Origin of the sequence: Cellulosimicrobium cellulans, assembly GCF_016907755.1 — a bacterium.
Lineage (GTDB): Bacteria > Actinomycetota > Actinomycetes > Actinomycetales > Cellulomonadaceae > Cellulosimicrobium > Cellulosimicrobium cellulans_D.
Genome location: NZ_JAFBCN010000001.1, coordinates 572,102 through 629,240, shown reverse-complemented (window position 1 = coordinate 629,240; position 57,139 = coordinate 572,102). Strand labels below are relative to the sequence as shown.

50 protein-coding genes and 1 pseudogene (2 of these 51 cut by a window edge) are annotated in these 57,139 nt (G+C 74.2%); 25 read left to right on the top strand and 26 right to left on the bottom strand.

Going from position 1 to position 57,139, the window contains the following annotated elements; translation table 11 throughout:
* Both JOE63_RS21330 and JOE63_RS02720 read left to right on the top strand, forming a co-directional pair.
* Positions 1-2,221 carry the 3' portion of a helix-turn-helix transcriptional regulator gene (locus JOE63_RS21330; RefSeq protein WP_307839906.1) on the top strand. Its footprint begins 716 nt before the window's first position, so the window shows 2,221 of its 2,937 coding nt (coding positions 717-2,937); its start codon lies beyond the left edge, outside the window; it ends in the stop codon at positions 2,219-2,221.
* 5 nt (positions 2,222-2,226) lie between these two features.
* Positions 2,227-3,054: a 2,3-bisphosphoglycerate-dependent phosphoglycerate mutase gene (locus JOE63_RS02720; protein WP_204538935.1), complete on the top strand. Its 828-nt coding sequence runs from the start codon at positions 2,227-2,229 to the stop codon at positions 3,052-3,054.
* A gap of 48 nt (positions 3,055-3,102) precedes the next feature.
* On the opposite strand, the gene JOE63_RS02715 is transcribed toward JOE63_RS02720, so the two are convergent.
* Together JOE63_RS02715 and JOE63_RS02710 are read right to left on the bottom strand one after the other, a co-directional pair.
* Positions 3,103-4,296, bottom strand: a complete 1,194-nt coding sequence (locus tag JOE63_RS02715; RefSeq protein ID WP_204538932.1) for a hypothetical protein — start codon at positions 4,294-4,296, stop codon at positions 3,103-3,105.
* Positions 4,293-5,012 (bottom strand): SigE family RNA polymerase sigma factor, encoded by a 720-nt coding sequence (locus JOE63_RS02710; RefSeq protein ID WP_307839905.1) that lies wholly within the window; start codon positions 5,010-5,012, stop codon positions 4,293-4,295. The genes JOE63_RS02715 and JOE63_RS02710 overlap by 4 nt, the downstream gene beginning before the upstream one ends.
* Positions 5,013-5,177: 165 nt before the next feature.
* Between JOE63_RS02710 and JOE63_RS02705 the strand changes: the two genes are divergently transcribed.
* Both JOE63_RS02705 and JOE63_RS02700 read left to right on the top strand, forming a co-directional pair.
* On the top strand, positions 5,178-7,325 hold the full coding sequence (locus tag JOE63_RS02705; protein WP_204538929.1) for a SpoIIE family protein phosphatase: 2,148 nt from the start codon (positions 5,178-5,180) through the stop codon (positions 7,323-7,325).
* Positions 7,326-7,476: 151 nt separating this feature from the next.
* Positions 7,477-8,553, top strand: coding sequence for a sigma-70 family RNA polymerase sigma factor (locus JOE63_RS02700; RefSeq protein ID WP_087470624.1), 1,077 nt, complete (start codon positions 7,477-7,479; stop codon positions 8,551-8,553).
* Positions 8,554-8,577: 24 nt separating this feature from the next.
* Here the strand turns inward: JOE63_RS02700 and JOE63_RS02695 are convergent, their stop codons facing one another.
* From JOE63_RS02695 to JOE63_RS02670, 6 genes are all read right to left on the bottom strand, one after another.
* Positions 8,578-9,960 (bottom strand): MFS transporter, encoded by a 1,383-nt coding sequence (locus JOE63_RS02695; protein ID WP_204538926.1) that lies wholly within the window; start codon positions 9,958-9,960, stop codon positions 8,578-8,580.
* Complete coding sequence (gene guaD / locus JOE63_RS02690; protein ID WP_204538923.1) at positions 9,960-11,252, bottom strand: guanine deaminase; 1,293 nt, start codon at positions 11,250-11,252, stop codon at positions 9,960-9,962. Before guaD ends, JOE63_RS02695 begins: the two co-directional genes overlap by 1 nt.
* Positions 11,253-11,297: 45 nt before the next feature.
* The gene (locus JOE63_RS02685) at positions 11,298-11,780 is read right to left on the bottom strand and encodes a DUF1269 domain-containing protein (RefSeq protein ID WP_087470622.1); all 483 of its coding nucleotides are present in this window, start codon (positions 11,778-11,780) and stop codon (positions 11,298-11,300) included.
* Positions 11,781-11,794: 14 nt separating this feature from the next.
* On the bottom strand, positions 11,795-12,148 hold the full coding sequence (locus JOE63_RS02680; RefSeq protein ID WP_087470621.1) for an SHOCT domain-containing protein: 354 nt from the start codon (positions 12,146-12,148) through the stop codon (positions 11,795-11,797).
* A 57-nt stretch (positions 12,149-12,205) separates the two neighbouring features.
* Positions 12,206-12,637 (bottom strand): DUF6325 family protein, encoded by a 432-nt coding sequence (locus JOE63_RS02675; RefSeq protein WP_087470620.1) that lies wholly within the window; start codon positions 12,635-12,637, stop codon positions 12,206-12,208.
* Between the two features lie 87 nt (positions 12,638-12,724).
* Positions 12,725-13,132, bottom strand: coding sequence for a DUF7144 family membrane protein (locus JOE63_RS02670; RefSeq protein WP_087470619.1), 408 nt, complete (start codon positions 13,130-13,132; stop codon positions 12,725-12,727).
* A gap of 149 nt (positions 13,133-13,281) precedes the next feature.
* On the opposite strand from JOE63_RS02670, the gene JOE63_RS02665 reads away from it, so the two are divergent.
* Entirely contained in the window at positions 13,282-14,550 is a 1,269-nt protein-coding gene (locus tag JOE63_RS02665; protein ID WP_239576594.1) for an AI-2E family transporter, read from the top strand.
* A gap of 67 nt (positions 14,551-14,617) precedes the next feature.
* Here JOE63_RS02665 and JOE63_RS02660 read toward each other — a convergent pair whose 3' ends face one another.
* Complete coding sequence (locus JOE63_RS02660) at positions 14,618-15,289, bottom strand: GAP family protein (protein ID WP_087470617.1); 672 nt, start codon at positions 15,287-15,289, stop codon at positions 14,618-14,620.
* A 142-nt stretch (positions 15,290-15,431) separates the two neighbouring features.
* Positions 15,432-15,929 carry a DUF1269 domain-containing protein gene (locus tag JOE63_RS21325; RefSeq protein ID WP_087470616.1) on the bottom strand — a complete coding sequence of 166 codons (498 nt, stop codon included), beginning with the start codon at positions 15,927-15,929 and terminating at the stop codon, positions 15,432-15,434.
* Between the two features lie 180 nt (positions 15,930-16,109).
* On the opposite strand from JOE63_RS21325, the gene JOE63_RS02650 reads away from it, so the two are divergent.
* The 3 genes from JOE63_RS02650 (at position 16,110) to JOE63_RS02640 (ending at position 19,018) form a co-directional block, all read left to right on the top strand.
* Entirely contained in the window at positions 16,110-17,426 is a 1,317-nt protein-coding gene (locus tag JOE63_RS02650; protein ID WP_204538920.1) for an ion channel protein, read from the top strand.
* A 127-nt stretch (positions 17,427-17,553) separates the two neighbouring features.
* Positions 17,554-17,946 (top strand): GAP family protein, encoded by a 393-nt coding sequence (locus tag JOE63_RS02645; RefSeq protein WP_087470615.1) that lies wholly within the window; start codon positions 17,554-17,556, stop codon positions 17,944-17,946.
* A gap of 448 nt (positions 17,947-18,394) precedes the next feature.
* Positions 18,395-19,018: a PAS and ANTAR domain-containing protein gene (locus JOE63_RS02640; protein ID WP_244286335.1), complete on the top strand. Its 624-nt coding sequence runs from the start codon at positions 18,395-18,397 to the stop codon at positions 19,016-19,018.
* A 46-nt stretch (positions 19,019-19,064) separates the two neighbouring features.
* On the opposite strand, the gene JOE63_RS02635 is transcribed toward JOE63_RS02640, so the two are convergent.
* The 3 genes from JOE63_RS02635 to JOE63_RS02625 form a co-directional block, all read right to left on the bottom strand.
* Positions 19,065-19,484 (bottom strand): phage holin family protein, encoded by a 420-nt coding sequence (locus JOE63_RS02635; RefSeq protein ID WP_087470614.1) that lies wholly within the window; start codon positions 19,482-19,484, stop codon positions 19,065-19,067.
* 107 nt (positions 19,485-19,591) lie between these two features.
* Complete coding sequence (locus tag JOE63_RS02630; RefSeq protein WP_204538917.1) at positions 19,592-27,439, bottom strand: DUF5979 domain-containing protein; 7,848 nt, start codon at positions 27,437-27,439, stop codon at positions 19,592-19,594.
* A 235-nt stretch (positions 27,440-27,674) separates the two neighbouring features.
* Positions 27,675-29,564 (bottom strand): alkyl/aryl-sulfatase, encoded by a 1,890-nt coding sequence (locus JOE63_RS02625; protein WP_204538915.1) that lies wholly within the window; start codon positions 29,562-29,564, stop codon positions 27,675-27,677.
* Positions 29,565-29,743: 179 nt separating this feature from the next.
* Here JOE63_RS02625 and JOE63_RS02620 point away from each other — a divergent pair, with 179 nt between their 5' ends.
* The 3 genes from JOE63_RS02620 to JOE63_RS21595 all read left to right on the top strand — a co-directional run bounded on the left by JOE63_RS02620 (position 29,744) and on the right by JOE63_RS21595 (position 33,332).
* Positions 29,744-30,439, top strand: a complete 696-nt coding sequence (locus JOE63_RS02620; protein WP_204538912.1) for a hypothetical protein — start codon at positions 29,744-29,746, stop codon at positions 30,437-30,439.
* Positions 30,440-30,609: 170 nt separating this feature from the next.
* Complete coding sequence (locus JOE63_RS21600) at positions 30,610-32,622, top strand: sensor histidine kinase (protein ID WP_204538909.1); 2,013 nt, start codon at positions 30,610-30,612, stop codon at positions 32,620-32,622.
* A complete protein-coding gene (locus JOE63_RS21595; protein WP_087470608.1) occupies positions 32,619-33,332 on the top strand; it encodes a response regulator transcription factor in 714 nt (237 codons plus the stop codon). The genes JOE63_RS21600 and JOE63_RS21595 overlap by 4 nt, the downstream gene beginning before the upstream one ends.
* Before the next feature lie 47 nt (positions 33,333-33,379).
* Here the strand turns inward: JOE63_RS21595 and JOE63_RS02605 are convergent, their stop codons facing one another.
* Together JOE63_RS02605 and JOE63_RS02600 are read right to left on the bottom strand one after the other, a co-directional pair.
* On the bottom strand, positions 33,380-33,757 hold the full coding sequence (locus JOE63_RS02605) for a VOC family protein (RefSeq protein ID WP_087470607.1): 378 nt from the start codon (positions 33,755-33,757) through the stop codon (positions 33,380-33,382).
* A gap of 89 nt (positions 33,758-33,846) precedes the next feature.
* Positions 33,847-34,290 carry an acetyltransferase gene (locus tag JOE63_RS02600; protein ID WP_087470606.1) on the bottom strand — a complete coding sequence of 148 codons (444 nt, stop codon included), beginning with the start codon at positions 34,288-34,290 and terminating at the stop codon, positions 33,847-33,849.
* 106 nt (positions 34,291-34,396) lie between these two features.
* Here JOE63_RS02600 and JOE63_RS02595 point away from each other — a divergent pair, with 106 nt between their 5' ends.
* Complete coding sequence (locus JOE63_RS02595) at positions 34,397-35,416, top strand: metalloregulator ArsR/SmtB family transcription factor (protein ID WP_374058982.1); 1,020 nt, start codon at positions 34,397-34,399, stop codon at positions 35,414-35,416.
* Between the two features lie 17 nt (positions 35,417-35,433).
* Positions 35,434-35,871, top strand: a complete 438-nt coding sequence (locus JOE63_RS02590) for an arsenate reductase ArsC (protein ID WP_204538906.1) — start codon at positions 35,434-35,436, stop codon at positions 35,869-35,871.
* A 50-nt stretch (positions 35,872-35,921) separates the two neighbouring features.
* Here the strand turns inward: JOE63_RS02590 and JOE63_RS02585 are convergent, their stop codons facing one another.
* Positions 35,922-37,340, bottom strand: a complete 1,419-nt coding sequence (locus JOE63_RS02585; protein ID WP_204538903.1) for an FAD-dependent oxidoreductase — start codon at positions 37,338-37,340, stop codon at positions 35,922-35,924.
* An 83-nt stretch (positions 37,341-37,423) separates the two neighbouring features.
* Between JOE63_RS02585 and JOE63_RS02580 the strand changes: the two genes are divergently transcribed.
* The 3 genes from JOE63_RS02580 to JOE63_RS02570 all read left to right on the top strand — a co-directional run bounded on the left by JOE63_RS02580 (position 37,424) and on the right by JOE63_RS02570 (position 39,641).
* Positions 37,424-37,789, top strand: a complete 366-nt coding sequence (locus JOE63_RS02580) for an ArsR/SmtB family transcription factor (RefSeq protein ID WP_087470603.1) — start codon at positions 37,424-37,426, stop codon at positions 37,787-37,789.
* Between the two features lie 118 nt (positions 37,790-37,907).
* A complete protein-coding gene (locus tag JOE63_RS02575) occupies positions 37,908-38,771 on the top strand; it encodes a CPBP family intramembrane glutamic endopeptidase (RefSeq protein WP_204538900.1) in 864 nt (287 codons plus the stop codon).
* An 81-nt stretch (positions 38,772-38,852) separates the two neighbouring features.
* Positions 38,853-39,641: a CPBP family intramembrane glutamic endopeptidase gene (locus tag JOE63_RS02570; protein ID WP_087470601.1), complete on the top strand. Its 789-nt coding sequence runs from the start codon at positions 38,853-38,855 to the stop codon at positions 39,639-39,641.
* 31 nt (positions 39,642-39,672) lie between these two features.
* On the opposite strand, the gene JOE63_RS02565 is transcribed toward JOE63_RS02570, so the two are convergent.
* Entirely contained in the window at positions 39,673-39,966 is a 294-nt protein-coding gene (locus tag JOE63_RS02565; RefSeq protein ID WP_204538897.1) for a hypothetical protein, read from the bottom strand.
* A 210-nt stretch (positions 39,967-40,176) separates the two neighbouring features.
* On the opposite strand from JOE63_RS02565, the gene JOE63_RS02560 reads away from it, so the two are divergent.
* Positions 40,177-41,130: a 5'-3' exonuclease gene (locus tag JOE63_RS02560; RefSeq protein WP_204543402.1), complete on the top strand. Its 954-nt coding sequence runs from the start codon at positions 40,177-40,179 to the stop codon at positions 41,128-41,130.
* Positions 41,131-41,184: 54 nt separating this feature from the next.
* Here the strand turns inward: JOE63_RS02560 and JOE63_RS02555 are convergent, their stop codons facing one another.
* A complete protein-coding gene (locus tag JOE63_RS02555) occupies positions 41,185-42,243 on the bottom strand; it encodes an iron-siderophore ABC transporter substrate-binding protein (protein WP_204538892.1) in 1,059 nt (352 codons plus the stop codon).
* 181 nt (positions 42,244-42,424) lie between these two features.
* On the opposite strand from JOE63_RS02555, the gene JOE63_RS02550 reads away from it, so the two are divergent.
* Together JOE63_RS02550 and JOE63_RS02545 are read left to right on the top strand one after the other, a co-directional pair.
* Complete coding sequence (locus JOE63_RS02550) at positions 42,425-43,222, top strand: alpha/beta hydrolase (protein ID WP_204538888.1); 798 nt, start codon at positions 42,425-42,427, stop codon at positions 43,220-43,222.
* A 116-nt stretch (positions 43,223-43,338) separates the two neighbouring features.
* Positions 43,339-44,727, top strand: a complete 1,389-nt coding sequence (locus JOE63_RS02545; RefSeq protein WP_204538883.1) for an FAD-binding oxidoreductase — start codon at positions 43,339-43,341, stop codon at positions 44,725-44,727.
* A gap of 37 nt (positions 44,728-44,764) precedes the next feature.
* Here the strand turns inward: JOE63_RS02545 and JOE63_RS20785 are convergent, their stop codons facing one another.
* The 6 genes and pseudogenes from JOE63_RS20785 to JOE63_RS02520 all read right to left on the bottom strand — a co-directional run bounded on the left by JOE63_RS20785 (position 44,765) and on the right by JOE63_RS02520 (position 47,543).
* Positions 44,765-44,944, bottom strand: a complete 180-nt coding sequence (locus tag JOE63_RS20785) for a hypothetical protein (RefSeq protein WP_307839903.1) — start codon at positions 44,942-44,944, stop codon at positions 44,765-44,767.
* A gap of 250 nt (positions 44,945-45,194) precedes the next feature.
* Positions 45,195-45,353, bottom strand: a pseudogene (locus JOE63_RS20780) (histidine phosphatase family protein); the annotation flags it as partial.
* 55 nt (positions 45,354-45,408) lie between these two features.
* Entirely contained in the window at positions 45,409-45,984 is a 576-nt protein-coding gene (locus JOE63_RS02535; RefSeq protein ID WP_204538880.1) for a DUF4240 domain-containing protein, read from the bottom strand.
* A gap of 69 nt (positions 45,985-46,053) precedes the next feature.
* Positions 46,054-46,494: a protein-tyrosine phosphatase family protein gene (locus JOE63_RS02530; protein ID WP_087472662.1), complete on the bottom strand. Its 441-nt coding sequence runs from the start codon at positions 46,492-46,494 to the stop codon at positions 46,054-46,056.
* Between the two features lie 35 nt (positions 46,495-46,529).
* On the bottom strand, positions 46,530-47,003 hold the full coding sequence (locus tag JOE63_RS02525) for a GNAT family N-acetyltransferase (RefSeq protein WP_087470596.1): 474 nt from the start codon (positions 47,001-47,003) through the stop codon (positions 46,530-46,532).
* A 78-nt stretch (positions 47,004-47,081) separates the two neighbouring features.
* A complete protein-coding gene (locus JOE63_RS02520; protein ID WP_167551027.1) occupies positions 47,082-47,543 on the bottom strand; it encodes an Lrp/AsnC family transcriptional regulator in 462 nt (153 codons plus the stop codon).
* A 191-nt stretch (positions 47,544-47,734) separates the two neighbouring features.
* Between JOE63_RS02520 and JOE63_RS02515 the strand changes: the two genes are divergently transcribed.
* Together JOE63_RS02515 and JOE63_RS02510 are read left to right on the top strand one after the other, a co-directional pair.
* Positions 47,735-49,192 (top strand): NAD(P)/FAD-dependent oxidoreductase, encoded by a 1,458-nt coding sequence (locus JOE63_RS02515; RefSeq protein ID WP_204538877.1) that lies wholly within the window; start codon positions 47,735-47,737, stop codon positions 49,190-49,192.
* A 169-nt stretch (positions 49,193-49,361) separates the two neighbouring features.
* A complete protein-coding gene (locus JOE63_RS02510; protein ID WP_087470594.1) occupies positions 49,362-49,697 on the top strand; it encodes a YnfA family protein in 336 nt (111 codons plus the stop codon).
* A 140-nt stretch (positions 49,698-49,837) separates the two neighbouring features.
* On the opposite strand, the gene JOE63_RS02505 is transcribed toward JOE63_RS02510, so the two are convergent.
* Positions 49,838-50,251, bottom strand: a complete 414-nt coding sequence (locus tag JOE63_RS02505) for a MerR family transcriptional regulator (protein ID WP_204538874.1) — start codon at positions 50,249-50,251, stop codon at positions 49,838-49,840.
* 66 nt (positions 50,252-50,317) lie between these two features.
* Between JOE63_RS02505 and JOE63_RS02500 the strand changes: the two genes are divergently transcribed.
* From JOE63_RS02500 to JOE63_RS02485, 4 genes are all read left to right on the top strand, one after another.
* Complete coding sequence (locus JOE63_RS02500) at positions 50,318-51,562, top strand: MFS transporter (RefSeq protein WP_204538871.1); 1,245 nt, start codon at positions 50,318-50,320, stop codon at positions 51,560-51,562.
* A 62-nt stretch (positions 51,563-51,624) separates the two neighbouring features.
* On the top strand, positions 51,625-52,782 hold the full coding sequence (locus tag JOE63_RS02495; RefSeq protein WP_204538867.1) for an RDD family protein: 1,158 nt from the start codon (positions 51,625-51,627) through the stop codon (positions 52,780-52,782).
* A 274-nt stretch (positions 52,783-53,056) separates the two neighbouring features.
* Positions 53,057-53,308: a hypothetical protein gene (locus JOE63_RS02490; protein WP_204538864.1), complete on the top strand. Its 252-nt coding sequence runs from the start codon at positions 53,057-53,059 to the stop codon at positions 53,306-53,308.
* Positions 53,309-53,457: 149 nt separating this feature from the next.
* A complete protein-coding gene (locus JOE63_RS02485) occupies positions 53,458-56,028 on the top strand; it encodes an alkaline phosphatase family protein (protein ID WP_204538861.1) in 2,571 nt (856 codons plus the stop codon).
* Positions 56,029-56,094: 66 nt separating this feature from the next.
* Here JOE63_RS02485 and JOE63_RS02480 read toward each other — a convergent pair whose 3' ends face one another.
* Positions 56,095-57,139, bottom strand: the 3' end of a protein-coding gene (locus JOE63_RS02480; protein ID WP_204538858.1) for a ThuA domain-containing protein. 2,837 nt of this gene lie beyond the right edge of the window; 1,045 of the gene's 3,882 nt are visible here — the last part of the coding sequence; its start codon lies beyond the right edge, outside the window — the gene reads right to left on this strand; it ends in the stop codon at positions 56,095-56,097.

The window sequence follows — 57,139 nt, the reverse complement described above, 5'->3', positions numbered from 1 at the left end:
GACGCGCTCCGAGGGCAACGCGTACTTCGCCGAGGAGCTCGTCGAGTCGGGCCTCGACGACGAGCTGCCCTGGTCCCTCGCGGACGTCCTGCGCGCCCGCCTGGAGGTGCTCGACCCGGCCGTGCAGCACCTCGTCCGGGTCGCGTCGGTGTCCGGGCGCCAGGTGAGCGAGCCGCTCCTGCGCGAGGCGCTCGCGCGCGACGCCGCGGACGGCGAGGCGGCGACCGGGCGCTCGTTCGACGCCGCGCTGCGCGAGGCGATCGCCCACCACGTCCTCGCGGTCGAGGGCGACGGCGCGCGCGACACGGTCGTGTTCCGCCACGCGCTGCTCGCCGAGGCCGTCGCGTCCGACCTGCTGCCGGGCGAGCGCGTGGGCGTGCACCGCGCCTACCTCGCCGCGCTCGACGACGACCCCGCGCTCGGGTCCCCCGCGCTGCGCGCGCACCACGCGCTCGCCGCGCACGACCTCCCGGCCGCGCTCACGGCGTCGCGCGCCGCCGCCCGCAAGGCCGCGCGCGTGCTCGCGCCGGCGGAGGAGCTGCGGCACCTCGAGCAGGTGCTCGCGCTGTGGCGGGCCGTGCCCGACGCCGCGGACCTGCTCGGCGAGGACCGCGTCACGGTGGCGCTGGCCGCGGCCGGGGCGGCGAGCCGCGCGGGCGAGCCGGACCGCGCGGTCGCGCTCGCGCGCAAGGTCGTCGAGGGCACCGCGAGCGACCCGATGCGCCAGGCGTCGCTGCGGCACGTCCTGTCCCGGTACCTGCTCGGCACGGAGGAGGTCGAGGAGACCCTCGCCCACACCGAGGCCGCGCTGGCCGTGCTCCCGGCGGAGCCGCCGTCGCTCGACCGCGCGTGGACGCTCGCGATGCGGGCGCGCGCCGCGATGAACGCCGACCTCGACGAGCTCGCCGCGGAGGTCGCGGCGCAGGCCCTGGACGTCGCGCACCGGCTCGACGCGCCCGACGTCGAGGCCGACGTGCTCACGACGATGGCGATCCTCGAGGTCGCGGACGACGACCGGGCCGCGGTGCTGCTCGCCCAGGCCCGGGAGCGCGCCGTCGAGGCGGGCGACATCCTCACCGAGCTGCGCTGCTGGTACAACATCGCGGCCAACCGCTACTACGCGGGCCGCATCGACGAGGCGCTCCAGGTGACGGCCGACGGCCTCGACCGCGCACGCGCGACCGGGCTCGGCTGGAGCGCGTACGGCGTCGAGCTGCGCCTGTTCCGCGACCTCGTGCGGTACGTGCTCGGCGACCTCACGCCCACCGAGACCACGGGCGAGACGATGCCCGAGGGGTCCGCCCCGCAGCTCTCGTGCGTCCAGCTCTACGCGGCGGTGGCGCGGGGTGACGCCGACGCGCTCGCGCGCGGTACCGCCCTGCGGCGGGACTGGTTCCGGGACGGGCAGATCGCGCTCATCTCCGGCGGCTGCTCGATCGACGCGCTGACGTGGGCGGGGCGGGACGAGGAGGCGGTCGCGCTCGCCGTCGAGCTCGTGGACCACCTGGGCCGCACGTGGAGCGACTACTTCCTGGGCCGCATCTGGATCTCGGCGCTCGCGCTCGCCGCGCTCGCCGACGCCGCGGACGCGGCGCGCCTCCAGGGCGCGTCGGGCGCCGGCCAGGTCGCGGCGCTCGTCGCGCGGGGCGACGAGCTGCTGGAGGCGGCGCGCACGACGGCGGAGCGCGGCCGACCGCGCGGCGGTCGCCTCGGGCCCGAGGGGCGCGCCTGGCTCGCGCGCGCCGCGGCCGAGCACTCCCGGCTCACGGGCGATGGCGACCCGGCGCTGTGGGAGGAGACGACGCGCCTCTTCGACTACGGCTACCGGTACGAGGTCGCGCGCTCGCGCTACCGGTGGGCCCAGGCGCTGCTCGGTGCGGGCGACCGGAACGCCGCCGAGATCGAGGCGGCGCAGGCGCTCGAGGAGGCGGAGTCGATGGGCGCGGCCCCGCTCGCGGAGGCGGTGCGCGCGCTCGGGCGCCGTGGCCGGCTCGACCTGCCCGGGGTCCGGCGGTCCACGACGGCGGTCCTCACCGAGCGCGAGGAGGAGGTCCTGCTGCTCGTCGCGCAGGGCCTGACCAACCGGCAGATCGGCGAGCGCCTGTTCATCTCCGCGAAGACGGTGAGCGTGCACGTGTCCAACGTCCTGGCCAAGCTCGGCGCGTCCGGGCGCGCCGAGGCCGTCTCGCTCGCGCACCAGCGCGGGCTGCTCGAGGTCTGAACGCGATGGGCTCGTCGCCGGGGGCGCCGCCCGGGTCGTCGGACGGCGGTCCTGCCGGCACCCTCGTCCTCGTGCGCCACGGGCAGAGCACGTTCAACGCGGGCGACCGCTTCACCGGCCTCCTCGACGTGCCGCTCTCGGACGTCGGGGTCGCGGAGGCCGGGCGCGCGGCCCGGCTGCTCGCCGACGCCGTCGCGCGCGAGCCCGCCCTGGTCCCCCGCCGCGTCGTGACGTCCCCGCTCGTGCGCGCGTCGACGACGGCCGCGATCGTCGCCGACGCGCTCCCCGGGCCGCCCCCGCTCGCCGTCGAGTGGCGCCTCGTCGAGCGCCACTACGGCGCGTTCACGGACAAGCCGCGCGACGTCGTCCGGCGCGACTACGGCGAGGCGGCCTACTGGCGCTACCGCCGCTCCTACCTGCACCGCCCGCCCCCGCTCGCGGCCGACGACCCCGCGCGCCCGCTCGTCGACGACACGCTCCTCCGCCTGCCCGACGCCGCGCGCGCCGCCCTGCGCCCCGACGCCGAGTCGCTCGCGGACGTCGTCGAGCGGCTCCGCCCCTTCTGGGCCGCGACCCGCGCGGCGCTCACGCGGGGCGAGTCGTTGCTCGTCGTCGGGCACGGCAACTCGCTGCGCGCGCTGTCCGTGCTCGTGGACGACCTCACGCCCGAGGAGGTCCAGGACCTCGACGTGCCCACCGGTCACCCGCTCGTCCACCGCTTCGCTCCCGGCCCCGACAGCACGCACGTCCCGGAGGTCCGGGGCGGCACCTACCTCGACGCGCACGGTGCCGAGCACGCGCTCGGCGACCTCAGGTCCCGCGGCGGCACCTGAACGGGCCCCGTCCGTCGCGACGCCTCGGCGTGCCCGTGCGCGCCGGCGTCACGACTCGGGCGTGGCGGAGCCGAGGGCCTGGGCCGTGCGCGCCGACGAGATGAGCGCCACGTCCAGCAGGCACTGCCGCCAGGCATCCCCGTCCAGGCCCCCGGGGTCGAGGTACCAGCGGTCCGGCAGCATGCCGGTCTCGACCCCGCGGACGTCGAGGCACGTCCTGAGCTCCGCGTCGGACGTGTCGCCGGGCGCGGGGGCGGCGGGGAGCAGACGGTCGACGAGCAGCCGGGGGATCGCGGGCGACGTCTCGATCGGCACGACCTCCCGGGTCGTCGGGTCGTACGAGGCTCGGCAGCTCGGGTCCCGGTCGGGACCGGTCAGCGGCGAGCCGCACGTCATCGCCCCGAGGCTCCGGTCGTTCTCGGACCGCGTCGCGGTGAGGATCCCCCGGACGTCCGTCGCCGGACCTGCCTCCGGGCCGAGCGCCGCGACGTTGAGGAAGAGACCTTCCGCCCAGGCGTCGGGGAGACGGTACGTCGGGCCGGTCGCGGCCGGTCCCTCACCGGCCAGGAGCACCCAGGTCTCCATGCGCTCGCGCTCCCACGAGGGGTCCGACCCGGGCGGCGTGGCGGAGGTCGCGACGCTCAGCACCAGACCCTCGGCGCCGCCCTCGCGCTGGAGCAGGACCAGGTTCTGGAAGCCGTCGTGCACGACCGCTCCCGCCGTGCCTCCGCGCCGCAGGACCGCGAGGTCGCCGTCGTCCCCGGCGAGGACGCGCAGCCCCGGAGGCTGCTCGCTCCCCGCGGGCTCGGGACGGTACTCGACGAAGAACCGCTCGCCGTCGCGCCAGGCGCCGAGGCCGAGGTCGAGCACGTACGCGCCGTCCTCGCGCAGGTACGTCGCGGGCTCCTTCACCGCGACGACGCCCGGCGCGACGTCGACGAGCGTGGCCCGCGCCGTGACGACCTCGTACCCCGGCGACCCGGAGACGACCTCGCGCGCGAGGTCACGGAGCCCGTCCGGGCCGCCCGCCGTCACGACGCCCGTCCCGACGAGCCCCAGCGCGACGACGCCCGCGACGCCGGCGAGCGACCGGCGGCGTTGCACGCCGCGTCGGCTGGACCGGAGGACCACGTCGAGGTCGAGCTCGGAGGGTGGGACGGCGTCGTCGGCCGTGCGCCGCAGCCGGGCGAGGAAGTCGTCCTCGGGCGGGGTGGGCACCGGGCGTCCGGTCACGGGGCTCATCGGGGTGTCCTTCCGGAGGTCCAGGTGGTCGGGGAGGTCAGGGTGGTGGTCGTCGGGGCGGGAGCGGTGCCCTCGGGTGCGCCGAGGATCGCCCGCAGGCGGGCGAGGCCCCGGGAGGCCGTCGACTTCACGGTGCCGACGGGCATGCCCAGCTCGGCGGCGACCTCGCTCTCGCTGAGGTCGAGCAGGTGCCGCATGACGACGACGCGACGCTGCTTGACCGGGAGCGTCAGGAGCGCGCGCACGACGGCGTCGCGGTCGTCGACGGAAGCCGTCGGCTCCCCGGTGCCGGGGCGGCCCTGACGTCCGGCGCCCTCCGCCTGCGTGAGCTCGTCCGGCCCGGCGAGCACCTCGCGCCGCGTGCGGCGCCACGTGTCGACGCGCAGGTTGGCGAGCACGCGGCGGGCGTAGGCGAGGGGGTCGCGCTCGCGGGCCCGCGACCACGCGCGGTAGGTCCGCTCCAGCGCGTGCTGCGTGAGCTCCTCCGCCCGGTGCCGGTCCCCGCAGAGCAGGTACGCCATGCGGTGCAGGGGGTCGCGGGCGTCCCGCATGAACGCCGAGAACTCCTGGTCGCGCGTGCGCCGGGCGACGAGGTCGACCTCGACCGTCGCCGCGCCGTCCTGCCCGTCGTCCTGATGCTCGTCGCCTGCGGCGTCGAGCAGCAGCTCGAGCCCGCCGGTCCCCCCGACCGGTCCGGCCGCACCCGTCGCGGTCACGTCGTCACTCCTCGCGGGTCGCGCCCGCCGTCGTCTCGTGGTCTCACGAGCGGTACACGCAGCACCCTCACCCGACGTTCCCTTCTTCCCGATTTCACCCCGTCTCCGTGCCCGGCTGGCGCGGCTTGCACTGTTTGACCGGCCTCGTCCTGGTGATACTGGACCATGACCGACGCCCAGGCGATCCGCGAGCTCGCGCAGGCGGGGCTCGCCGAGCCGGTGGCGGACGAGTCGTTCGACCGGTTCGCGCGCCTCGTGCGGCGACAGCTCGGGGTGCCGTCGGCGCTGGTCACGCTCGTCCTCGACGACGAGGCGGTGCTGCCCGGCGCGCTCGGCCTGCCCGAGCCGTACCAGTCCCAGCGTCGCACGCCCCTGAGCCACACGTTCTGCCAGTTCGTCACGAGCGACGCGCGACCGCTCGTGGTCGAGGACGCGCGGGTCGTCCCGCACCTCGCCTCGCTCCGCGCGGTCGACGACATCGGCGTCGTCTCCTACGCCGGCTTCCCGATCTTCGACCCGCACGGCCGCGCCGTCGGGTCGTTGTGCGCGTTCGACGGGCGGCCGCGCCCGTGGTCCGACGAGGACCTCGCGACCCTCGCCGACCTCGCGTCCGCGTGCACCTCCGAGCTGCGGCTCCGCCTCGCCCGGGCGCGGGCGAAGCGCATGCAGCGCGTCGCGCTCGCGGCGAACCGGCGGTCCCGTCTCCTCCTGGAGCTCTCCGAGTCGTTCGCCGCCGCGACGTCGGTGCGCGACGTCGCGGAGCGGCTCTCGGCGGTCGGCGCCGGGATCGGCGCCCGCTACGCGGGCCTCGCGATGCTCGACGCGAGCGGCACCCGGCTCGAGTACACGACGCTCGACCACCTGGAGCCGGGCGTCCCCCTGTCGTTCCGCCGGATGCGGGTCGACGACGACCGCGGCGCCGCGATCGCCGCCCGCACGCGCGAGCCCCTGTTCTTCCGCGACCACGCCCAGTACACCGCGCGGCTCCCCGAGGCGGCCGCGCTCATCACGTCCGACGACGTCGAGGCGCGCTCGTTCCTCCCCGTCCTCGCGGGGGAGCGGCTGCTGGGCGTCGTCGCGCTGGCCTGGGACGCGGTCCGGGAGTTCGACGAGGACGCCGTGAAGACGGAGACGACGGTCGCGTCGTACGTCGCGCACGCGCTCGACCGCGTCCGGCTCCTGGAGGAGCGGCACCGCGTCGCGACGACGCTCCAGGCGGCGATGCTCACCGAGCTCCCGTCGGTGCGCAGCGCGGAGCTCGCCGCGACGTACGCGTCCGCGACCCGCACCGACCAGGTCGGCGGCGACTGGTACGACGCCGTGGTGCTCGACGACGACGCGTGCGTCCTCATGATCGGGGACGTCACCGGCCACGACATGCGCGCCGCCGCGCAGATGGGCCAGCTCCGCTCCATGCTGCGCACGTTCGCGTGGTGCCAGGACGAGCCGCCCGCCGTCCTGCTCCGGCTCCTGGACCGGGCCAACCGCGGCCTCGCGCTGCACTCCAGCGGCACGGCCGCCGTCGTGCGGCTCGACCGCACCCCGCACGGGTTCGACGTCACGTGGTCGAACGCCGGGCACCCCTCCCCGCTGGTGCTGCGGGCCGACGGCAGCGTCGAGGCGCTCGACGCCGCCCCGGACCTCATGCTGGGCGTCCTGCCCGGCACCACGCGGCACGACCACCGCGCGCACCTCGCGCACGGGGACACGCTCCTCCTCTACACCGACGGCCTCGTCGAGCGGCGCGGCACGTCCTACGCCGAGCGGCTCGGCGCCCTGCAGGCCGTCCTCGCCGAGCTCACGGCGACCGCGACGTCCGCCCTGCCCGACGCGCTCGTGCGCCGGCTCGTGTCCGACCAGCGCGACGACGTCGCCGTCCTCGCGCTGCGCGTCCGGCACACCGTCGCCCGACCGCCCGGCCCGGGGCGGCCGTCCGTCCTGACGCGCCGGGTCGAGCACGCGTCGTCGGCGATCGGTCCCGCCCGCCGCTGGGTGGACGACGTCCTCGAGAGCTGTGACGTGTCGTCGGCGGTCCGGCGCATCGCGATGCTCCTCACGAGCGAGGTGCTGACCAACGCGGTGCAGCACGGCGCGGCGCCGGTCGAGGCGGAGCTCGAGGTCGGGCACCGCGTCCTGCGCGTCGCCGTGCGGGACGGCTCGACGTCCCTCCCGCGGCTCCGGTCCCCGCGCCCGGACGAGACGGGCGGCCGGGGCGTGCAGTTCCTCGAGCGCTGCGCGTCGCGCTGGGGCGTCGACGCCGTCGACGGCGTCCCGGGCAAGACCGTGTGGTTCGAGATCGACCTCGACGACTGATCTCCGTCCCCTGTGCCGTGTCGGAGGGCAGAGGTAGCGTGTGTGAGGTGGGCCACTCCCCTGGTCCCGCGCGGGTGGTCGCAGCATCAGGCGCCCACCCGTGGGCACCCCTCGCGAACGTCGAGACCATCGAGTCCTGAGAGGCAGCACCATGACCGACCTCGCCACCCCCACGGGCCTGCGCCCCGGCACCACCACGTCCGGCGCCGCTCCCCTGCCCGAGCGCGACGACCTCGACGCGGTCCTCGCCGGCCACCGCCGGGAGATCACGGGTTACTGCTACCGCATGCTCGGCTCCTCGTTCGAGGCGGAGGACGCCGTGCAGGAGACGTTCCTGCGCGCGTGGCGCTCCTACGACCGCTTCGAGGGCCGCTCGTCGCTGCGCTCCTGGCTCTACCGCATCGCGACGAACGTGTGCTTCGACGCGCTCGGCGCGCGCAAGCGGCGCGAGCGCCCCATGGGGCTCGGCGGCCCCCAGGCGCCGGAGGCCGAGAACCTGGGACAGGTGCTCCCGGAGGAGACGTGGGTCGAGCCGGTCCCCGACGACCGCGTGCTCCCGCACGACGGCGACCCGGCGCAGGTCGCGGTGGGCCGCGAGACCATCCGGCTCGCGTTCGTCGCGGCGCTGCAGTTCCTGCCGCCGAAGCAGCGCGCCGTGCTCCTGCTGCGCGAGGTGCTGCGCTGGCAGGCGAGCGAGGTCGCGGAGCTGCTCGACACGTCCGTGGCGTCGGTCAACAGCGCGCTGCAGCGAGCGCGCGCGACGATGGCGGCGCGGGCCCACTGGGACAGCTCGGGGCTCGCGGACGGCGCCGAGCCCGCGCCCGCGCCGGTCGCGTCGAACGCCGGGCTCGGCGACGAGGAGAGGCTGCTGCTCGAGCGGTACCTCGACGCGTTCGAGCGCTACGACATGGACGCGCTCGTCGCGATCCTCCACGAGGACGCGACGCTGTCCATGCCGCCGTACCCGCTGTGGATGAAGGGCACGGCGGACATCGTGACCTGGATGACGGGGCCCGGCCACGAGTGCGAGGGGTCCCGCATGGTGCCGGTGGCGGTGAACGGCACGTTCGGTTTCGGTCAGTACCGGCGCGCGGAGGGCGGCGGGCACGAGCCCTGGGCGCTCCAGGTGATCGAGACCGAGGAGGGGCGGGTGACGGCGATCAACGCGTTCCTCGACACGGCCTCGTGGTTTCCGCTGTTCGGCCTCCCCGCGCGCCTCGACGACTGACCCGAACGCCCACGACCCTGGAACTCACCGCTCCGGCTGTGTGACGGCGGGGTGCGCCGGCTCGGGGGAGGTCTGGTCTCGCCGCGACGAGGGACGTTCGCGGAGGAAGAGTGCGCACACGACGCCGAGCGCGAGCACCGCCGGCATGATCCACAGCGCTGACTGATAATCGCTCAGACCGGGGTTCTCCGCTGGTAGGAGCCGACCAGGGACTGCCTCGAGGACGCCGCCGACGATGAAGCACACGCCGTTGACGATGGCCGAGGCGCTGCCGATCAGTGCTGGGGACACAGACTCGCCGGCGATGGTGAACCCGAGCATGTGCGTCCCGGCGAGGAGCCCGACGGCGAACATGATGACGACGCTCACGCCGGCGGACTTCGCGGGGCCGTAGATGAAGAGGGTGACGGCGACGGCCTGGAGGGCGAGCCCCCACACCGCGGGCCACTTGCGGCTGTGCCAGCGGTCGGAGATGACGTTGACGAGCGGTGCGCCGAACGCGAGGCCGAGCCAGGCCAGGGCGGACAGGACGGCCGCGAGGCCCACCGACGCCCCGCGAGCCTCCTGGACGCGCGGTCCCCACAGCACGCCGACGGCGAGCATCGTCCCGAAGGACGCGCCGGCGAAGAGCGCCGAGAGGACGACCTGACGGTTGCGGAAGCACGCCGCGAGGTCTGCGAAGATCTCCGCGAAGACGTTCTTGCCGCGGTGCGCCTCCGCCGCCGCGTGCGCCTCCTCCGGCGTCGAGACCGGGTTGCGGACGATGAAGACGAACCCGACGAACAGCAGGACGCCGAACGCGCCGAAGCCCGCGAGGAGCTCCTGCCACGACATCGAGCCGAGCAGGGCCGAGATCGCGGGCTGACTCACCGCGGACCCTAGCGACGCGAACATCTGCACCATGCCGAACATGAGGCCGTACTTGGCCGCCGCGAACCACTTGCCGCCGACGTAGCCCGCCCCGACGAAGCCGAACGACGAGCCGATCGCGAGGACGACCTGCGCCAGCACGAGCGTGGTGAAGTCCGTCGTCGCCGAGTACAGGAACGCACCAGCCGTGACGAGGGCGACGGCGATCGCGAGGAGCGGGCGCGTGCCGTACCGGTCGAGCAGCGAGCCGGAGAAGAACTGGCACACCGCGAAGACCCAGGTGTAGATCGACGCCGCGAGGCTGACCTGGGTGATGGTCAGCGACGCGTCCTGCTGGATGTCGGGCGAGACGATCCCGTAGCCGGTCTGGATCGCGAACAGCCAGACGACGAAGATCGTCGCGAGGACCCAGATGGTCCACGCCTCGGGACCCCCGAGCCGGCCGCGCGCGCGACGGGGCGTCTCGTCCGGGGAGGGGGCGGTCCCCGTGAACATCGACGTGGTGGCGTGGTGGTACGCCGCGTGGCCGCTCGACATCAGGACTCCTTGCGCTCGTGGGCGAGGGTGCCACCGACGTAGGTGGCGGCGACCGTGCGGTCGTCGGACATGATGGAGAGCACGAACAGCAGCTCCTCCGTCGACTCCACGGTCGACGTCCGGAACGCGAGGAGCGGCGTGGCCGCCGGGTCGAGGACGAGGAAGTCCGCCTCCTTACCCACCTCGAGCGAGCCGATCTTGTCGTCGAGGTCGAGAGCCCGGGCTCCGCCCAGGGTGGCGAGGTAGAACGACTTGAGCGAGTTCAGCGGGTAGCTGAGCAGCTCGGCGACCTTGTACGCCTCGTTCATCGTCGCGAGGATCGAGAAGCTCGTCCCTGCGCCCACGTCGGTCCCGAGTCCCACGTGCATCGGGTGCCGCGAGTCCTTCGCCTCGTGGACGTGGAAGAGGCCGCTGCCGAGGAAGAGGTTCGACGTCGGGCAGTGCGCGATCGCGGTGCCCGTCTCGCTCACCCGGCGACGCTCGGCGGCCGTGAGATGGACGCCGTGCGCGAGGACGCTGCGCCGCCCCAGCAGGCCGTAGTGGTCGTAGACATCGAGGTAGCCCGACCTCTCGGGGAACAGTGAGCGCACCCACTGGATCTCCCCGACGTTCTCCGAGACGTGCGTGTGCTGGAACGTGCCGGGATGCTCGTGCCACAGCGCGGACGCCGCCTCGAGCTGCTCGGGCGTGCTCGTGGGGGCGAACCGGGGTGTCACGGCGTAGAGCTGGCGACCGTTGCCGTGCCAGCGCTCGATCAGGGCCTTCGAGTCGTCGTAGCCGGTCTGGGCGGTGTCGAGGAGCGCGTCCGGCGCGTTACGGTCCATGAGGACCTTCCCGCCGATCATCCGGGTGCCGCGGCGCTGCGACTCCTCGAAGAACGCGTCCACCGACTCCGGGTACACCGCACAGAACGTGAGCGCCGTCGTCGTGCCGTTGCGCAGCAGCTCGTCGAAGTAGACGCGGGCGACCTCGCCAGCATGGTCGGCATCGGCGAAGCGTTGCTCCTCGATGAACGTGTAGTGGTTGAGCCAGTCGATGAGCTGTGACCCGAACGCGCCGATGATGCCGGTCTGCACGTAGTGGACGTGCGTGTCGATGAAGCCCGGGCACAGCACGCTACCCGGCCGGTGCACGATCTCGACGCCTGGAGGGACGGCGTCCTTGGTCTCCTCGTAGGTACCGAACGCCGTGATGATGCCGTCCTGGCAGACGATCAGCGCGTCCTCGATGTCGACGAGGGCGTCGTCGGAGTGGAACGGGTCGTCCTTGAAAGAGACGGCGTGGCCTCGCACAGCGGTGACCGTGCCCTGTGATGTCATAACGGTCTCTCCCTGGTGTCAGTCGAACGTCTCGAGGAGCGTGCTCCGCTCGGCGTCCGTGAGGTTCGTGGCGACGAGCTTCCCGTGGGTGCCGTGGAACCGCTCGCCGACGCGGTCGAGGTCGCCGTCCTCGGTGACGACGAACAGGGCGGACGAGCCGGGCGTGACGCCCTCCCGGATGCGGTCGAGCTGGTCCTTGTCGATGCCCACGGCGGCCATCGCCTTCGACGACGCGCCGATCGCGGCGCCGGCCGCGGCACCGAGGACGGGGGCGAAGAAGAGCGACCCGAGCAGCAACCCCCAGAACGCGCCCCAGCCGGTCCCGCGCCACTCGTCCTGGTGACCGTGGCGGGTCGTCGGCTTGGCCGCGCCCTCGGGCCACGTGACGACCGCGGTGTCGATGATGCGGATCGCGTGCTCCGAGGCCGAGTCGTGCAGGATCCGGGACGCGGTGTCCGCGCCCTCGGGCGAGTCGAACTTCCAGACGGTGAACGTGGCCATGGCACTTCTCCTTGTCAGCCGAGCAGCTTGGCCTTGGCGGCGGCGAACTCGGCGTCGCTCAGCACGCCCGAGGCGTGGAGCTGTCCGAGCCGCTCGAGCTGGCCGAGCAGGTCGTCCTGCGCCGGAGCCGCAGCGGGTGCGGCCGGCGCGGGCTGGGCGGCGTACTGGGCCGCGGCCTGCTGGGCCGCCGCCTCGAGGCGAGCCTGCTCCTGCGCGGCCTCGGCCTGCTGGGCCTCCCACGACTGCTGGGCACGGTTCGCCTGGTGGCGCTGCACGGCGCCCGCGGTCGCGGACGCGGTGCCCGCGATGACGGCGGTACGGGCGGCGGTCCCGATGAGCCCGGGACGGCCGATACGACGGATGGGCATGAGGTTCTCCTGGTTCGGTGGTCGGAGGTGCCACGGAGCGGGCGCCGGGCGGGCGGCTCAGTCCTCGACGAGCGCGAGGTCCGCGACCTCGTTGACGACCTCGGCCGGGATGCGCTCGCTGAGCAGCACGACGCCGTCGGCCGCGCTGGTCGCGGCGATCACGCCGCGGGCCCACGTGTGCTCGACGACGAGGACGAGGGCCGACGTGCCCGGGGCGAGCCCGGCGGCGACCGCGTCGAGGTCCTCCTCGCCCGCGAGGCCCGCACCCGTGAGCTCGACGTCCGTGATCTCCAGCTCGTCGCCCAGGTCGGTCACCTCGATGACCTCGACGTCACCGGCGTCGGAGCGCCGCACGACCGCGAGGTCGAGGAGCGTGACGGTGCCCTCCGCGAGCACCTCGAGGACGGAGGCCTGGACACCGGCCGGGATGCGGTCGGCAGGGAAGGCGATCGCGACGATCTCGACCGGGCCGAAGGTGGACGTTGCCATGGGACGGTGCTCCTGAGTCTCTGGGTGTGTGCGAGGACTGCCGTGCGGACGCGGGCTCCGGGGACCCGGCGCCCCAGGGCGGGTCGGTCAGCGCGCGGCGCGCTCGGCCTCGTCGCCATGGACCACGAGCGCCCACAGGACGAACACGTCGAGCACGATGGTGATCAGCGACCACCACGGGGTCACCTGGAGCGTCGTGAACTGGGCGATCGCGTTGAGGACGACCAGGACGATGGCGACCATGCGCGCCCAGCCCTTGCCCGAGAGCAGGGCGAAGCCGGTGAGGATCAGCAGCACGCCGATGACGAGGTGGATCCAGCCCCACGTCGAGACGTCGAGGACGACGATGCCCGCGTCGGTGACACCGACGAGGCTGTTCGGGGAGAAGACGGCGACCAGCCCGCTGATCGCGTTGAAGAAGCCGATCGTCACGAGGACGATCCCCGCGAACCAGACCCAGCCGACCCATGCCGAGACCTGCGACGAGCGTGCCATGCGAGTCCTCCTGGGGTACCGACCACGGCCGGAGCGAGACGAGCGGACGAGCGTGCGCGTCGATCGTGGCACCGGTCGTGAGGTTCGGCATCCGGAAGGTGCGGCGCGCCCGGCGGGTCCGCCGCCGGAGACGCCGCTAGGTTCGGGGCATGACGACGCCGACCCCTGCCGAGGACCCCAGGTCGGACGTGTCGGACGCGGGCGCACTCCCTGTCCAGCACGACTCCCGAAGGCCTCCGCGCTGGGTCCCGCGCGCGCTCGCCATGGCCGTCGTCGCGGTCTTCGTGGGGGTCTTCGCGTGGTACGCGATGGGCCAGCTCAAGTCGCTCGGGGTCAACATCCTCATCGCGTTCTTCGTCGCGCTCGCCCTGGAGCCCATCGTCGTGTGGCTCGTTCGCCACGGCTGGCGGCGGGGTGCGGCGGCGGCGGTGGCCCTGATCGGCTCGCTCCTGACGATCCTCGTGGTCCTCGCGCTCTTCGGGAACCTGTTCATCCAGCAGCTCGTCCAGCTCGTCCAGTCGCTCCCCACCCTGTACGCGAGCGTCCAGGACTTCGTCGCGGACCGCTTCGACGTGGTCATCCCCGACTCGGACGACCTCATCCGGCAGGTCATCAACGACTTCGGCGACGACGTCGCGTCCGGCGCCCTCGTCGTCACCACCACGATCGTCGGGGGCATCTTCGCGTCCCTGACGATCATGCTCGTCACCTACTACCTGCTCGCGGCGGGGCCCAAGTTCCGCGCCGCGGTGTGCCGCTGGCTCACGCCGAACCGCCAGGAGGAGGTCCTGCGGCTCTGGGAGATCACGCAGGTCAAGGTCTCCGACTTCATCAACTCGCGCATCGTCCTCGCCGCGCTGTCGAGCGTCTTCACCTTCGTCTTCCTGGTGATCGTCCAGACGCCCTACGCGCTCCCCCTCGCGGTGTTCACCGGCGTCGTCTCGCAGTTCGTCCCCACGATCGGCACGTACATCGGCGGCGCGCTGCCGGTCGCGGTCGCGCTCACGTCGCAGGGCCTTCCCCAGGCGCTCGGGGTGCTCGCGTTCATCATCGGGTACCAGCAGCTCGAGAACCTGTACTTCTCCCCCAAGGTCTCCGCCCGCGCGCTGGAGATGAACCCGGCGGTGAGCTTCGTCGTCGTGCTCGCGTTCGGCGCGGTGTTCGGCGCGCTGGGCGCGTTCCTCGCGCTGCCGATCGCCGCGACGATCCAGGCGGTCGCGAACACGTACCTCCAGCGGCACGAGCTCATCGAGTCGCACATGCTGCACGACCCCGGCTCCGAGGGGCACCGTCCGCACGGCAGAGGGCGGGACCGGGACGGCGACGGCGGCACCGCGCGGCGGCGCCGCAAGAACCGCGAGGCCGCCCTCGAGGCCGAGCGCACGGTCGACGAGAGGCGCGCCGAGGGCATCGAGTAGCCGCTCGCCGTCACGGGACCGGTCGGCGCGAGGTCGTCGAGCGGGAGCACGTCGTGCTCCTTCGGGGTCAGAGCGCGGAGATCCCGTCGCCGAGCATCTTGGCGCCCAGGACGAGCAGGAGGACGGCCATGATGACCGCGTTGTTGTGGATCATCCACGCCTTGAGGTCGTCGAGCATCGTGGCGGCGCGGGACCCCATGAACAGGTAGATGAAGACCGGGGTCGCGACGCCGAGGCTCGCGACGAGCGCGAACACGACGGACGCGACCACCTGGGCGTTCGTGTCCGCGGGGGCGGCCGACGCGATCGCCGCACCGCCGGAGACGACGAGCAGCAGGTTCTTCGGGTTGACCGCGCCGAGCAGGACGGCGAGGCCGGCGGCCTTCACGGGCGTGAACGCGTCGATCGCCGACATCCACTTCGGCGCCGGCGGCTCGACCCCGGCCCGAGGACGGCCGCGCCACTGCTTCACCGCGAGGAGGAGCAGCAGGACGCCCAGGACGATCTTGAGGATCGCGGCCCACAGCGGCGGGCCCTCGTCGTCTGGCGTGGCGGCCCCGGCGAGCGTCGCGACGAGCAGCGTCACCGCGCCGACCGCGACGAACCACCCGGCGAGGAACGCGAAGGCGTTCGCCTTCGCCCGCCCGCTCACGAGCATGAGCACGACCGCCACGATCGGCAGGGGGCTGATGAGCACGCCCACCGCGACGGGGAGGGACTGACCGATCGCCGCGCCCATGGGCGGCCTCCTTCGTGGTCCGGTCCCGGGGCGGGACGACGAGGACTGCGCGGGCTACGGCGCCGGTGCCGTGGCGTCCACCCGGGTGAGGTGCCCGACGGCGGTGCGTGCCGCCGTCGAGCACCTCACCCGGGTGGACCGCTCAGGCGTTCTCGTCGAAGGCCGCCCGGAGCTTGGCCTCCTCGTCCGCGGAGAGGTTCGTCTGGATGAGCTCGCCGTGGACGCCCTCGGCCTGCAGCGCCTCGTGCACGCGGTCGATCACGGCGCCCGACGTCAGCACGAACAGCGCCGACGTGCCCGGCGTGACCTTGCTGCGCACGGAGTCGATGAAGTCGTCGTCGATGCCGACGTCGGTCAGCGCACCCGCGATCGCCCCGGAGGCCGCGCCGATGGCCGCCCCGAGCAGCGGGACGAAGAAGAGGAGGCCGAACAGCAGGCCCCAGAACGTGCCGCCGAGCGCCCCGACCGCCGTCGTGCTGTTGCCCTGCCGCGTCTTCGGCTTCTTCTTGCCCTCCTCCCAGGACACGATCGCCGCGTCCTGGACCTGGATGAGCTCCTGCTTCTGGAGCGCGAGCAGCGCGTCCTCGGCGCGCTGCGCGCCCTCGGGGGTGTCGAACTTCCACACGGTGAGCGTTGCCACGTCAGACCTCTCGTTCCGGTTCGTGCGTTCGGCGGGCGCGCGGCGCTGCGCCCCGGGACGCGTCGAACGTAACCCTGGGCACAGGGTTGCGCGCGTCGAGTCTCCGCGGTCCCGACCCACGGCCCCGCGGGCACCGGGCCTCCGGATGCAGCCCCGTCCCGCCCGTGGTTCCCTTCCCCTGTGTCCGACGCGCCGGCTACCGCCCTCACGACGAGGCGCCTCCTGCGGTCCGTGGTCCCGGCCCTCGTCGTCGGTGTCGTCAGCGCGCTCACGCTCCTCGCGCTGTCGGAGCTCGCCACCTGGATCCAGCACCTGGTGTGGGACCGGCTGCCGCAGGCCTGGGGAGTGGCGACGACACGCACGTGGTGGACGGTGCTCGTGCTCACCCTCACCGGCGTGCTCGTGGGCGCCACCGTCCGCTGGGCGCCGGGGCACGCCGGTGTCGACCCGGCCACCACGGAGCTCGTCTCCGCCCCGCTCCCGCTCCGGGCCCTGCCGGGACTCGCGGTCGCGCTCGTCCTGGGCCTCGCCGGAGGGGTGAGCCTCGGGCCCGAGAACCCGATCATCGCGATCAACGTCGCGCTCGCCGCGTGGTTCCTGTGCCGACCGCGGTTCGGCGTCCCCGTCACGGGGGCGGTCGCGCTCGCGATGGCAGGCACCATCGGCGCGATGTTCGCGACGCCCGTCGCCGCCGCGCTCGTGCTCACCGAGAGCTTCGCCGAGCGCGGCGACCGGAGCGGCCCCCTGTTCGACCGCCTGTTCGCCCCCCTGGGTGCCGCCGGGGCGGGCGCCGTCACCATGACGGCGGTCGGCGCCCCGACCTTCGCGGTCGACCTCCCCGACTACACCGGCCCGGCGCTGGGCGACGTCGCGAGCATGGCGGTGATCGCCGTCGTCGCGGCCCTGGTCACGCTCCTCGCCGTGCTCGCGTTCACCCCCGTGCACACCCTCTTCCACCGCTTCCGCAGCCCGGTGCTCGCGCTGGGGCTCGGCGGGCTCGTGCTGGGCCTGCTGGGTGTCCTGGGCGGGCCCCTCACCCTCTTCAAGGGCCTCGAGGAGATGAAGGAGCTCGCCGACCAGGCCGACACCCTCGCCTGGTCCGCGATCCTCCTCATGGCCGTCGTGAAGCTCGCTGCGCTCGTCGTCGCGGCGGGCGCGGGCTTCCGCGGGGGCCGCATCTTCCCGGCGGTCTTCGTCGGCGTGGCCCTGGGGCTCTCCGCCGCCGCGCTCGTCCCCGCGGTGCCCCCCGCGATCGCCGTGTCCGCGGGCGTGCTGGGAGCGGTCCTGGTGGTCGCCCGCGACGGCTGGCTCGCGCTGTTCATGGCGGCCGTGACCGTCGGTGACGTCCACCTGCTCCCCGTGCTGTGCGTGGCCGTCGTCCCGCTGTGGCTCGTCGTCCGCTCGATGCCCCCGCTGCGCGTCACCGTCCCTGCGGGCAGGCCCGAGTTCGCCGCGCTCGGTCCCGTGCCCACCCCGGCCGGGCCCGCGGAGCGCTGACCGTACCCGACGCCGACACCCACCGACCCCGGTGGCACGGGTCCCGATGGGCGGGCTGGACGACGCGGTGGCCGCCGCCGAGCGGTGGGCGCAGCAGGCCCCGGACGAGGGTGCCCGGTAGGACGCCGTGGGCGCGCTCGTCCTCGACCTCCTGCCGCTGGGGCTCGGCATCGTCGTGAGCCCCCTGGCGATCATGGCGCTCGTCGCCGTGCTCCTGTCCCGCCGCGCGGAGGCGAACGGCGTCCTGTTCCTCGTCGGCTGGGTCGTCGGGCTCGCCCTCGTGCTGGCGCTGAGCTTTCTCGTCCTCAGGGCGCTCGAGGTCCACGAGCGGCACGCCCCGCCCCTGTGGGTGCCGGCCGTGCGGCTGGTGCTCGGCGCCGTCCTCCTGTGGGCGACGGTGCTCGTCTACCGCCGCGGGACGGCGCGCAAGCGGCAGATGGCGGCGGCCGCGACGCCGTCCTCGACAAGGCACGGGTCGCGCACGAGGCGGAGGACGACGGCTGGACCGCCGAGCTGCTGACCCACCTCGTCCGTTCCGACCCTGGCGACACGACGGCACGCCACCGGACGTCCATCACGGCCGCCGACGACGTGTCCTCGCCCGGGCGACCGGCGTCACGGACGCCGCGGTCGTGCGCCGGTTCCTCGGCTTCTTCGACCCTCTTCCGACCACGCCGGTCCGGCTGCTCGCACGGTAGGTCGCGGAGCGTCGCTGTCGTCAGCGGGGCATCCCCGCCGCGCCGACGACAGCGACGCACGCCCGAAGGACCGCACGGTACGTTCCCGCACGGCGCGCCGGAGCGGGCTGCTTCACGTCCGGCGCCCCCGCGGCACCTCGGCCGCGTCTTCACCGTAGGAACCCCGCCCGGCACTCGCCATCGCTGCGGGGGTCCGCGGAGCGGTAGGCTCGGGAGGTCGAGTCTGGACCTGGCTCCTCACCCACCGGAGACCCGGAGGCCAGCATGTCCGTGGACGACCATGCCATCGAGCAAGCCCTCGCGCGCGGCGCGCACCAGCAGATCGGCCAGTACCGCCTGGACCTGAGCACGGGCGTGTGGTGGTGGTCGCCCGAGACGTACCGCCTGCACGGCTTCGAGCCGGGCGACGTCGTGCCGACGACCGCCCTCGTCCTGGCCCACAAGCACCCCGACGACCGGGAACGGGTCCGGCAGATCCTCGACGAGGCGCGGCGCACCGGCGCGCCGTTCTCGAGCGTGCACCGGATCATGGACGCGCACGGCGCGGAGCGCTTCCTCGTCGTCGTGGGTCAGGGTCGCCGCGACCGGGAGACGGGCGCCGTCGCCGAGCTGGTCGGCTACTTCGTGGACGTCACCCGGACCGTCACCACGCACGCGCAGGAGCGCGCCCGGCACGACATCGCCGCCGCCGCGGAGACCCGCGGGACGATCGAGCAGGCCAAGGGGGTCGTGATGCTCGCCTACGGCGTGCACCCGGACGAGGCGTTCGCGCGCCTCCGGCGCGCGTCCAACGACCGCAACGTCCCGCTGCGCGAGCTCGCCCGCCTCGTCGTGAACGAGGGCGCGCTGGGCGGCGCGGACGGCGTCGAGCGCGTCGCCGCGCTCCTGCGCTAGCGGCACGGACGACGGCGCCGCCCACCCTCGGGCGGCGCCGTCGTCGTCAGCCCTTGGCCGTGGCCTCGCGGATCCGCTTCTGCTCCTGGCGGCGGTCCCACCAGCGGGTGAGGACGAGCCACCCCAGGAACCAGCCGCCCAGCGCACCGATCACCCAGACGACGACCGTGACGCCGATCCACGTGGACGCGCCCGAGATCTCCAGCCCGTCCCCGATGAGCGTCGCGACCCACAGGGCGAGGAACGTCGACACGAGGCCGATCCCGCCCAGGATCGCCGACGCGTACTTGCGCGCCACGTTGAACACGAACGGCGCGAGGATCGCCTGGGCCACCGCGAAGATCAGCACGGCGACGACGAAGCCCGAGGCGTGCACGGTGACGCCGTCGAACAGGCTGGAGGCCACGAGGAGGCCCACGGCAGCGAGGACCACGTTGATCGCGAAGCTCAGCAGGAAGCGGATCATGCGGTAACGGTCCCGCCCCTGGTCAGGTTCCGCAACCGCTGGGCGCGGCCCTGCCGCGCGAGGGAGAACCGTGGTCGCGCGACGACGGTTCTCCCTCGCGCGGCCTGTCAGTCGCGGCCCGCGGTCCGTGTCCCGCGTCGGCGGGCGTCGGCCATCAGGGCCCCCGTCCCGACGAGCAGGACGGCGAGCACCGCGGCGGCCCCGACGCTCGCGCCGGTCGGCGGGAGGCCGCCCCCGCCGGTGGCGCGGAACGCGTTGGTCACGCTCAGGTCGACCTCGGCGGCGTCACCCGTCGGCACGGTGAACTCCTCCGATGTGGGGGTCCCGTCCTCGGGGTCGACCGTGACGCCGGCACCGCCCGCGACGGTGAGCGTCACGGCCTCGGCGTCGCCGGCGTCCGTCTCGCTGACCGCGCACGTCGCGCCCTGGGGCACGAGCGCGTAGACCGCCGTCCAGTCGTCGGCTGCCGAGAGCGTCCGCTCCGCGCCGCCCGGGATCACGACGTCGGTCTCGACGCCGTCGACGTCCCACGTGCACGCGAGCGTGACCACGAACTCGTCGTCGCGGTGCTGGGACGCCCCGGGGCCGGCGAGCTGCTTCGTCACGACGACCCGACCGGCGTCGAACGTGTTCGTGACCGTCACCTGAGCCGGGTCGGCGCCGACGGTGGCGGCCCCCGGCTCGCCGCCCTCCACGGACGCGGACACCGTCGTCGAGGACGCGCCTCCCGTCGCGGTCTCCGTGACGACGCACTCCGCCCCGATCGGCAGGCCGTCGAACACGGCGACCTCGCCCCCGGTGATCGTGCGCTCGGCTCCGCCCGGGACGTCGATCGGCTCGCCCAGGAACGTGCACTCCGCGGTCACCGTGAAGGGTCCGGCGCCGAACGCCTCGCCACCGTCGCCGTCCACGACCTTGGCGACCTCGATCGCGCCGGCGTCGTAGGTGTTGGTCACGGTCACCACCTGCGCAGGCGCGGGGAGCACACGCTCCTCCACCTGCACGGGGTTCGGCTCGACCGTCACCTCGGTGGCGCCGCCGGTCTCCGTCTCCGTGACCGTGCACACCGCGCCGACCGGGAGGCCGAAGTACACGCCGGGCAGGCCCGGCCCGAACGGCCGCTCGGGGCCACCCGGGACCTCGATCTCCGCGCCCTGGAACGTGCAGGAGATCGACGCCCGGTACGGGATGCCCTCGAGCGGGAACTGCGCGTAGAACTCCTCGAGCTGCGCGATGAGGGCGGCGAGCTCCTCCGGTGTCGGCGGCTCGTCCGGCAGGTCGGGCAGCGGCGGGATCTCCGGCATCGACGGCGCGAAGCCGGCGGCGTCCCCGTCGACGGCCTTCTCCAGCAGGAGCGGGGCGGTGAGGAAGGTGTTGGTCACCGTGACGGTCGTCGTGGTCGGCGACCCGTCCGCCGCCGCGGGCGGCACGACGACGTCCACGGACGTGCCGTCGACCGGCTCGCCGCCGTCCACGCTCATCGTGACCTCGGTGGCCCCGAAGTCGTCGGTCTCCGTGAGCACGCACTCCGAACCGACCGGCAGGTCCTCGTACACGGCCGGCTGGCCGGGTACGAACGTCCGCATGGCGCCACCGGGGACCAGGATCTCCACCGGCTGCCCCTCGGCGTCCTCCCCGTAGGTGCAGGCGAGCGTCACCTCGAACGGTCCGGGCCCGTAGAGCGCGCCGAGCCCGTCGAGCTCCTTGTCCACCTGGACGGTGCCGATGTCGAACGTGTTGGTGATGACGACGTTCGCGACGTCGCCGCTGCCGACCGTGACGCTGTCGGGCACGACGACGGAGCCTGTGGCCCCGGCGTCGTCGACCTCCTCGACGTCGCACACGGCGCCGGTCGGCAGGTTCGCGACCTGTGCGGTGAGCGGCCCAGCACCGCCGAGCACGACCTCGCTGTCGTAGACCGTGCGCGGCGCGAGCGGCCCGTCGCCGTCGTCGTCGTACGTGCAGACCACGGTGACGGTGAACGGTCCGCTCCCGTACGCGGGGGCGCCCGCGCCCTCCACGACCTTCTGGAGACCGATCGCGCCGACGTCGTACGTGTTGGTCAGCGTCACGTCGTTCGTGCTCGCGCCGAGCACGTCGGGGGTGAGCGTGACGTCCGTCGTCGGGCCGTCGGTCGTCACGGGGTGTCCCGGCAGGCCCTGGTCGACGGTGATCGTGACCGACGACGCGTTGCCCGTGCCCGACTCGGTGACGGTGCAGACCGAGCCGACGGGCAGGCCCGTGAGCTCGATCGTCTCCCCGTCCGCGATCGGGAGGTCGGTCATCGGGTTCTCGGCGTCGTAACCCTCGGCGTACACGTCCGCGCCGAGGAAGGTGCACTCGACGTCGACCGCGAACGGCCCGAACGGCACCGGGTTGCCGTCCTGGTCCACCGCGTCGGTGACGACCTCCTTGGAGACCTCGATGCTCGACAGGTCGTACCGGTTGACCGCCGTGATGGTCGTCGGGTTCTCCGGGTCCTCGCTGTCGATCGTCACCGTGCCGACGATCAGCTCGGTCTCTCCGTTCGTCCCGTCCTCCGTGATGGTGCACTCGGCGCCGTAGGGGAGGTTCGGCACGACGGTCGGCGTCCCGGGGACGACCGTGATGGGGATCGGGTCCAGCACCGTCTCGACCCAGGTGCCGACGGCCGACGTGCACTGCACGTTCAGGGCGAACGAGTCGGGTGCGTTGTCGGCCCCCTCGCCCGTCACGACCTTGTTCACCGCGAGCGGCCCCGACGCGGCCGCGACGCCGACCTTGGTGCCCTCGGTCGGCAGCATGTTGAACTCGGTCCCGTTCTGGGCGACCCCGACACCGGACGCGCCTGCGGAGTTCCACGCGATGGACCGGTCGCCGGCCTCCGGGACCACGGGCGGCGTGGTGGTCGAGGCCTCCAGGGCGACGAACTGGCCGGGCCGGAAGAGCTGGTCCTCGGGGAACGTGATCACGTTCTTGATCGCCGTGACCGTGAGGAGGGTCTCCGGGGTCTCGCTGCCCGTGAGCGGTGCCCAGCCGGTCTCCGGGTCCGTCGAGCACACGGGCTCGTTCACCGGGTCGTTGATGTCGTCCATGCAGTAGTCGTCGACGGTCGTGTAGAAGTACTCGACCGTGGCACCGGGTGGGGCGTTGATGACCCGGGGCGGCGGGTCGCTGGTGAGGAGCGGCGCCCACGCGGAGTCTCGCGGCTCGCCGGTGGCGTACGACCCGGTGTCGCCCGGCGCGGGCAGCCGGTCGTAGATGACGACCTTGTCGAGCGGCAGGTTCCCGACGTTGGCCACGCGGATGCGCCAGGTCTCGTCGTGGCCCGGCGCGATGACCGGCGTGCAGGGGTAGGCGTAGAAGCCGTCCGCACCCGGGGTGCAGGTGTAGGCAGGGTCCGCGTAGGCCGGATCGACGATCACGTCGAGCTCGTCGTCGTCCGTGGCCTTGACGAACTTCGACTGCGAGATCGCCGCGCCGGGGATGGTCGTGACGTCCGAGTCGGCCTCGCACGCCCCGGTCTCCTCGTTCAGCCGGGTGACGCACTCGTCCCACGGGCGGTCACCCGTGACGCCCGCCGTGTTGTTCACCGTCGTACCGGCGTCGAGCGTGACGCGGAACTGGACCTGGACCGTGATCGTGTACGTCTGGCCCACCTCGAGCACGGTGCCCTCGGGGAACGTGAACGTCAGCCCGGCGAGGTTGCCGTCCTGGTCGACCGTCACGTCCGCGGCGTCGGTGGGCATGGGGGTGCCGTTGGCGGGGTCGGGCGCCGCACCGGCGAGCGTGTACGAGAACGGCTCGGCGACTCCGTCCGCGAGGCGCAGCTGCGGCCCGTCGGGGTCGGCAGGCATCGGGTCGTCGACGATGACCGGGTCGACGATCGCCCGGTCCCCCGTGTTCGTGACCGCGATGTGCATGGGCACGACGGCGTCCGGCGCCTCGGTCCCGCCCGTCACGGTCCCGTCGAAGTCCTTGACGATCCGGACCCCGTTCGTCGCGTGCTGGTAGAGCATCGAGGCGGCCGCGTCGTCGTCGTCCGAGACCGGCACCGTCTCACCGGTGCCCGGGTCGACGACGAGGTCGGCCCCGGTCACGGTGCCCTGCACGTCGTTGCTCGCCACGCCCGGCGCGTCCTCACCGGGTGCCGGGGCGTTCGCCGCGAGGTCGGGCAGCACGGGCCCTCCCGTGCGGAGGTCGTCGCGACGGAGGATCTGGATCGGGACAGGCTGCGTCGGGGTCGCGGGGTTCTCCCAGATGGCGCCGTCAGCGCGGGTGAACGTGAAGCGCAGTCCCTGCACGTCCTCCGGATCGACGCCGTCCGGCAGCGCGAACGTCCCCGACGGCTCGCCGGTGACCCAGTCGCCGCCCGTCACCGTGACGCCGTCGGCGTCCCCGGTGAACGTGCCGCCGGTGAACGCGTCCACCTGGACCTGGTCGATCGGGGTCACGAGCGCGGCGCTCGGGTCGAAGCCGACGACGTCGTACTGGTTCCAGAACTGCGGCTCGTCGTCGGTGAGCACCATCTCCACCGCGCGGGACGGGCCGAGCGGCTGCCCCGTGAGGGTCAGGACGACGGGCGTCTCCGACTGGTTCGCGCCGTGGAACGGCTCGACCACCGTCGCGGGATCGAACGACTTCCCCACCGCGAGCTCGATGCCCGCGGTCTGGAGGGTCATGTCCGCGCCGTCGTTCGCGAGGCGGACGTCCTGGTCCGTGCCGCCGGGGTCGTTGATCGTCGCCGCAGACCCGTTCGGCACGGGATTCTCGTCGACGACGATCACGCCGTCGTCGCCGTAGACCGGCTCGTCCGTGTACCGGTCCGTCTCGCGGAGCTGGAGCGTGAGGGTCATCGACCCCGAGGCGCCCGGCTCCACCAGGCCGTCGTAGGCGACCTCGAGGCCGACGACCTCCGCCAGGACGGCGGGCGCGAGCGCCTCGGCCGCGGCCTCGTCGAACGTCGCCGTCTCGCCCTGGGCGTTGGTCAGCGTCACCGTGGTCGACGTCGCGCCCTCCGGCGGGGTGAGCGCGATCGAGGTCAGGGTGAACGTGTCGAACGGGTGCGTCCCCGGAGCGGTCTGCACCGCGCCCGAGCCCTGGTCCGCGGGGTCGACGAGGCGGAGCTGGTCGACCTTCGCGTTCGAGGCGTTGGTGCCGGTGACGGTCACCGTCGTCGACGGGTAGAACTCGGCCGGCGTGCCCGGCGGGGGCACCGAGATCGGGCCGCCCGACCAGTCCTTGGTCACCGTGACGTTGAGAGGCTGGTCGATGATGAGGACGTCGTCGTCGTCGGCGTCGGTGAACTCCTCGCCGTCGAACGTCGCCGTCCCCTCGGCGATGTCGTTGACGAGGCCCGGGTCACCCGTGTTGTACAGCGTCCCGTTCGTGGAGCCGAGCGCGGGAGAGCTGTCGCTCCGCTTGTAGTCGCGGACCTTGAACGTCAGGTCGAGGTGGCGCCCGTCCGCCTGGGTCGACCGCGCGACGCCGTCACCGGCTGCGGGCGCGAGCGGGTCGGCGGGATTCGTGCTGCGAGACGGCGACTCGGTGTACGTGAGCCGCACGGACGTCGCGGACTCCTGCTCGGCGGCGCTCAACGTGTAACCCGGGAACGTCCCGTCGCACGCCTCCGGGCACGGGTCGCCCGACGCGGGGACCCACGCACCGTCGATGAAGAGCTCGACGCTCTCGACCTGGTCGTACTGGATCAGCGGGTCGTCGACGGCCACGCTCACCAGGTCGAAGGCGTCGTAGAACGAGTCGGCGACGTCGGTCGTCTCGGGGTTCTGGATGTCCGAGACGACCATCGGGTCCACCCCCGTGAAGCCGCCCGTCGACCACGTGATCTGCGCCGTCACCTGGTCGTCGGAGCGTGCCAGCACGCTCACGGGCTGCTCCCCGAGGAACGTCTTGTCGATGAAGTCGCCCGGGCCGTCGCCGTCGACCGGGAAGGGGTCCACGGTGGCGCAGCCCTCGGCCGGTTCGGTGGGATCGACCGTGCCCGACGACGCGCTGGACGCGCCGCAGTTCTCGACCGGGTCGTCCCAGCCCTCGGGTCCGGTGAACTCCGCGACGAAGTTCGGCTGGAACGAGGTTCCCGGCGGGAACCCGTCGCCCGTCGAGTCGTAGACGAACTGGACCCCTTGGGCGTCCGGCGGCAGGTCACAGCTCGCCGTCGTCGGGCCGGTGATCGGGCTTCCGCAGTCGGGCGCCTCGACCCACTCCGAGCCGTCCCAGTAGTTGATCGTCAGCGTCGAGCCCGCGGGGACGTCCGTGCTCCGCACCGACGTCGCCTCGAAGTGGTCCCAGAACGCGTCGGGATTGTTCGGGTCCGTCGGGTCGGAGATGACGACCTGGTCGGCGTTCGTGGTGGACCCGTCGGGTCCGAAGGGCAGGAGCTGGCTCGGGAGCTGGACGATGACGCCCTGACCCGGGACCGCGGGGATCGTCGAGGGGGAGATGAGCTTGTCCGTGCTCGTCGCGAGCCGGTCGTTCAGCGTCACCAGGTCGGCGTCGGCCGTCGCGTCCGCGTTGGGGACGTCGGCGGAGACCTGGTTCGGGTGCGTGACGTCGTCCGGCACCTGGTCCGGATCGGTGTCCGCGGTGAACGGGATGACGGCCGCGCCGCCGGTGACGATGTTCCCGGTGAACTCGACGCTGAACCCGACGACCTCGCACCCGCCGGGCGGGTCCGGCAGCGTGTTCGGCGCCGTCGCCGGGATCGGGTCGGTCGTCGTGCCGTCGGCGCACGTGAACGTCACGGCCGCCGCGGTCGCGTTCGCCGGCCACTGCACCCCGGCGCCGGCGCCGTCCGTGCCCCACCCGGTGAACATGATCGGGTCGTCGCCCTCGAACGGGCTCGGCGTGCCCGGGGCCGGCTCGGTGACGGTCAGCGAGGTCACGGGGGTGCCCGTGTTGGTCGCGCCGAGCGTCACGGTCGTCGGGTCACCGGCGCTCACGGTCGCCGGGTTGAAGCTCTTCGACGCCGTGACGGAGTTGTTGGGCGGTGTGATGACGTAGGTGTCGCTCGCGGTCGTCGGGTCGGACTGCCCCTCGGGGTGCGTCACGAACGACGAGGTGTCGTTGGTGACGGTCGTCGGGTCGGTGAGGTCCTCGACCGTGTCGCTCTGCTGGACGTTCACCGGGATCGTCGCCGTCGCGCCGGGCTGGATGTCGCCGCTGAACGTGTACCGCACGCCCTGGACCGTCGCCGGGTCGACCGAGTCGTCGAGCGGCTCCCACGAGTCGCCGTCCCAGTACTCCTCGGTGACGGTGTCGGCGTTCGGGGGCATCGTGATGGTGCCGGTGCTCACGTACTCGAGGTACGTGAAGGGGTTGGGAGTCGCGGTCGGGTCCACCGGGTCCTGGATCACGAGCGTGTCGACCGGGTCGTTCGACTCGTTCGTCGACCCGATCGTCATCGTCGCGGGCGTGCCCGGCGCGGCGAGCGCACCCTCCGGCTCGATCGTCTTCGTCGTCGTGGAGTCGAGGACGAGCGGCACCACGGGAGTGATGTCGTCGCTGGCCTGGTTCTGCGTGGCGTTGTCGGAGACTACGGTCGCCGTGTTGGTGATCGGCACCCCGTTGGCGGAGTACGGGATGTCCTCGGACACCTGGGCGGTGACGAGGATCTGCACCTGACCACCGTTGGGCACGCTGTTCGCCGTGTAGGTCACGGTGTCGCTGTCCGGGTCAGCCACGAGGTTCGGGTTGGTCGCACCGCCGCCGCTCTGGATCGACGCGCTCACCAGGTCGAGGTTGTCGGGCAGCGGGTCGGTCATCGACGTCGGCGTGCACGGTGTGTTGTTGGGGTCCGAGCAGGAGATGGAGACAGCCCACTGCACCTGCTGGCCCGGCGCGTAGGGGCCGGTGCTCAGCTCGGTCTTCTGGATGCCCCACGTCGCAGCCGACGCCGGCACGGTCGGGACGAGCACGAGCGGCAGGGCGAGCAGCAGGGTGCCCGTCGCGGCCCACACCCGCCGCAGCCGGATCGCTCGACGCTCGCGCCGTGCCCTGCCAGCCCGTGTCGTCCTGTCCGCCGTCCGGCCACGCCCCATCGTCTGTCCTCCGCTCTCACCCGCTCCGGCGCACCGCGCCGTGCGCCCCGTCGCCACGACGGTGCCACACCGCTCAGGACCCGTCCTGTCGAACGCGGGCGAAAACCGGACCAGCGGGGACCACCCGCCGCGGGGTGGGTCAGGGCGCGTCGCGTCAGGGGGTGACGATCGCGAAGTCGGGGTCGCCCGGGTCGAGGACGGCGACGAGCCGGGCCAGCGCACCGACGTCGCCGGCCACCTCGATGCCGGCCGCGGCGAGCCCGTCGGGCGTGACGGCGCCCGTCGCGAGCGCCGGGAGCGCCTTGCGGGTCGTGGTGAGCGTCGTGTCGGCGTCACCGCGCTGCGGTGCGGCGCTGTAGGTGAGGGCGCCGTTGCGCAGCCACAGGCGGTAGCGCTCGTCGGCGTCGGTGAGCACGACGTCGATCGACAGGCTCTCCTCCCACGCGCGCGGCCCGTCGACCTGCACCGCGAGGGCGTCGAAGAGCATCGTCGGGGTGAGCGAGGCGACGATGTCAGGCGCCGACGCGACGGTCGGGGTGCCGAACGCGCCGTCGCGGAGCTCCGTCGCACCCGAGAGGTAGACGCTGCGCCACGTCCCGTTCTCCGCCCCGTACCCGAGCTGCTCGAACGTGTCGGCGAGGAGGTCGCGCGCCGCGGCGTGGTCCGGCTCGGCGAACACGACGTGGTTGAGCAGCTCCGCGACCCAGCGGTAGTCCCCGTCGTCGAACGCCGCGCGGGCCCGCTCCACGACGGCGTCCGCACCGCCACCGAGGGCGACGTAGCGCTTGGCCTTCTCCACGGGCGGGTGCTCCCACAGGTGCGCGGGGTTGGCGTCGTACCAGCCCATGTAGCGCTGGTAGATGGCCTTGACGTTGTGGCTCACCGACCCGTAGTAGCCACGCGCGTGCCACGCGTTCTCGAGCGCGGGCGGCAGCACGATCTGCTCGGCGATCTCGGGCCCGGTGAGGCCCTGGTTCAGCAGACGCAGCGTCTGGTCGTGCAGGTAGCCGTAGAGGTCGCGCTGGAGCGAGAGGTACTCGCGGATCCGATCGTTGCCCCACGTCGGCCAGTGGTGCGACGCGAACACGACCTCGACCTCGCCGCCGAACAGGTCGATGGACTCGGTGAGGTAGTGCGACCACACGTGCGGGTCGCGGACGACGGCGCCGCGCAGCGTGAGCAGGTTGTGGAGCGTGTGCGTCGCGTCCTCGGCCGCGCACAGCGCCTTGTGGTCGGGGAACCAGACGAGCATCTCCGACGGCGCCTCGGTGTCCGGCGCCATCTGGAAGACCATCCGGACGCCGTCGACCGTCTCCTCCTGGCCGGTGGTCGTCACGAACAGGGTCGGGGGGATGAGCGTGACCGTCCCCGTCGACGTCGTCTGTCCGAGCCCGGCACCGACCTGGCCCTGCGGGCCGCGGGCGAGCGCGGCGCCGTACATGTAGCCCGCGCGGCGCGACATCGCGGTGCCCGCGTAGACGTTCTCCGCGATCGCGTGCTCCGTGAAGCCCTCGGGCGCGACGACAGGAACGCGGCCCGCGTCGACGTCCTCCTGGGTCGTGACGCCCTTGACCCCGCCGAAGTGGTCGACGTGCGAGTGCGTGTAGATGATCCCCATGACCGGCCGGTCGCCCCGGTGCTCGCGGTAGAGCGCGAGCGCGGCGGCCGCCGTCTCCGTCGAGATGAGCGGGTCCAGGACGATCACGCCCGTCCTGCCCTCGATGAACGTCACGTTGGAGAGGTCGAACCCGCGCGCCTGGTAGATGCCGGCGGTGACCTCGAACAGCCCCTGCTCGGCGACGAGCTGGGACTGCCGCCACAGGCTCGGGTTGACCGTGTCCGGAGCGTCTCCCTGGACGAACGCGTAGGTGTCGTTGTCCCAGACCACACGGCCGTCGTCCGCCGTGATCGCGCCGGGCTCGCGCCGGGCGACCAGGCCGCGCGTCGCATCGTCGAAGTCCTGCGTGTCCGAGAAGGGGAGCGTCCGGAGGAGGGCGGAGTTCTGCGCGACGATCGTGGGCGACGCGGGCTTCGGAGTCGACATGTCTCGGAGCATCGCACCGGCCCGTGGAGACCGCACCCGCAGCCCTGCGGGATCTGCCCGGCAGGTCGGGACACGCGCCCCTGGGGCTCGGGACGCCGCCCGGCCGACGCTGCGGGGACCGTCGCGGCACGTGGCGGGCCCCGGCCGCGGGATGGGCGGCCCGAACGGAAGGTCGTCCCATGCAGGACAGCTCGCTCACCGCCCCGTCGCCGCTCGCCGGCGACCCGACCCGCCGCTCGCGCGGCACGACGCCCCGCGCGTGGGCCTGGACCGGCGTCGTCGCCGGGGTCCTGGGCCTCGTCTCGATCCAGTCCTCCATGGCGCTGGGCGTGAACTGGGAGGAGACGGCCGGGGACGCCGACGCGATCGTCGCCGACCTCGCGGGCCGCACCGGGACCCAGATCCTCTTCCACACCGCGACGATCGCGTGCGCGCTCCTCGTCCTCGTGTTCGCCGCCGGTCTCAAGCGCCGGCTCGACGCGCAGGCGCCCGCGGGGTCGCTCCTGCCGACGGTCGCAGGCTGGGGCCTCGTGCTCGTCTCGGTCGCCGGGCTGCTCGGCTCGGGCCTGGACACGCAGTTCCTCTTCGGCCTCGGTGACACCGCGCTCATCGTCCCCGAGTCGGGCGCCTTCTACAGCGACTGGGTCGCGACGATCCCCTGGCTGTGGGTCGGCGCGGGTGTCGCGGGCGTCGCGCTCGGCGTCGCCGCGCTGCGGCACGCGGCCGCGCCGCGCTGGATCGGCGTCGTCGGGTTCGTGCTCGGCGGGCTCGCGCTGCTCACGGGCGTGTCGCCGCTCCAGTACATGGCGGGCTTCGTCGGGCCGATCTGGCTCCTCGTCACGGCGCTCGGCTTCGCGCTCGGGGACCGGCGCTGAGCGCGACGCGCGAGATCGGCAGCTCCTGGCGAGATCGGCGCGTCCGGTCGAGGTCGGCGGTCCGGACCGCCGACCTGGGCTCCGACCGCCGATCTCGCCGTCGACCGCGGCCGGGTGATCTCCCGCCCGGGCCCTTCTCGCCGCGCGTGCCGCGGCCCTACCGTGGGCCCGTGGCCGACCCCAGGCCCGGCCGCGCCGGGATGCCCCGCACGGGCTGGACGATCGGCGTCCTCGCCTGGGTGCTCGGCGTGTCCGCGCTCGCGCTCCAGCTCACGTCCGGGGTGCCGCTGCTCCTGGGCGACCTGCTGTTCGTCGTCGTCGACGCGACCGTCGCCCTCGTCTACGGGACCGTCGCCGCGGTGATCCTCGTGCGCCGGCCGCACGTCGTCGGGTGGCTCGTCGCGCTCGCCGGGCTCGGGGGCGGGGTCGCGGCCCTGGGCGGCGCGTGGCGCAGCTACGCCTCGACCCACCCCGGCCTGCCGCCGCTGACGCCGCTCGCGGACGCCTACGGGTGGGCGTGGGTCCCCGGGACGGTCGGGCTGTTCGTCCTCGTCCCGTGGTTCGTGCGGGGCGGGCGGCTCGGCGCGGGCGCCTGGTGCGGGGTCGCGGGCGGCGTCGCGTCGATCGCCTACTTCTTCCTCGCGCCCCCGGACGACCCGCGCCCCGCGATCCTCGGCGTCGTCGTCATGGGGCTCGTCACGGCCGCGGCGACGGCGTGGCGCTGGCGGCGCGGGCCGGTCGACGAGCGCCGGGGCCTGGGCCTGCTCGCGCTCGGGACCGCGCTCATGGCACTGTCGTTCCTCCCGCTGCTGGGAACCTGGTCGAACCCCGACGTGATCCTCGCGCTCCCCCTCACGCACCTCGCGTGCCAGGCGCTGTTCCCCGCCGCGATCCTCGTGTGCGTGCTGCGCAACCGGCTGTGGGGCATCGACCTCGTGCTGTCGCGCGCGACGGTCGCCGCGATGCTGGCCGTAGGCCTCGCCGTCGTCTACGCGGTGGTCGTGGTGCTCGCGACGACGGTCGTCGACGGCCCCGCCGCGCAGGTCGTCGCGGCGGTCGGGGTGGCGCTCGCGGTGCAGCCCCTGCACACGTGGCTGCGGCACCGGGTCCGCGCGCTCGTCTACGGCGAGGGCAACGACCCGGGGCGGGCGGCCTTGAGCGTCGGCCGCCACCTGTCGTCCGCGTCGACCGCCGACGACCTCGTCGTGAGCCTCGCCGTCGGCGTGCGCGAGGCGCTGCGCCTGGAGAGCGTGACGATCGAGCGCACCCCGGACGGCCCGACGACGACCGGCGTCCCCGAGGACCCGTCCGGACCGACGTGGTCCGGGCCGACGTCGCGCCCCACCGGGCAGACGGCCTCGCTGCCCGTGACGCACGGCGGGCGGGTGCTCGGGCGGGTCCACGTCGTCGCCCGCGCGGGCGAGCGCCTCGACACGCGGACCCGGGACGCGCTCGTCCAGCTCCTGCCCGTGCTCGGCGCGGGCCTCGCGCTCGCCCAGGGCGCGCGCGAGCTCGAGGAGGCGCGCGACGCCACGACCCGCGCCCGCCTGGCCGAGCGGCGCGTCATCCGCCGCGAGCTGCACGACGGCGTCGGGCCGTGGCTCGTCGGCCTGCGCCTGGGGCTTCAGGGGGCGCGGAACACGCTCGAGACGGACCCTGCCGCGGCCGCCGCCGTGCTCGACGCGCTCGGTGCCGAGGTGGCGCAGCGCGTCGAGGACGTGCGCGCCCTCTCGCGGAGCCTCCTGCCGCCGTCGCTCGACGAGCACGGGCTGGAGGTCGCGCTCGGGGAGCTCGCGGGGCGTCAGGCGCTCGGCGGGTTCGTCGTGGACGTGCGCTGCGACCCGTGCGACGGCCTCGACCCGCGCGTCGCCGCAGCCGCCTACGCGATCGCGAGCGAGAGCGTGGTCAACGCGGCCCGCCACTCCGGGGCCGACGAGTGCCGCCTGACCGTCCGGCTCGGCGACCGCTGCCTCCTCGTCACGTGCGAGGACGACGGCCGCGGGATCGCCCCCGACGCGACCCGCGGCGTCGGCTCGCGGTCCCTGCGCGAGCGTACCGACGAGCTCGGGGGGCGCCTGGACGTCACGCCGGTGCGGCCCGACGACGAGCGCCCGGGCACGCGCGTGCACGCCACCCTGCCGCTGGTCCCGGCCGGGGCGCTCACCCGCGAGGGTGCGTCGTGATCCGGGTCGCGGTCGTGGACGACCACCCCGTGTTCCGGCTCGGGATGGCGGCGCTGCTGGACTCGTTCGACGGCGTGCGCGTCGTCGGGCAGGCGGCGACCGCCGCCGAGGCGCGGCGCCTGCTCGGACTCACCCCGTCCGTGGCGTCCGCGGACGCCACGGTGGGCGGGACCGCCGAGGAGGAGGCGCGGGGACCGGACGCGAGGGCCGACGTCGTGCTCATGGACCTCGACCTGGGCGACGGCTCGGGCGTGGACGTGACGCGCGACCTCGTGCGGGCGCGTCCGGCCGCGCGCGTGCTCGTCGTCACGATGCACGAGGACGACGACGCCGTCGTCGCGGCCGTCCGCGCCGGGGCGCGCGGGTTCCTCGTGAAGTCCGCCAGCCCCGCCGAGGTCGAGCGCGCCGTCCACGCGGTGGCCGACGGCGCGATGATCCTCTCCCCGTCCGTCGCCGACCGGGCGATGGCGTACGTCGTGGGCGGGCGCACCGCCGCGCGCGTGCCGTTCCCACAGCTCACCGACCGCGAGCGCGAGGTGCTCGACCTCGTCGCGGCCGGGCTCGACAACGCCTCCATCTCACGCCGTCTGGTGCTCAGCCCCAAGACCGTGCGCAACCACGTCGCCAACGTGCTCGCCAAGCTCGCCGTCCGCGACCGCTCCGCCGCGATCGTCCGCGCCCGCGAGGAGGGCCTCGGCACCGCGAGGTAGAGCCCTGGTCCCGCGCAGGAGAACGGTCGTTCGGCGGACCGGCCGCCTCAGGCGTCGTCGTCCTGGATGACCGACAGCACGTTGCCGGCGGGGTCGGTGAACCACGCGATGAGCGGGCCGCCGCCGCGGAAGACGAAGTCGTCGTCGGTCTCGACCGGCGTCCCCGCGTACTTCTCGAACGCGACGCCGCGCTCGCGCAGGGTCGCGACGGTCCCGGGGACGTCGTCGACCGGGAAGTTGAGGACGGTGAACGACGCCGGCTCGTGCGCGTCGCCCTTGGGGTAGACGAGCACGCCCGAGTCGCCCGGCACCCGGATCCACAGCAGGTCGTCGCCCTCGACCGTGAGCCCGAGCAGGTCGCCGTAGAAGTGCCGCGCCGCATCGACGTCGTCGACCGAGAACCCGCTGAACGCCTTGCCGAGCATGTCTCCTCCTGAGGTCGCGCGGGCCGGGCGGCCCGCTCTCCCCAGGGTCGACCGGCGCGGGCGCGCCCGCTCATCGGTCGCCGCCGAGGTCACGCCTCCCGGCGCAGGTGCAGCAGCGGGAACGGGCGCCCCTGGTCGTCGGTCGCGGATCGCCCGAGGATCACGAACCCCTGCGCGCGGTAGAAGCCGAGCGCGGCCGGGTTCTGCTCGTTGACGTCCAGCTCGAGCACGGCGTGGTCGCGTCCGACGTGGGCCAGCAGCGAACGGCCGATGCCCTGCCCGTGGAGGTCCGGGTCGACGAACAGCATCTCGACGCGGTGCCCGACCGTCCCGACGAACCCCGCCACGCGACCGTCGCGCTCCGCGACGGTCACGTCGACGGCGGCCAGGTACTCGTCGCGCACCCCGGCCTCCAGCTCGCGGACGTCCTCGGGGGTGAGGAAGTGGTGCGTGGCCTCGACCGCCCGCCGCCACACGCCGACCAACGCGTCCGTGTCGTCGGGGCGGGCGGGGCGGAGCAGGACGTCGGTCATGGGCCGAGCCTGCGGCCCCACCCTCGACGGGTTCAAGCCGATTGATCGACCAGAGCCGCGCAAGGACGCCCTTGGTGCCTGCATAGATATCTGTCAATATAGAGGCATGTCGATGCAAGAGCTACCGGCTCTCGGCCTCCGGCGCGAGCCACACGTCGACGCGCACACGATCGGCACCGAGGTCGCCGGCACCGTCGCGACGACGCTCAAGGCCCTCGCCGAGCCGCTGCGGCTGCGCATGCTCTCCTTCGTCGCGACCTCCGCGTCCGGCGAGGCGTGCGTGTGCGACCTCGCCGCACTCACGGACGTCTCGCAGCCGACCGTGTCGCACCACCTGAAGGTGCTCCGCGACGTCGGCGTCCTGGTCTCGGAGCGGCGTGGCACCTGGGTCTGGTACCGCATCGCGCCCGGGTACCGAGTGGCGGTCACGACGCTGCTGGACTCCTTCGCCCCGGCGGCGCTCGGCGCCGCGCACGGCACGACCGTCCTCGCCGGGCTCGACGACGTCGACGCCGCGCTCGACCACCTGGCCGAGGACCTGGCCGGGACCTTCGCCGACGTCCGGTTCGACGTCGTGCAGCGCGTGGTCCGCGAGTCCTACACCGACCTGGCCCGCTCGGCGAAGGTCTCGGCCCACCTGGTGCCGCTCACGGGAAGGTTCGCCCGGCAGCGGCTGAGCGACCTGACCCGCGCCGCGGACGCACGACCTCAGGTGCTGTTCGTCTGCGTCGCCAACGCCGGGCGCTCCCAGCTCGCCGCCGCCCTGCTGCGCCACCACGCCGGCGGCCGGGTCGTCGCCCGCTCCGCCGGGTCCGCACCCGCGGCCGACGTCCACGACGGCGTGCGTGAGAGCCTGACCGCGCTCGGCATCACCGTCGACGACGCGTTCCCCAAGCCGTTGACCGACGACGCCGTCCGCGCCGCGGACGTCGTCGTCACGATGGGCTGCGGCGACGTGTGCCCCGTGCTGCCCGGCACGCGGTACGAGGACTGGCCCGTGGGCGACCCCGCCCTGGCCTCGCCGGCAGGGGTCGCCGCGATCCGCGACGAGCTCGACACCCGCGTGCGCGCCCTGCTCACCGACCTCCTGCCCGACCTCGACCTGCCCGCCGGACCGACCCCCTGATCCCGGGAGACATCACCATGACCGAGAGCCCCACCGCGAAGCCGTCCGTCCTGTTCGTCTGCGTCCACAACGCCGGCCGGTCCCAGATGGCCGCCGGCTACCTGCGCGCCCTGTCCGGCGGGGCCGTCGAGGTCCGCTCCGCCGGATCGGCCCCGGCGGACCAGATCAACCCCGTCGCCGTCGAGGCCATGCTCGAGGAGGGCATCGACCTCCGCGCCGAGCAGCCCAAGGTCCTCACGACCGAGGCGGTCCAGGCGTCCGACGTCGTCATCACCATGGGCTGCGGCGACGCCTGCCCGATCTTCCCCGGCAAGCGGTACGAGGACTGGGCCCTGGAGGACCCGGCCGGCCAGGGCATGGACGCCGTTCGCCCCATCCGCGACGCGATCCGCGCCCGCGTGCTGACCCTCCTCGACGAGCTCGGCGTCACCCCGGTCGCTCCCCCGCGCGGCTGAGGAGCCGGCCGCGCGCCGGTCCGACCCGGGCCCGACGCGCGGCCGGGCGCTCAGCCGTGGGCCGCGTCGCCCGAACGGCCGTGCACGACGCCGGTCGCGAACCCGACACCCACCGGCGCGCCGAGCCCGAGGGTGACCGGCTGGGGCTGCGCCGGGGCGGTGCCGCAGCACGACCCGCCCGCGCTCTCGCCGTCGGCCTCGAGGGCCAGGTCGCTCGAGCAGACGCCGGTCGCCGGCAGGTTCAGCTCGACCGCGTCGGCCGCAGCCTGGTCCCCCGCCAGCGCCGCGGCGATCGAGCGCACCTGCTCGTACCCCGTGGCGAGCAGGAAGGTCGGCGCGCGCCCGTAGGACTTCATACCCACGAGGTAGAAGCCGTCGTCCGGGTGGGCGAGCACCTGCTCACCGTGCGGGGGCACGGTGCCACAGGAGTGCTGGTCGGGGTCGACGAGCGGGGCCAGAGCCGTGGGCGCCTCCACGACCGGGTCCAGGTCGAGGCGCACCTCGCGCAGCATCCCCAGGTCGGGGCGGAACCCGGTCGCGTCGACGATCTGGTGCACGTCGAGGTCCAGGGCGCCGTCCCGCGCGGTCCCCTGGACCTGGACGCTCCCGGCGCCGGGCACGAGCCGTTCGATCGAGACGCGCGTGAGCAGCGTCAGCCGACCCTCCTCGACGGCTGCTCGCAGGCGCGTGCCGAGCAGGCCGCGGGCGGGGAGCTCGCCGTCGGAGCCGCCGCCGAACAGTCGCCGCGCGGAGCCGCCGCGGATCGCCCACGTGATCGTGGTGCCCGGCTCGGACTCGGAGAGCTCGACGAGGCTCAGGAGCGTGTTCGCCGCGGAGTGCCCCATCCCGACGACGAGGGTGTCCCGACCGGCGAACCGGTCGCGCTGAGCGCCGAGCACGTCCGGCAGGGGCCCGGTCACGAAGGACGCCGAGTCCGCCTCGCCCACGGCGGGCAGGCCCGAGGCGCCCAGCGGGTTCGAGGTCGAGAACGTGCCCGACGCGTCGAGCACGGCGCGGGCCAGCACGTCGCGCACCGCGCCGTCGGCGCCCACCGTGCGCACACGGTAGGCGCGGCGGTCCCGCCCGAGCGAGCGCGACTTGTCCGCCCCGTCGCGCGCGACCGCCAGCACCCGTGTCCGGGTGCGCAGTCGCGCCGCGATCTCCGGCGTCGCGGCCAGCGGCTCCAGGTAACGCTGGACGAGCTCCGCGCCGGTCGGCAGGGCGTCGGGGTCCGGCTCGACCCATCCCGTCGGTTCGAGGAGCCGGCGAGCCGCCGGGTCGACGTCGTACCGCCAGGGAGAGAACAACCGCACGTGCCCCCACGACGCCACGGCGGCGCCGGGTCCGTCACCCCCCTCGAGCACGACCGTCTCCAGCCCGCGCTCCCGCAGGTGCGCTGCCGCCGCCAGACCCACCGGACCCGCCCCGATCACCACGACCGGGAGCTCGTCCCGCGCCACCTCGACCATCACCACTCCTCACATTGAAGGTTGTCGATGCGAGCATCGTGCGTCACATATCGAAGGTTGTCAATATGTGGGAGGATGGCCGCATGACGACGACCGCGCTGCCCCTGACGCCCACCGACGACGGGCCCGGCTGCTGCGGTCCTGCGGTCACGCAGGCCGTCGAGCCAGGGGCCGCGCGCGACATCGCGCGCACCTTCAAGGCCCTCGCGGACCCCACCCGGGTCCAGCTCCTCGCGATCGTCGCCGCGCAGGACGGCAGCGAGGCGTGCGTGTGCGACCTCACCGCGCCGGTCGGCCTCTCCCAGCCCACCGTCAGCCACCACCTCAAGATCCTGGTCGACGCCGGCCTGCTCACCCGCGAGCAGCGCGGCCGTTGGGCGTACTACGCGCTCGTCCCCGGCGCCCTCACCCGGCTCGCGGCATCGCTCGCCGACACGGTCCGGGGCTGACGGGCCCGTTCGCCGCGCGCGCCGGGCGCCCGCTCCCTACGCTCGGGCCTGTCGGTCGCGCCCGTTTCGCGCCGATCGGCCGTCGACGGCGGCCGCGCGACGGCGGACGAGGAGCACCATGGCCGAGCTGACCGGATCGATCGAGCTCACACCCCGGTCGGGGTGGCAGCGGTTCTGGGACCGCGGTGGGTGGTGGCGCGCACTCCTCTTCGCGGCGCTCTACATCGCGGTGTACCTCGGCCTCGGCTGGCTCATCGGGAGCACGGGGCTGGGGCCGGACAGCGACGACGACCTGCTCGAGTCCTCGAGCGCGGTGTTCTTCGGCCTGCTCCTGCCGATCCTCGTCATGGGCCTGCTGCTCGTCGCCTATCTGACCTCGATGCGCTGGCGACGCACGGTCTTCGGCCCGCAGCCCGTCGCGGGGCGGCCCTGGATGTGGGTCGCGGTGGTCCTCGTGCTCGCGCCCGTCGTGCTGCACGTCGCGGCGACGGACTGGGCGTCGTACGACGTGACGCTCGTCCTCACCGTCCTGGCGCTCGGCCTGTGCATCGGCTTCGCCGAGGAGGTGCTCACGCGCGGCGTCGCCGTCACGATGCTGCGGCGCGCAGGCTACGGCGAGAAGGCGGTGATGGTGCTCTCGTCGCTCCTCTTCGCGCTGCTGCACTCCAGCAACCTGCTCGCCGGGCAGGAGCTCCTGGCGGTGGGCATCACGATCGTCTACGCGTTCGGGTTCGGCACGATGATGTACCTCTCCATGCGTGTCACCGGCAGCATCGTGCCGGCGATCCTTCTCCACGCCGCGACCGACCCCACGACGATCCTCGCGACGGGCGGAGTCGACGCGCACGGCGCGAACGCCGGTTCGGACGCGCTCAACGCCGTCGCGGGAACGTTCAGCATCCTCTTCGTCGCTGTCGCGATCCTCGCGATCTTCCTCGTCTCCGGCCGCGCCCGGGACACCGCCGCCCGGACGCCCTCCTGAGACGGCCACCGTCGCCCCCGACCCGCTTCGAGCCCGATCCCCGAAATGACCCGACCCGGACCCCCTCGAGAGGCAGGATCCATGAACGCCCTCCGTAACCCGCACGCGACGGGCACGGGCCGCCGGCTCTCCGTGCTGGGCTTCGTCGCCCTCGTCGTCGTCTACCTCGTCGTGCTCCAGGGACTCGGCTTCCTGCTGACCCGCGGCCTCGACACCCGGTACGCGGCACCCACGAGCATCGACGAGCTGTGGCGGTCCATGACGGTGCCGGTCGGCCTGTCCGTCGTCCTGGTGGTCGGCGTCGTCTCCTTCCTCCGCTGGTGGCGACCGGTGTGGACCGACGACCGCCCGGTCCGGTCGTGGCTGATCGCCGTCCCCGTCGTCATGGTCGTGAGCATCCTCCTGGTGACGAACTACGGCGGCCTCGCCTCGAAGGGTGCGGCCTTCACGCTGCTCCTCCTGCTGTCGTGCCTCTTCGTCGGGTTCGGCGAGGAGCTCATGTTCCGCGGCCTGGGCGTGACCGTGTTCCGCACGAACGGGTTCTCGGAGGGCAAGGTCGCGCTCTGGGTGACGGTCATCTTCGGCGTCGCGCACGCGTCGAACCTGATCACCGAGGGCGTCGGGGCGTTCGCCCAGGTGCTCGCGACGATCATCGCCGGCTACTTCTTCTACCTGATACGCCGCCGCACCGGCGGGATCCTCGTCCCGGCGCTCGTGCACGGGGCCTGGGACTTCTCCCTCGTCTCCAACTTCGTCGTCCCGGGCGAGACCCGCCTCCTGCCGACGGTCGCGATCCTCACGATGATCGTCCTCACGGTAGTCGTCCTGGTCGGGCGCAAGAAGATCGAGCCCGCACCGGCCACCGTGTGACGGGCCGTACGGGCACGCCCGTGCCGGGCCGTCAGGACCGGCGCCCGCGCAGCGCGATGACGGGTCCGGAGAACAGCGCGATGCCGAGCATGAACCCGACGTCGTACCAGTTCCCGTTGTTGTTGACCTCGTAGATGCTCACCGTGTCGGTGAAGAGGGACACGATGAACGTGATCGGCAGGATCATCCCCTGCCACAGGCCCCACCAGAACCCGTAGCCGCCGGGGCTCGCGGCGACGTTCGGCCCGGCCGCACAGGCCCCCAGGAGCAGGATCACCGCGACGGCGAGGGCCGCACCGGCTCCTCGTCGCATCGTCGTGGACATGACGCTCACCTCCGTGTACCCGTCGACGGCACCAGTGAACCGCGCTCGCCGCCCGGCGGCGAGGGCAGGACCATGGCGCGCCACCGCGGGCCGGGTGTCGGGGCCGTGCGGCAGGATGGCGGCATGACGCAGAGCACGGACGACGACGCGCCCTCGAGCGGCACCTGGGGCGACCCGACAGGCAACGGCGCGACGGCGGGCGGCGAGCTCATGCTGCTCGACACCGCGAGCCTGTACTTCCGCGCGTTCTTCGGGGTGCCCGACTCGATCAAGGCCCCGGACGGCACGCCGGTCAACGCGGTGCGCGGCCTGCTCGACATGATCGCGACGCTCGTCGGCGACCGTCGCCCGACGCGCCTCGTCGCGTGCTGGGACGTGGACTGGCGCCCGGCGTTCCGGGTCGAGGCGATCCCGTCGTACAAGGCGCACCGCGTCGCGGAGAAGGTCCCCGGGACCACGGGCGTCGAGGAGGTCCCGGAGAAGCTGGTCGCGCAGGTCCCGGTGATCGTCGACGTGCTCGCGGCGCTGGGCATCGCGCGCGTCGGCGCGGCGGGCTACGAGGCCGACGACGTCATCGGCACGCTCACGGCGCGCGAGGTCGCGCGGCGCGCGGCCGCGGGCGTGGCGCCGGACGCGTCGGGACGGGCCGCCGTCGAGGTCGTCACCGGCGACCGCGACCTGTTCCAGCTCGTCGACGACGCCGCCGGCGTGCGCATCCTGTACCCGACGAAGGGCGTGCGGAACCTCGACGTCGTCGACCAGGCGCGCCTCACCGATCGGTACGGCATCCCGACGGGCGCGGCCTACGCGGACATGGCGGTGCTCCGCGGCGACCCGAGCGACGGCCTTCCCGGCGTCCCCGGCATCGGGGAGAAGACGGCGGTCGCGCTGCTCGCGAGGTACGGCGACCTCGCGGGCGTGCTCTCCGCCCGGGACGCGGGGGACCCCGGCCTGACGGCGACCCAGCGCCGTCGGCTCACCGAGGCGGCTCCCTACCTCGACGTCGCCCCGCTCGTGGTCCGCGTCGCCCCGGACGCGCCCGTCGGGGAGGTCCACGACGCGCTCCCGACCGCCCCCGCGGACCCCGACGCGCTCGCGGAGCTCACCGAGCGGTGGGGCCTCGGGACGTCGGTCCGGCGCCTGCTGGACGTCCTGGGCGGCTGAGCCCGCCGCGCGGCCGCGTCGCGCACGACGCAGGCCGCTCACGACGCGGGCCGCTCACTTCGAGGCGGCGGCCGCCTCGGCGAGCTGGGGGACGTACTGGTCGAGCATCCACGGGATGGAGAGCACGGTCGGGGCGCTGCTCGCCATGACGAACGACTCGCCGACGATCGGGGCGAACCGGCCCTGCTGCACGGACTCCATCGCGCCGACGGACGGCAGCGCGGTGAACGCGTCGACCTCGTCCTGGCTGCCGAAGTACATGACGAGCACGTCGGTGTCGATCTCGCCGAGCCGCTCCTCGCTGAGCCCGTAGAAGTACGTGCCGTCGTCGGGCGAGGCGTCGAGCTCGGCGACGCTCGGGCTGAGCGTCATGCCCATGTCCTCGAGCAGGTCGACGCGCGGGTCGTCGGCCCGGAAGACGTTGAGCGTGCCCGGGGTGTTCGCCGAGGCGTAGACGAAGGTCGTGCCGGCGAGCTCGGGGTGGTCGGCCGCGAGCGCGGCGACGTAGTCGTCGGTCTCGGACCGGAGCGCCGTCGCCTCGTCGCTCTTGCCGAGCGCGGTGCCGACGACCTCGAGCTGGTCCTGCCACGGCAGCGCCCACGGCTGGTCCGGGTACGCGACGACGGGCGCGACGTCGGACAGCCGGTCGAAGTCCTCCTGCGTGATGCCGGAGTAGGGCGCGAGGATGACGTCGGGCTGCGCGGCGGCGATCTCCTCGAACGGGACCTCGCCGGTGTCCGAGCCGGACAGCAGGGTCGGTGCCTCGCCGCCCAGGTCCTCGATCGCGTCCTCGTCCCACGGCAGGATCCCGGCCTCGCCCCCGCCGTAGTCGTTGCGCGGCATCGCGACGGGGACGACCCCGAGCGCGAGGACCGCGTCCTGCGTCGACCAGCCCCAGGTCACGACCCGCTCGGGCTGCTCGGGGATGACGGCGTCGCCCAGGGCGCTCTCGATCGACACCGGGAAGGGGCCGCCCGCGGCCGGTGTCGTGGTCGCGTCGTCGGCCGCTCCGTCGTCGGATCCCGCGGAGCAGCCGGCGAGCACGAGCGCGCCGAGCGCGAGGGTGGCGACCGCGGCGGCGCGGTGCGGGGCGGAGGACGTCGAGCGACGCATGGGATCTCCCAGGGGAACGGTGGCGCCACCGAGCACGGCGGCAGAGAAAGGTAAGGCTAGCCTCATCCCGGCACGAGGAACGCGGCGCGGCCCGTGGGATGGCTCACAGCGGGCAGACTGGGTGCGCCGCCGGGCACCCGTGGCGGCATCCGACACCCGAGACCCCGCCGGGAGGCGACCCGTGGCCCTCGTCCGCTGCTCCTTCTACTCCGACGTGCTCGAGGTGAGCACGACGATGACCGTCGTGCTCCCGCAGGCCACGACGACCCAGATCGGGATGGCCGGGTCCGCGAGCGCCCGCACCGAGGGCGCGCCGGTGCTCTACCTGCTGCACGGCATGAGCGACGACGAGACGATCTGGACGCGCCGGACGTCGATCGAGCGGTACGTCGCCGACCGCGGGCTGGCCGTCGTCATGCCGCGCGTGGAGCGCAGCTTCTACGCCGACGAGGTGCACGGCCACCGGTACTGGACGTTCCTGTCCGAGGAGCTGCCGACCCTGGTCGACCAGTTCTTCCGGGTGTCGTCGCGCCGCGAGGACACGTTCGTCGCGGGACTGTCGATGGGCGGGTACGGGGCGTTCCGCTGGGCGCTGCGCCACCCCGAGCGGTTCGCGGCGGCGGCGAGCCTGTCCGGGGTCCTCGACCTCGCCGACGAGTCGTACCGGGAGCGCCGGCTGCCCGACGTCGAGCGCGTGTTCGGCGACCGGGAGATCGCCGGGTCGGACGACGACCTGCTCGCGCTGGTGCGCCGGGCCGCCGCCGAGGGGCGCACCGCCGACCTCCCCGACCTCTTTCTCGCGTGCGGGACGGAGGACTTCCTCGTCGACGGCAACCGGGCGTTCGAGCGCGTGGCCGATGAGTCCGGCGTGGCGCTGCGGTCGGAGTTCTCGCCCGGGACGCACGAGTGGGGCTTCTGGGACCGCACGATCCAGGACGTCCTCGACTGGCTGCCGCTGCCGGGCACGCCACGAACCTGAACCGCTGCCCTCCCTACTCCGTGGGCCACGTGTCACGCACCGTGCCCGCGCGTCGTCGTGTGGGTGACCGCACCTAGCGTCGAGACGCGCACACCGCGACGAAGGGGACCACCACCATGACCACCTCTGCCACCACGCTCCCGCCCACCGACGTCGCCGCGCTGCGCGACCGCGTCGCGGGCCGCGTCCTCGCCCGCGGCGACCTGCCCGACGGCGGCCCGACCGCCGCGGAGGCCGTCGCCGCCCACAGCACGCTCGTCACGCACGACCCCGACCTCGCGGTGCTCGCCGCGACCGAGGACGACGTCGTCGAGGCGGTCCGGTTCGCGGCCCACCACGGGCTGCGCGTGCGCGCCCACGCGACGGGCCACGGCGCGGCCGCCCCGATCACGGACGGCCTGGTCCTCGGGACGGGCGACCTCGCCGGCGTCGAGGTCGACCCGGGGACCCGGGTCGCGCGCATCGCCGCGGGCACGCGCTGGAAGGCCGTCGTCGAGGCGGGCGCGGAGCACGGTCTGCTCCCGGTCACCGGGTCCTCGACGGGCGTCGGCGTCGTCGGGTACACGCTCGGCGGCGGGTTCGGCCCGCTGACGCGCAGCCACGGGCTCACGACGGACTGGGTCCGCGGGTTCCGGGTCGTGCTGGCCGACGGTTCGGTCGTCGAGGCGAGCGCGGACTCCGAGCCGGACCTGTTCTGGGCGCTGCGCGGCGGTAAGGGCGGCCTCGGCGTGGTGACGCGCGTCGACGTCGAGCTCGCGCCGCTGCGCACGCTGTACGCGGGGGCGCTCACGTTCGACGCACCGCACATCGAGGACGTGCTGCGCGGCTGGGTCGCCTGGACCGCGACCGCGCCCGACGACGTCACGACGTCGGCGGTCGTGCTCGCCCTCCCGGACCTGCCGTTCATCCCGGAGCACCTGCGCGGTCGCACGGTGCTCGCGCTGCGCTTCGCCTACCCGGGCGACGCCGCGGAAGGCGAGCGCCTCGCCGCGCCGTTGCGGGCGCTCGCCCCGGTCCTGGCCGACACGGTCGGCGAGATCCCGACGACCGCCGTCGCGACGATCCACTCCGACCCCGAGGACGCGGGCCCGTCGTGGGTCTACGGCGCGGGCCTGCGGGCGGTGGACGGGGACTTCCTCGACCGGTTCCTCGCGGAGCTCGGGCCCGGCAGCGGGTCGCCGTTCGTGGCGGCGGAGCTGCGCCACGTCGGCGCGGCCGGCGCTCGCGACGTCGACGGCGGGTCCGCCGCGGGCGGGCGCACGGCCGGATTCCTGTTCAGCCTGGTCGGCGTCAACCCGCCGCGCGTGCCGGACATGGTCGACGCCGCGGCGTCGTTCGCGCAGTGGTCGCAGCAGTGGGCCGCGACGGAGACCAACATCAACTTCCTGCCCGGCCCGTGGACGGACGAGACGCTCGCCCGGGCGTGGTCGCCGGAGACGGCGGCGCGCCTCGCGTCGGTGCGGTCGGCCTACGATCCGACGGAGCTGTTCGCCTGGCGGGTCTGACCTCGCGCCCCGGGCGCCCTGGGCGACAGGGCGCCCGTCAGGGTCGCGCGACGGGCCCGTAGCCCGTCCAGCGCAGCTCGCGGGGCAGGTGACCCATGTCGTTGGCGACGACGAGCGCAGGCCCCCGGTCGTCGCGGTACTCGATCGTCGTGAGCGCGGCGTTGCCGGAGGGGAGCCGGAGCCAGCTCTCCGGCGGCGCGTCGAGGGCGTGGCGCACCAGCCAGGCGACCTGGAACGCGTGCGTGACGAAGCACCTCGTGGGTCTCGACCTCCGCGGGGTGGGCGAACCTGCGCGTCAGCGCGGCGGCCAGGCGCGCGCCCTCGGGCGCCTCCGCGCGGTCCTCGTCGTCGAAGAACCCGGCCCACCCGGGAGGTACCGGGTCGGGCAGGTACGGCACGTGGTCGACGAGCTCGGCCGCCTCCCGCACCGGGACGCCGGGGAGCTGCGCCCCGACGATCGCCACCGACCGCGCCGCGCGGGGCAGCGGCGAGTGCCAGACCGCGTCGATCGGGAGCGCGGCCAGGCGCCGGCCGGCCAGCTCGGCCTGCCGCTCACCCTCCGCGCTCAGCTCGCCGGAGGGATCTGCCGCGCCGTGGCGCAGCACGTGCAGGTGTCGGGTCGCCATGCGCGGACCGTACCAAGCGCCGTGCGCCGACCGGCGGCCCGCCCTCCCGCAACGATCACGCCCCGAACAGGGCCGTGAGCCGCGGGAGTCGGCGCGCGTTCTCCGCGTCGTCGTCGAAGTCCCACTGCTCGCCGGCGGGCTCGCTGCGCGCGTGCCCGGTGGCCGTCCGCTCGCGTGCCGCGTAGTACGCCTCGTCGTCCTCGCCCGTCGCGAGCGACCACGCGTCGCCGACGAGCGAGTCCAGCGACTCGTACCCGAACCAGGCGGACCCGCCGTCGACCAGGGCGGCGACCACCGGGTGGTCGGCGAGGGAGTCCGGGTCCGACAGCGCGCGCTCGAACGTCGCGCGGCCCGCGAGGAGGAGCCCGTCGCGGAAGTCCAGGAAGCCGTCGTCGCTGCACCCGCCCTCGACGAGGTACGCGGCGCCCCACAGCGGCCACGCGTACGCGTCGTGCGCCAGGCCGCCCGCCACGTCGACGAACGCGAGCATCTCGTCCGCGGTGAGCCGCTCGACGAGAAGGTCGGTCAGGGCGCCGGGAAGCGGGTCGTCCTCCGCACCGCGGTCGTCGGCACCCGTGCCCGCCCGGTCACGCGCGGCGTCGACGATCTCCCAGAAGGTCTCTCGATCCATGGCCCGGACGGTACGGCCGGTCACCCACAGTCGCTGGTCGCCCGGCGACGTCAGTGGTCCGGACCTGGTCTACGGGACCGCCCGGGCCCCGGCGCGGCGGACCCAGCGTCGCTGCCACGGCGTCTCGACGGCGCGCGGCCGGTAGTGCGCGCGGACCCAGGCCACGGCGTCGTCGGGACGGACGCCGCCCCAGACGGCGAGGAGCGCGAGCGCCGTGCCGGTCCGGCCGGTCCCACCACCGCAGGCGACCTCCACGCGCTCGTCCGCCGCCCGGTCGTAGGCCTCGCGGAGCGTCTCGACGGCGTCCGGAGTGGACCGCGGCAGCGCGAAGTCGGGCCACCGGACCCAGCGCGACTCCCACGCCGTGGCCGGCGGCGGCGTCCCGGTGAGGTAGACGCCGAGCTCCGGCGCGTCGTCCGGCCCGGGCGGCCCGGACCGGAGCCCGCGGCCCCGCACCCGGCGCCCGTCCGGCAGCTCCACGACGCCGTCGCCCCGTTCCCACGAACCCATGCGCTCCTCCTCCGGACGCACCCGACGTCTCCGGGTCACGAGTCCAGGCGGTAGAGCTGCTCGACCACGTCGGAGCCCACGCCCGGGGCGTACGACGTCTCGCGCCCGCCCTCCACGAACCCGGCGCGGGTCAGGACCCTGGCGGACCCCACGTTGTGGACGGCGACGCGCGCCATCAGCGGTCGTTCGCGCTCGACCGCCAGGAAGGCCGCCAGGGCGGCCGACGCGATCCCCCGTCCCCACAGCGCCGGGTCGACCCAGTACGTGACCTCCCGCTCCCCCTCCATGGTGAAGCTCCCGATCGTCCCGACGAGCTCCCCGGCGTGCTCGACGGCCAGCACCGTGCACGTCGGGTCCGCGCGGATGCGCTCGTAGTGACGGTCGAACGCGGCGCGGTCCGACGGGTCGGCCCGCGTGAACGCCGCCAGCGCGACGGCGGCGGGGTCGCGCTCCCACCCGAAGAGCCGGTCCAGGTCACCGTCCGCGAGGCCGCGCAGTCGAACGTCCATGCGCGGCACCGTACGCCCGGGGTCCGACGCGGGGGGTCGCCCTCCCCGCGGCGGGGCGGTGCCGTGGCCCGCGAGGTGTCAGGGGCGCGCGTGCTCGAAGATCACTGTGGTGCTGGTCCCCGCGACCTCGGGCCGCACGCTGAGCGTCTTGGAGACCAGGTCGCGCAGGGCGTCGGAGTCGGCGACGGCGACGTGCAGGAGGAAGTCGCGGTCGCCGGTGACGAAGAAGACGCCCTCGACGTCGGGCAGCGTGAGCAGGTAGTCGCGGAACGCCTCGAGGCCCTTGCGCGCGCCCGCCTGGAGCCGGATCGCGATGAGCGCCTCGAGCCCGCGGCCGAGCGCGGCCGGGTCGACGTCGGCCCGGAAGCCGCGGATCACGCCCCGGTCCACGAGGGCGCGCACGCGCGCGTGGCACGTCGACGCGGCGATGCCGACGCGGGCCGCGATCGCCGCGTTCGTCGCCCGCGCGTCGGTCGCGAGGACGTCGAGGATGCGGCGGTCGACGTCGTCCAGGACGACGGGTCGAAGATCCTTCGGCACGGGGAGCCTCCTCTGACGGTTCCTTGAAGGTCACCGCGGTCGCTGCCCGACTCTGTGACGATCCTTCGGAACATCTTGCCGCACACCGAAGGATCCACCACGCTGAAGGGGTTGCGACACCATCCCGTCGCACGCCAGCCACGCGCCCGCCTCGCCACCCGCGAGGCGGGCGTCGGTCGAAGGAGCCCGGCGTGAGCACGACCTCTCGTCCCCGTCCCCGCACCCACCGCCCCCGGTCCGCGTCGCCGGGCCGAGCGCCCCGCACGGCGGTCGTCGTCGGCGCCGGGATGGTCGGCCTCGCGACCGCCTGGCACCTCCAGGAGCAGGGTGTCGAGGTCACCGTCGTCGACCGCGAGGGCGTCGCCGCCGGATCCTCGTGGGGCAACGCCGGGTGGCTCACCCCCGGCATGGCGATGCCGCTCGCCGACCCGTCCCTGTGGACGTACGGACCGCGCGCCCTCCTCGACCCCGCGGCACCCCTGCACGTGCCGCTGCGGTTCGACCCGCGCCTGTGGGCGTTCTTCGCACGCTTCATGGCGCACGCGACGCAGCGCCGCTGGGACCACGCGATGGCGGCCCTCACCCCGATCGACCGCGTCGCGCTCGGCGCGTTCGACGAGCTCGCCGTGGGCGGCAGCCTCGGCCACGGCGTCGAGGCGGGGACCACGCCCGGACCGTTCACCGTCGCGTTCGAGCACGTGCGCGAGGCGCGGCCGTTCCTCCGCGAGCTCGAGCACGTCGCCGCGGCAGGGCAGACCGTCCCGGTCCGGCGCGTCGAGGCCGGCGAACGCGCCCACCAGCTCACCGACAGCGTCTCCACCGTGTACGCCCTCGAGGGCCAGCGCTTCCTCGAGCCGGGACCGTTCGTCCACGCCCTCGCCGACTCCGTGCGCGCCCGCGGCGGGCGCATCCTCACCGGGCTCGAGGTCCTCGACGTCGAGCCCGGCCGCCTCGGCGCGTGCGTCTACGCGCGGGCCGTGCACCCCGACGCCGCCGCACACCCGGCGCTCGTCGGCGCGGCGGGGGACCCCGGGCTCGCCGGGGCGAGGGACACGAGCAGGGCGAGCGACGCCGTCGGGCACGACGCCGGGGCGTCGCGCCGGGCCGGGTCCCCCGCCGAGCGCGAGGAGGGGGTGGTGCTGCGCGGCGACGCCGTCGTGCTCGCGACGGGTGCGTGGCTGCCGACGCTCGCCGCGCCGCTCGGCGTCCGCACGCGCGTCCAGGCCGGGCGCGGCTACTCGTTCACCGTGAAGACGGACGAGCCCGTCGAGACGCCGATCTACCTGCCCGCGCGCCGCGTCGCGTGCACCCCGTACCAGGGGCGGTTCCGCATCGCCGGGACCATGGAGTTCCGCGGCCCGGACGAGCCGCTCCAGCCGCGCCGCATCGAGGCGATCCTCGCGTCCGTGCGGCACCTGTTCCAGGGCGTCGACCTCGACGACCGTCACGACGAGTGGGTCGGGTCGCGCCCCGTCACGCCCGACGGCCTGCCGCTCGTCGGCGCGACCCGCACCCCCGGCGTCTACGCCGCGGGCGGCCACGGCATGTGGGGCATCGTCCTCGGCCCGGCGACGGGCCGCGCCCTCGCCCACCTGATCACGACCGGCAAGACCCCGGACGAGATCCGCCCCTTCGACCCCCTGCGCTGACCACCCCTCCCCCGCCGAACACGACCTTGCTGTCGTTATCGGACCGATAACGACACCAACCTCGTGCTCGGCAGCGCGCAGAGTCGTGCTCGACGGCGGGTCGCGGGCCGGGCGCGCGAGCTCGCCGGCAGCGACGGGGCGGGGGCCGGGCGGGCCTACGCTGGCGCGCATGGACCTCGCGCGCTCGATCCCGCTGTTCGTGCTCGCCGCGCTGCTGGAGATCGGCGGGGCGTGGCTCGTGTGGCAGGGACTGCGCGAGCACCGCGGCTGGCTGTGGATCGGGGCGGGCGTCGTCGCGCTCGGGCTCTACGGCGTCGTCGCGACGCTGCAGCCCGACGCGAACTTCGGCCGCATCCTCGCCGCGTACGGCGGGGTGTTCGTCGCCGGCTCGCTCGCGTGGGGCATGGTCGTGGACGGCTTCCGCCCGGACCGCTGGGACGTCGTCGGCGCGCTGCTCTGCCTCGCCGGCGTCGCGGTCATCATGTACGCGCCGCGCCCGGAGTAGCCACAGCCTGGCGGCGCCGCGCCTCCGCGACCCGACCGCCGCCGTCGACCACGACTCTGTGCGCTGTCGAGCACGACCTTGCTGCCGTTATCGGGCCGATAACGACACCAACCTCGTGTTCGGCGGGAAGGCCGGGCGGGTCAGGGGACGACGGCGGGCTGTGCGGGCGCCGGGACGCGGTCCTGGGGGCGCTGAGCGAACGGGCGGATGCGCTCGAGGTAGTCGGCGATGGCGTCGCGGTTCTTCTCGAGGATGCGGAGGCGGTCCTCCAGGCGCGCGAGCTCGGTCTCCAGGAGCGCGATCTTGTCCGGGTAGGCGTTGTGCAGGTGGATCTCCGGCGCGTTGCCGAGGCAGGGCAGGAACTCCTTGATGATCTTCGTCGTGAATCCGACCTCGAGCAGCCCGCGGATCTGGAGCACGCGGTCGACCAGGTGCTCGCCGTACTCGCGGTACCCGTTCTCGGCCCGCTCCGGCGTGAACAGGCCCTGCTCCTCGTAGTACCGCAGGAGCCGCGTCGGGGTCCCGGTGCGCCGGGACAGCTCGCCGATCCGCACGTGATCCACCTCACCGGGTCGCCCCGCTTGACCTTCACATCAATGTCAGACATCCATGCTAACCCCATGTCCACGACGAGCACACCCACCACCTCCCCCGCGGCGACCGTCCCGGACCGCGGCACCACCACAGCCGACGCCGCTCGTCCCGCGGGCGCGCGCGGACCGGGCACGCTGCCGGTCGGCGCCCTCCTCGCGCTCGCGGCGTCGGGGTTCCTCACGCTGCTCACCGAGATCCTCCCCGCGGGCGTGCTGCCCGCCATGGCCGCCGACCTCGGCGTCGGCGCCGGTGCCGCCGGGCAGACCGTCACGGCGTTCGCGGTCGGCGCCATCGTCGCCGCGATCCCGCTCACGCGCGCCACGGCGCGGTGGGACCGCCGCACCCTGCTGCTCGTGACGGTCGCCGGGTTCGTCGTCGCGAACACCGTCACCGCGGTCTCGTCGTCGTTCGCGCTGACGCTCGTCGCGCGCTTCGCCGCCGGGCTCGTCGCCGGGCTCACGTGGGCGCTCCTGCCCGGGTACGTGCGCCGTATCGTGCCCGCCGACCGTGTCGGGCGCGCCATGACGATCGCGATGGCCGGGGGTCCGCTCGCCCTCACGCTCGGCGTGCCCGCGGGCGCGGTGCTCGGCGCCGCCGTCGGGTGGCGGTGGACGTTCGGCGTCCTCTCGCTCGTCGGCCTCGGCCTGCTCGCCTGGGTGCGACTCGGCGTCCCCGCCGCCGCGGGCACCCCGCGCGGCGCCCAGCTCCCGATCCGCGCCGTGCTCCCCCGTCCCGGGCTGCGGCCCGTGCTCCTCGTGACCGGACTCAACGTGCTCGCCAACACGTCGCTGTACACGTACGTCGCGATCCACCTCGCTCACCTCGGCCAGGGTTCGCGGACCAGCGCGCTGCTGCTCGTGCTCGGCGCGGCGTCCGCGGGCGCGCTCGTGCTCGTCGGGGCGCTCATCGACCACCGGTTGCGTGCGCTCACCCTCGGGTCCGTCGTCGTGTTCGCTCTCGCGATGCTCGTCCTCGGCCTCGCGCCGACGTCGACGGTGATCGTCGTGCTCGCCGTCGCCGCGTGGGGTGCCGCGTTCGGCGGGGCCGGCACCCTCTACACGACCGCCGCCGCCCGGGCCGCGGGCGACGGCGCCGACGTCGCGCAGTCCGCGCTCGTCACCGTCTGGAACACGTCCGTCGCGCTCGGCGGTGCGGTGGGCGGGGCGGCGCTCGCCGTCGCCGGCCCGGCCGGGCTGCCGTGGGTCTCGCTCGCCCTCATGGTCCCGGTCCTGGCGACCGTCGTCGCGGGCCGGCGCCACTCCTTCCGCTGACCCGCTCCTCGGCGGCGTGGCGCGGGCTTCCCGCCGGGCGGGGTCTCTGCCAGGATCGGCGCGTGGCCATCGACGCCCCGACCGGCAGGGGGCCGACGCGCGACGTCGGAGCCGGAGACCTCGATCCGGCGCTGCCCGGACTCGGTCCGGAGCCGACGCGCGAGGCGTACGCGAGCTGGTCCCGTCGCGTCGTCGCATCGCTGCTCGACACCGCGATCGTCGCGACGGTGCTGTTCCTCGCGGTCGGGCCCGCCTACGACGTGGCCTGGCTCCCGGGGATCAGATTCGGCGTGGCCGCGGACACGATGGTCCCCGGCGGGACATGGTGGGCTCTCGGCGCCTCGGCCGCGCTCTTCGCCCTCCAGGGGTGGACGGGAGCGACCCCGGGCAAGCGGACCGTGGGCATCGTCGTCGTGCACGACGCCACCGGACGGCCCGCCGGCGTGATCCGCACCGTCCTGCGACAGCCGGCCCACATCCTCGACGCGATCCTGTACATCGGCTTCCTCCGCCCGCTGTGGCACGCGCAGCGTCGGACGTTCGCCGACTCGCTGTGCAGCACGGTCGTGCTGCGGCAGGTCCGCCCGCCCGTGCCGTTCCTCGGCCCTGGCACCGGGCTCGGGGGCCCGATGCCGTCGCGCACCGTCACGGGTGCCGCGGCGGTCCTGTCCGTGGGGAGCGCGGTGTTCATCCTCGGTCCCTCGACGTCCGCCACGGGGGACTCGTGGACGTCGACCTGCACGCCGACCGTGGTGGACACGTCCCCGCTGACGGTCGGCGACGTGCAGGTCGTCAACTGGTCGATACCCGCCACGGAGTCCCGGTGGGGCGTGACCCGGACGGCCCCCGCGGCGGTCGGCGTCGGCACTCCGGACGGTACCGAGAACGGCACCGAGACCGGCTTCGACGCGTCGTTCGCGGCAGACCTGGACCTGGACGCCACGCTCGACGAGCCTCTCGACGCTGCGCTCGTCCTGCGCCTCGAGTCGTGGCAGGGCGACGACCTCGGCACGTTCGAATCGCCGTTCCGGGTCGAGCAGCTCCCCGACGGCAGCACCGAGTGGGAGGTCGTCGCGCCGACGCCCGACGGCTCGGGTCTCGACGCGGTCCACGTCCCGGCCGCGACGGTCACCGCGCTCCCGACGGCGTGGCGCTGGGAGGCCTCGGTCGTCGTCGAGGGCGATACCGTCGCGACGTGCGGAGGCCGCGGCCCGTCCTGAGCAGCGCCTCGACCGGCCGAGCACGGCCCTCCTCGCCCACGAGAACGTGATTGCTGTCGCCATGGGCCGGAGAACGACAGCAACCACGTGTTCGGCGGGGCGGGTGATCCCGTCCCATGGGACGGAGGTTCGGCTGCAACACGACCGAAACGCCTCGGACGACCGGGGGAAACGTCGCCGTCGCACGATGGGGGTGCGCCGGGCCACGAGCCCGGCGCACCAGCATCCGTCCCGATCCGCGACCGCCCGTGCGGCCGCGTACGAGGAGGCCACCGTGCCGGACAACCGCCCGCTCTTCTCCGCCCCGTCGACCACGACCTCCGCCGCGCCGTCCACGACGGCGGCCGCGCGCCGCCCGGCCGACCACGGCGCGACCCTGGACCTCGGCTCCCGTGACGAGCCGCGGCGTCGGGCGAACCCCGGCGACGAGCTCACCGTGGACCCGGCCGACCGTCGCCGCCGCGCCCGCGCGGCGCTGCTGGACCTGCGTCGGGACGTCATCCGCCGCAGCGCCACCGGGTGGTGAGTCGCGCGTCGTCGCGGTGAGGCGCTCGCGGGTTGTCCGCACAACCCCCGCGCGACGACGTGTGCCGTTCACCAGGTCGTCCTCGCCGCGCCTCCGGTGCGTCGACGCCGTCGGGAACGCTCAGGCGGTCACCCGACGAAAGGACGACCATGCGACCACGCAACGGAGCTGCGATCGCGATCGCGAGCTGTCTCGCGGCGATGCTCCTGCCGACGCTCCCGGCCACGGCCGGGACGGAACCCGACCCCGCGCAGGGCACGGAGGAGGCCGGGGTCACGGTCCTCGCCCGCGAGGACTTCGACTCCCTGGCCCCCTCTCTGCGCCCGCGCGTCGACGAGACGCACGTGCCGGCCGGCCTGCTCGGCTGGACACCCGACGCCCCGACGGGATGGACCGTCACGAACGACCCGTCCATGGCCGGCAAGGGCAAGGCCGAGTGGCGCGGCTGGACCTTCGCCACCCCGGAGTTCTGGGCGGCGGCGCAGACCGGGCAGGGCCGTGAGCAGTTCACCAAGGCCTCCGGCGTGCTCGCCGTCGCGGACGACGACGAGTGGGACGACGGCAACTCGCCTGGCGAGCAGCTCTTCGCCAGCACGCTCACGTCCCCGGGCATCGCCGTGACCGGGGGCTCGACCGTGCACGTGAGCTTCGACTCGAGCTACCGCCAGACGGGGCCGCAGGTCGCCGCGCTCGAGGTGTCGTTCGACGGCGCCGCCCCGCAGCGCCTGTTCGAGTACTCGACGGCCGTGCTCGGCGACCAGGTGTACCTGCAGGACCGCACGCTCACCCAGCCGGTCGCGGTCCCCGCCCGCGCGACGACCATGCGGCTCTCGTGGGTCGTGGAGAAGGCGACCAACGACTGGTACTGGGCCGTCGACGACGTCGCCGTCACCGACACCCCGCCGCCGGGCGCCGAGTCGCCCCTGCCGCCGCCCCCGCTCGGCCCGGCGGACGTCCCGGACGGGATCAGCGACCGCAAGGTCCTGTTCATCGACTTCGACGGCGTCCGGCTCGACAAGCTGCGCGAGTACGACACCCCGAACCTCGACGCGCTCGCCGCGCGCGGCCAGCTCGGCGTGTCCTACCTGCAGGACAACCTGCTGGGGCCGACGGTCTCCGGCCACGGCCACGCGAACCTGCTCACCGGCGTCTGGGTGGACAAGCACCGCTCGCCGGACAACAACTTCACCGACCCGAACTTCGACGAGTACCCCGACGTCCTCACCCGCCTGGAACAGGTGGACCCCGGGTTCTCCACGTTCTCGACCGCCGACTGGGTCCCGGTCAACCAGCACCTCATCCAGTCCGCGGACGTGGAGATCACGCAGCGCGGCCTCTCCGCGGCGGCGACGGACCAGCAGAGCGTGGACGACGCCGTCGAGGTGCTCTCGACGCGCGACCCCGACGCGATGGTCGTCTACCTCCACGACGGCGACGCGACCGGGCACGCGTACACGGCCGAGTCGCCGCAGTACAGGACGACGATCGAGCGGCTCGACCGGCAGGTCGGCGAGCTCGTCGCGGCCGTCGAGGCGCGCGAGACGTACGCCGCGGAGGACTGGCTGGTCGTCGCCTCCACCGACCACGGCTTCACCGGCTACGGGCACGGCGGCGACCAGCACCTCACGCGCAAGATCTGGATCCTCGCCGCGGGAGGGGACGTCCCGGTCACGGGCACCGCGCCGCGCGAGTGGCGCCAGGTCGACGTCGTGCCGACGATCCTGCGCCACCTCGGCGTGGCGATCGACCCGGCCTGGGGGCTCGACGGCGTCCCGATCGGCACGCCGTCGACCGACCCGTTCGACGCCGTCGCACCGTCCTTCCAGGGCGTCGTGGACGAGCCGGCCAAGCCGCAGGACACCGCCGGCTGGACCAAGGAGACCCCCGCCGGCTGGACGATCGACGAGCGCACCGAGGGCGGCGTGACCGAGTACCGCGGGTGGTCGTTCATGACCGGCGAGTTCTGGACCACGAGCGAGGAGGGACAGGGCCGCGGCTCGTTCGTCCGCGGCCGGGACGTGATCGCCGTGGCCGACCCCGACGAGTGGAACGACAAGGGAGACCCCGTGGGCGCGGGGAAGCGGTTCGACTCCACGCTCTGGTCGCCGTGGCAGGACGTCGCCGCCGGCGGCGCGGTGGACCTCACGTTCACGCACCACTACCGCCAGGTCGCCACGGGCGAGCCGCAGCGCGCCGACGTCGTCGCCGAGTACGACGACGGCACGCAGCAGGTGCTGTGGAGCCGGGACGCCGCCCAGGGCGCCGCGCTCGAGACCAGCCAGGAGGTCGCGCTCTCGACGACGGCCCCCGCGTCGGGCGCGCGGCAGGTGCGGATCGGCTGGCGCCTGCACGACGGCGGGAACAACGGCTACTGGGCCGTCGACGCGCCCGAGGTCCGGGCCGACGCTCCCGAGGGCCCCGCGGTCGACCTCGCCGTCCAGGCGGCGCCGCGCTGCCTCGCGGGCAAGGTCTACGTCGCCGTACGGGCGGTGAACGCGGGCGACGTCCCGGTGGACGTCACGCTGGCCACCCCGTTCGGCACCCGACGCGTCGAGGACGTCGCGCCGGGCGCGAGCGCGTACCAGTCGTTCGCGAGCCGCACGACGGCGGTCCCGGCCGGCGAGGCCGTCGTCTCCGGCACCGTCACGGCAGCCCGGGACGGTGCCGGTGACACGGAGAGCAGGGATGTGGTCGCCGACTACGCGGCGACCACCTGCTGACCGGCGGGTCCCCGCCGCGCGGGGCGGGAGCGGTGCCGGACACCCGCTCCCGCCCCACGCGCGGCGCTACCCGCAGGTGTGGGCCGGGTAGTCCACCGCGACGGCCCGGCCCGCCGCCGAGACGGTCGCCTCACCGGCGACGAGGTCGGCCGTGCGGGCGGCGAACGACTGGTAGGCGCTCGCGCCCGGCTCCACCCCCGCGACGGCGCGCGTCCCGAAGTCCGTCGCGAGCTCGACGTCGAGCACGTCGTCCGAGACGTTCTCGGCCCGGACGGCGACGTACACCTTGCCGGCGAGGCAACGGGGCTGCACCGTGACCTCGACCGCCGGCTCGACGTCCTCGACCGCGTCGAGGAAGACGCCCCCGAGCACGGCGTTGGGTCCGCTCACCCGGTCCGCCACGACGCGGACCGGTCCCTCGACGCGGTACGTCAGCCAGGCGCCCTGCCCCGCGTCGGAGACGGTGTACGCCGGGTAGAGGACCGCACCGGCCGGGTCCTGGACGCGCACCGCCTGGGTGCGTGACCCGTCATGGCTGTAGACGTAGACCGAGAGGTCGTAGACCTGACCCTCCGGCAGGCCGACGTCGACCGCGGCGCTGGACCCGAACCAGGTCGACGCCCGACGCGCGGCCCCGTCCGGGGGAAGCTGCAGCGCCCCACCGCTCGTCGCGGTCTGCTGCCACGTGTACGCCGTGGTCCCGGAGACCGGGGCGACCGTCACCCCCTCAGGAAGGTTCTCGTCGACCCCCGGGATCGACCATCCGGCGTCGCCGTAGGAACCGATCCAGTCGCCGCGCGTCGTCAGGTCCACCCGGGGCGCACCCTCCGGCGGGACGCCGACGCCCGCGCCGACGGCCTCGAACACGTCGAGCGTCATCGACCAGTTCACCCCGGCGTCGGAGCGGAACACCAGGTAGACGTCATGCGTGCCCGCGGGAGCCGTGACCGGTGCCGGGGCGGTCTCGGCGAACGTGAACCACCCGCCCGTGCTGTCGACCTTGGTCTGCGACACGAGCTCGCCGTCCGGCGCGCCGATCCGCATCTCGATCGTGCCGCCGCCCTCCGGGCCGGCCGACACGCGGTAGCGCACCGCGTCGATGCCCTGGAAG

Coding starts and splice junctions, on each gene's coding strand:
- JOE63_RS02670 (WP_087470619.1), bottom strand. CDS start 13,132: ATGGCACGCTCGTCGCAGGTCTCGGCATGGGTCGGCTGGGTCTGGTTC.
- JOE63_RS02580 (WP_087470603.1), top strand. CDS start 37,424: ATGACGACGACCGCGCTGCCCCTGACGCCCACCGACGACGGGCCCGGC.
- JOE63_RS02535 (WP_204538880.1), bottom strand. CDS start 45,984: ATGGATCGAGAGACCTTCTGGGAGATCGTCGACGCCGCGCGTGACCGG.
- JOE63_RS02545 (WP_204538883.1), top strand. CDS start 43,339: ATGACCACCTCTGCCACCACGCTCCCGCCCACCGACGTCGCCGCGCTG.
- JOE63_RS02585 (WP_204538903.1), bottom strand. CDS start 37,340: ATGGTCGAGGTGGCGCGGGACGAGCTCCCGGTCGTGGTGATCGGGGCG.
- JOE63_RS02605 (WP_087470607.1), bottom strand. CDS start 33,757: ATGCTCGGCAAGGCGTTCAGCGGGTTCTCGGTCGACGACGTCGATGCG.
- JOE63_RS02525 (WP_087470596.1), bottom strand. CDS start 47,003: ATGGACGTTCGACTGCGCGGCCTCGCGGACGGTGACCTGGACCGGCTC.
- JOE63_RS02665 (WP_239576594.1), top strand. CDS start 13,282: ATGACGACGCCGACCCCTGCCGAGGACCCCAGGTCGGACGTGTCGGAC.
- JOE63_RS02715 (WP_204538932.1), bottom strand. CDS start 4,296: ATGAGCCCCGTGACCGGACGCCCGGTGCCCACCCCGCCCGAGGACGAC.
- JOE63_RS02590 (WP_204538906.1), top strand. CDS start 35,434: ATGACCGAGAGCCCCACCGCGAAGCCGTCCGTCCTGTTCGTCTGCGTC.
- JOE63_RS02625 (WP_204538915.1), bottom strand. CDS start 29,564: ATGTCGACTCCGAAGCCCGCGTCGCCCACGATCGTCGCGCAGAACTCC.
- JOE63_RS02555 (WP_204538892.1), bottom strand. CDS start 42,243: ATGCGTCGCTCGACGTCCTCCGCCCCGCACCGCGCCGCCGCGGTCGCC.
- JOE63_RS02570 (WP_087470601.1), top strand. CDS start 38,853: ATGAACGCCCTCCGTAACCCGCACGCGACGGGCACGGGCCGCCGGCTC.
- JOE63_RS02595 (WP_374058982.1), top strand. CDS start 34,397: ATGTCGATGCAAGAGCTACCGGCTCTCGGCCTCCGGCGCGAGCCACAC.
- JOE63_RS02675 (WP_087470620.1), bottom strand. CDS start 12,637: ATGGCAACGTCCACCTTCGGCCCGGTCGAGATCGTCGCGATCGCCTTC.
- JOE63_RS02705 (WP_204538929.1), top strand. CDS start 5,178: ATGACCGACGCCCAGGCGATCCGCGAGCTCGCGCAGGCGGGGCTCGCC.
- JOE63_RS02500 (WP_204538871.1), top strand. CDS start 50,318: ATGTCCACGACGAGCACACCCACCACCTCCCCCGCGGCGACCGTCCCG.
- JOE63_RS02685 (WP_087470622.1), bottom strand. CDS start 11,780: ATGGCCACGTTCACCGTCTGGAAGTTCGACTCGCCCGAGGGCGCGGAC.
- JOE63_RS02695 (WP_204538926.1), bottom strand. CDS start 9,960: ATGTCGAGCGGCCACGCGGCGTACCACCACGCCACCACGTCGATGTTC.
- JOE63_RS02575 (WP_204538900.1), top strand. CDS start 37,908: ATGGCCGAGCTGACCGGATCGATCGAGCTCACACCCCGGTCGGGGTGG.
- JOE63_RS02600 (WP_087470606.1), bottom strand. CDS start 34,290: ATGACCGACGTCCTGCTCCGCCCCGCCCGCCCCGACGACACGGACGCG.
- JOE63_RS02565 (WP_204538897.1), bottom strand. CDS start 39,966: ATGTCCACGACGATGCGACGAGGAGCCGGTGCGGCCCTCGCCGTCGCG.
- JOE63_RS02510 (WP_087470594.1), top strand. CDS start 49,362: ATGGACCTCGCGCGCTCGATCCCGCTGTTCGTGCTCGCCGCGCTGCTG.
- JOE63_RS02635 (WP_087470614.1), bottom strand. CDS start 19,484: ATGATCCGCTTCCTGCTGAGCTTCGCGATCAACGTGGTCCTCGCTGCC.
- JOE63_RS02660 (WP_087470617.1), bottom strand. CDS start 15,289: ATGGGCGCGGCGATCGGTCAGTCCCTCCCCGTCGCGGTGGGCGTGCTC.
- JOE63_RS02700 (WP_087470624.1), top strand. CDS start 7,477: ATGACCGACCTCGCCACCCCCACGGGCCTGCGCCCCGGCACCACCACG.
- JOE63_RS02560 (WP_204543402.1), top strand. CDS start 40,177: ATGCTGCTCGACACCGCGAGCCTGTACTTCCGCGCGTTCTTCGGGGTG.
- JOE63_RS02485 (WP_204538861.1), top strand. CDS start 53,458: ATGCGACCACGCAACGGAGCTGCGATCGCGATCGCGAGCTGTCTCGCG.
- JOE63_RS02530 (WP_087472662.1), bottom strand. CDS start 46,494: ATGGGTTCGTGGGAACGGGGCGACGGCGTCGTGGAGCTGCCGGACGGG.
- JOE63_RS02620 (WP_204538912.1), top strand. CDS start 29,744: ATGCAGGACAGCTCGCTCACCGCCCCGTCGCCGCTCGCCGGCGACCCG.
- JOE63_RS02680 (WP_087470621.1), bottom strand. CDS start 12,148: ATGCCCATCCGTCGTATCGGCCGTCCCGGGCTCATCGGGACCGCCGCC.
- JOE63_RS02720 (WP_204538935.1), top strand. CDS start 2,227: ATGGGCTCGTCGCCGGGGGCGCCGCCCGGGTCGTCGGACGGCGGTCCT.